The following is a 57,671-nucleotide window of genomic DNA, read 5'->3' on the forward strand; positions in this document are numbered from 1 at the left end:
GGCCCCCGCATGCGCACCGGCGACGGCCGGGCCGTCCCGACCTTCATCGCGCAGGCCCTGGACGGCATGCCGCTCACCGTCGCCGGCGACGGCGGCCAGACCCGCTCCCTGTGCTACGTCGACGACACCGTGGCGGGCGTCCTGGCCCTCGCCGCGTCCGGCGAGAGCGGGCCGATGAACATCGGCGGCACCGACGAGATCACCATGCTGGAACTGGCCCGCCGGGTCGTCGAACTCACCGGCTCCGGCTCCCGCATCCGCTTCGTCGAACGCCCCGTCGACGACCCCGGCCGGCGCAGGCCGGACACCACCCTGGCCCGGGAGCGGCTGGGCTGGCGGCCGGTCGTGAGCTGGAGCGAGGGGCTGGAGCGGACCATCGGCTGGTTCGCGCACGCCGTCGCCGCCTGACGCAGGTCCGAGGAAGTCACTTACGGTGATACATCCGCTTTTCTCCGGAAGTGACCTGTCTCCAAGCGTTTGACGCAACTGTCCCGCGGCACCCGCGACGCCGAGAGAGGAGCCCGCCCCATGCGCATCCTTGGTATCAACGCCCTGTTCCACGACCCGGCCGCCGCGCTCGTCGTCGACGGCCGGACCGTCGCGGCCGCGGAGGAGGAGCGGTTCAGCCGGCGCAAGCACGGCAAGCGCCCGGTGCCCTTCTCCGCCTGGGAGGTCCCGGAGCTGTCGGCGCGGTGGTGCCTGGAGCACGCCGGGGTGCGGCCGGGGGAGCTGGACGCCGTCGCCTACTCCTTCGACCCCAAGCTCGCCCGGCCCGCCCGCGACCTCGGCCTGGACGACCCCTGGGACCCGCTGCGGCTCGAGTACGCCCGCCGCGCCCCCGAGTTCCTCGCCGAGGCGCTGCCCGGGCTCGACCCCGACCAGGTCGTCTTCGTCCCGCACCACGTGGCGCACGCCGCCTCCGCCGGACCGGCCTCGCCGCACCCCGACAACGACGTCCTCGTCCTCGACGGCCGCGGCGAGTCCGCCTCCCACCTGGCGGGCCGCTACCGCGACGGCAAGCTGGACGTCCTCGCCACCCAGGCGCTGCCGCACTCGCTCGGCCTGGTCTACGAGGAACTCACCGAGCACCTCGGCTTCCTGCGCAGCAGCGACGAGTACAAGGTGATGGCCCTCGCCTCCTACGGCACCCCCCGCCACCTCGACCGGCTCCGTGAGCACATCCACGCCACCGGCGACGGCGGCTTCCGCGCCCACGGCGTCGACTGGGCGGTCCTCGCCCCGCCGCGAGCCAAGGGCGAGGACTGGACGCAGGACCACGCCGACCTCGCCGCGAGCACCCAGGCCGTCCTCGAGGAACTCCTCCTCGAACTCGTCCACTGGCTGCACGGCGAGGCCGGGGGCGAGGCCCTGACCATGGCGGGCGGCGTCGCGCTGAACTGCGTCGCCAACTCGAAGATCGCCGCGCGCGGCCCCTACCGGCACGTCTGGGTGCAGCCCGCCGCCGGAGACGCCGGCACCGCCCTCGGCGGCGCCCTGCACGTGGCCGCCGCCCAGGAGGGCGCCGCGCCCGAGCCGATGCCCGGCGCCGACCTCGGCCGCGGCTGGAGCGACGAGGAGATCCGCGCCTGGCTGGAGACGGCAGCGATCCCCTACGAGGAGCCGGACGACATCGCCGAGACCGTCGCCGAGGAACTGGCCCGGGACGGCGTCGTCGCCTGGTTCCAGGGCCGCAGCGAGTTCGGACCGCGCGCCCTCGGACACCGCTCACTGATGGCCCACCCCGGCTGCGCGGAGAACCTCGAACGCCTCAACCACGTCAAGGGCCGCGAGGAGTTCCGCCCCATCGCGCCGATGGTGCTCGCCGACCGCGCCGCCGACATCTTCACCGGGCCGGTCCCCAGCCCGTACATGCTCTTCGTGCACGACGTCGACCCCGCGTGGCGGGACCGCATCCCGGCCGTCGTCCACGTCGACGGCACCGCCCGCATCCAGACCGTCGAGGAACGCCGCGAGCCGCTCGTGGCGCGGATGCTCGCCGCCTTCGAACGGCGCACCGGGCTGCCCGTCGTCGTCAACACCAGCCTCAACACCGCCGGGCGGCCCATGGTCGACGACCCGCGCGACGCACTGGAGTGCTTCGGCTCGGCGCCCGTGGATCTGCTGGCCATCGGCCCCTTCGCGGTGCGCCGGGGACGGGCGTTCGCATGAGCGCCGCCCCCGGGACCGGCGGAACCAGGACGGGCTACGCCGTCGTCGTCCCCACCCTGGTACGCGACACGCTGGCCGACTGCCTGGCCGCGCTGGTCGCCGCGCACGGTCCCGACCCCGACGAGATCGTCCTGGTCGACGACCGGCCCGACCCCGACGCCGACCCCGGCGCGCTGGAACACGCCCTGACCGTCCTCGGCGACCTGCGCGAGCGCACGGTGGTGCTGCGCAGCGGGGGCCGCGGTCCGGCCGCCGCCCGCAACACCGGTGCCCGCGCGGTCACCTCCCCCTGGACCGCCTTCCTCGACGACGACGTCCAGGTCGGCCCGCACTGGTGCGACCAGCTGGTCCAGGACCTCGCCGAGGCGGCCCCCGACACCGGCGCCGTGCAGGGCGTGATCGCCGTGCCGCTGCCCGGCGAGCGCCGCCCCACCGACTGGGAGCGCGGCACCGCCGGTCTCGCGCAGGCTCGGTGGATCACCGCCGACATGGCCTACCGCACCGACGTGCTCAAACAGGTCGGCGGCTTCGACGAACGCTTCACCCGCGCCTTCCGCGAGGACGCCGACCTCGCCCTGCGCGTCCTCGACGCGGGCTGGCGCATCCGGCGCGGCCGCCGCACCACCCGGCACCCCGTGCGGCCCGCCGCACGCTGGGTGTCCCTGAAGCAGCAGCGCGGCAACGCCGACGACGCCCTGATGCGGCGGTTGCACGGCCCCGACTGGTGGGCCAAGGCGGTCGCGCCCCGGGGCCGCATCCGGCGCCACGCGGCCATCACCGCCGCCGGCACCGCCGCCCTCGTCCTCGCGGTGGCCGGACGCCCCCGGGCCGCCGCCGTCGCCGGGGCCGGCTGGGCCGCGGGCACCGCCGAGTTCGCCTGGGCCCGTATCGCGCCCGGACCGCGCACCCGGCACGAGGTCACCACCATGCTGGTCACCAGCGCGCTCATCCCGCCCGCCGCGACCTGGCACCGGCTCAGCGGACTGTGGCGCCACCGCGCCGCCCCCGCCTGGCGGGAGGTGGCCGCGTGAGCGCCGCGAGCACCCCCGTGAAGGCCGTCCTCTTCGACCGCGACGGCACCCTCGTCCACGACGTCCCCTACAACGGCGACCCGGACCGGGTCCGGCCCGTCGACGGCGCCCGCGAGGCGGTGGCGCTGCTGCGCGCGCACGGCGTCCGCGTCGGCGTCGTCACCAACCAGTCCGGCGTGGCCCGCGGCCTGATCAGCGACGCCGACGTCCGGCGCGTCAACCGCCGCGTCGACGACCTGATCGGCCCCTTCGACGTCTGGGCGGTCTGCCCGCACGGCCCCGACGACGGCTGCCACTGCCGCAAGCCGCAGCCCGGCATGGTCCTGTGGGCCGCCGGACGCCTGTGCGCCGGCCCCGCCGACTGCGTCGTCGTCGGCGACATCGGCGCGGACATGGAGGCCGCCGAACGCGCCGGCGCCCACGGCATCCTCGTCCCCAACGACCGCACCCGCCCCGAGGAGACGACCGCCGCACCCCACGTCGCCCCGGACCTGCTCACCGCCGTACGGGCGATCCTCGACGGCCCGCCCGAGGGCCGGGCCCTGGCCGACGAGCGGCCCGTCGGGGCGGCGTACGGACCGGGTCCGGAGAGCACCTCCCGGACCACCGCCTCCTCCTCGTCCCCCGCCGCCGACCGGCCCGGAGCCGACCCGACCTTGGCCCCCAGGCCCCCCGGGCGGGGCGTCTTCGCCCCCCGCGAGCGCGACGGCGACCGGGACCGCACGGCCGCCGGACCGGGTCCGGAGAGCACCTCCCGGACCACCGCCTCCTCCTCGTCCCCCGCCGCCGACCGGCCCGGAGCCGACCCGACCTTGGCCCCCACGCCCCCCGGGCGGGGCCTCTTCGCCCCCCGCGAGCACGACGGCGACCGGGACCGCACGGCCGCCGGACCGGGCGGGAGCCGGCCGGGTGCGGACGTGAGCGATGGCGGACCGGTCACCACGACCGGGGAGGACCGGACGGCGGCCCCGGGCACCGCCCGCGGCCCCGCCGCCGCACCCCGGCCGCGCACCACGCCCGGCGCCGGGGCGGCCCGCACGCGGGACGTCGGCGACAGTACCGGGAGGTCCGCATGAAGGCGCTCGTCACCCGGCTCGACAGTTTCGGCGACGTCCTGCTCGCCGGGCCCGCCGTTCGGGCCGTCGCCGCGCGGGCCGACCACGTCACCCTGCTGTGCGGGTCGCGCGGTGCACCCGCCGCCCGGCTGCTGCCCGGCGTCGACGAGGTGCTGGAGTGGGAGTCGCCCTGGGGCGGGTTCGCGCCCCCCGACGTCAACCGCGAGGACATCGACGCGCTGGCCGACCGGATCGATGCCGACACGGCCCTCGTCCTCACCTCCTTCCACCAGTCCCCGCTGCCCACCGCCCTGGTGCTGCGCCTGGCCGGCGTCCGGTACATCGCGGCGGACAGCGTGGACTACCCGGGATCGCTCCTCGACCTGCGTCACCAGCGCGCCCCGCACGCCCACGAGGCCGAGGCCGCGCTCGACCTCGCCGAGGCGGCCGGATTCCCCCGCCCCGACGACGGGCGGCTGCGCGTGCACACCCCGCCGCCCGCCGACGCCCTCACCGGCCCCGGCCCCTACGTCGTCCTGCACCCCGGCGCCAGTGTCCCCGCCCGCGCCTGGAGCCCCGAGCGCGCCGCCGAGGCCGTACGCGAACTCGCCGCCGCCGGGCACCGCGTCCTGGTCACCGGCGGCCCCGGCGAGCGGGACCTCACCGCACACGTCGCGGGCCGGCACGGCACCGACCTCGGCGGCCGCACCGACGCCTCCGAACTGGCCGGCGTCCTCGCGGGCGCCTGCGTCGTCGTCACCGGCAACACGGCGCCCGCCCACCTCGCCGCGGCCGTCGGCACCCCCGTCGTCTCCCTGTTCGCCCCCGTCGTACCCGCCGAACGCTGGCGGCCCTATGGCGTCCCCTACGTGCTGCTGGGCGACCAGGACGCGCCCTGCGCCGACAGCAGGGCCCGGGACTGCCCCGTGCCCGGACACCCCTGCCTGAACACCGTCACGGCCACCGACGTGGCCGCCGCCGTCGAAAAACTGATGGCCGCCGAGAAACCGATGGGGAAGACATGAGGATCCTGATCTGGCACGTGCACGGGTCGTGGACCACGGCCTTCGTGCAGGGCCCGCACACCTACCTCGTCCCCCTCACCCCCGACCGGGGACCCGACGGCCTCGGCCGCGCCCGCACCTGGGACTGGCCCGACTCCGTCGTCGAAGTCCCGCCGGAGCGGCTGCGGGACGAGCACATCGACCTCGTGATCCTCCAGCGCCCGCACGAACTCGACCTCGTCGACCGCTGGCTGGGCCACCGCCCGCCGCTGGTCTACCTGGAGCACAACGCCCCCGACGGCGACGTGCCCCACACCCGCCACCCGGCCGCCGACATCCCGGGCGTCACCCTCGTCCACGTCACCCACTTCAACCGGCTGATGTGGGACGCGGGCCGAACGGAGACCGCTGTCATCGAACACGGCATCGTCGACCCCGGCCACCGCTGGACCGGCGAACTGGAGCGCGCCGCCGTCGTCGTCAACGAGCCGATCCGGCGCGGCCGTACGACCGGCACCGACCTGCTCCCCGTCTTCTCCCGGGCCGCCCCGCTCGACGTGTTCGGCATGCGCACCGAAGGGCTCGCCGAGCACCTCGGCGTCGACCCCGGGCGCTGCCGCACCCGGGACGTCCCGCAGAGCGACCTGCACACCGAGCTGGCCCGCCGCCGCGTCTACGTCCACCCCGTCCGCTGGACCTCCCTCGGCCTGTCCCTGCTGGAGGCCATGCACCTGGGCATGCCCGTGGTCGCCCTGGCCACCACCGAGGTCGCCGAGGCCGTGCCCCCGGGCGCCGGAGTGGTCTCCAACCGCATCGACGTACTGACCGACGCCGTACGCGACTTCCTCGCCGACCCGCTGCACGCACGGACGGTCGGCGACGGGGCCCGTGCGGCGGCCCTCGCCCACTACGGGCTGTCCCGCTTCCTGGACGACTGGGAGCGGCTGCTCAAGGAGGTGACCCGATGAGGATCGCCATGGTGTCCGAGCACGCGAGCCCGCTCGCCGCGCTCGGCGGCGTCGACGCCGGTGGACAGAACGTCTACGTGGCCCGTCTCACCGAGGAGTTGGCCAAGCGCGGCCACGACGTCACGGTCTACACCCGCCGCGACGCCGTGGACCTGCCCGACCGGGTGCCCCTGCCCGGCGGCGCGGTCGTCGAACACGTACCGGCCGGGCCACCCGTGTCCGTCCCCAAGGACGAACTGTTCCCGCACATGCCCGCCTTCGGCGCCCACCTGGCCCGCGCCTGGGCCCGGGAGCGGCCCGACGTGGTGCACGCGCACTTCTGGATGTCCGGCACGGCCTCGCAGATCGGCGTGGCCCCGCACGGCATCCCCCTCGTCCAGACCTTCCACGCCCTCGGCACCGTCAAGCGCCGCCACCAGGGCATGCGGGACACCAGCCCCTACGAGCGCATCGGGATCGAACGGCAGCTCGGCCGCAACTGCGCACGGGTCCTGGCCACCTGCACCGACGAGGTCGTCGAACTCGGCGACATGGGCGTCCCGCCCCGCCAGGTCTCCGTCGTGCCCTGCGGTGTGGACGCCGAGCACTTCCACCCCGCCGCAGACACCGGCCGCACCCCCGAACGACGCCTGCCGCACCGCCTGCTCGCCTGCGGCCGGCTCGTCCCCCGCAAGGGCTACGACCAGGCCATCCGAGCCCTGGCCCACATCCCCGACACCGAACTCCTCATCGCCGGGGGCCCGCCCGCCGGCGCCGTGGAGGCCGAACCCGAGGCGCGGCGCCTGACCGGCATCGCCCGCCGCGCCGGCGTGGGCGACCGGGTCCGGCTGCTCGGCGCGGTCGACCCGGACGACATGCCCGCCCTGCTCCGCAGCTCCGACCTCGTGCTGTGCACCCCGGTGTACGAGCCGTTCGGCATCGTGCCGCTGGAGGCCATGGCGTGCGGCGTGCCCGTCCTCGCCACCGACGTCGGCGGCCACCGCGACTCCGTCGCCGACGGCGTCACCGGCCGTCTGGTCGCCCCGCAGGACCCTGAGGCCGTGGCCGAGGCCGCCCGCGAACTCCTCGCCGACGAACGGCTGCGCCGCCAGTACGGCAGGAACGGCCGCGAACGCGTCCTGCGGCACTACACCTGGGCGCGCGTCGCCGACGGCGCTGAACAGGTGTACCGCCTGACCCGCTCCGAACACGCCGTGTCCACGGAGGTGGCGTCATGACCCTGCACCCGCCCGTCGTCGGGCACTGCGACGAACTCCTGGAAGCACTGGGTGCGTTCCGTGCCTCCGCGCACGTCACCCAGCGCTGGGGCGACCGCCTCGCGGACGTGCTGGGCGGCGGCGGCCGGCTGCTCGCCGCGGGCAACGGCGGCAGCGCCGCCCAGGCCCAGCACCTGACCGCCGAACTCGTCGGCCGCTACCGCGACGACCGCCCCCCGTTCTCCGCGATCGCGCTGCACGCCGACACCTCCTCCACCACCGCCATCGCCAACGACTACGGCGTCGACGAGGTCTTCGCCCGTCAGGTCCGCGCCCACGGCCGCGAGGGCGACGTGCTGATGCTGCTGTCCACCAGCGGCGCCAGCGCCAACCTGCTCTCCGCGGCCGACGCGGCCCGGGCGGCCGGCGTACGGGTGTGGGCGCTCACCGGCTGCGCCCCCAACCCGCTCATGGCGGGCAGCGACGAGTCCCTGTGCGTCGAGGCACCGTCGACGGCCACCGTCCAGGAGATCCACCTGGTCGCCGTCCACATGATCTGCGCGGCCTTCGACGCCGCCCTGGAGCGCGGGCCACGCGGCGCACGGACCGCGCGCGGTGCCGGGCGCGCGGCCCAGCGGAAGCGGAGGTGACGCGAGACATGGCCGCCAAGGCTGACAGGAGGGCCCCGCTGGTCGTGGTCGGCGACGCGCTGCTCGACCGGGACCTGACCGGTTCCGCCGACCGGCTCGCCCCGGACGCGCCCGTCCCGGTCGTCTCCGAGTGCGCCGAGCGGATCCGCCCCGGCGGCGCCGCCCTCGCCGCATACCTCGCCGCCCGCGACGGACGCGAGGTCACGCTCATCACGGGCGTCGGCGACGACCCGGCCGGCCGGGCCCTGCGCGAACTGCTCGAACCGTGGCTGAACCTGATCCCGTTGCCGCTGACCGGCACGGTGCCGGAGAAGACCCGCGTCCTCGCCCAGGACCGTCCCGTCGTCCGCTTGGACCGGGGCGGCGGCCGGGTCCGCGAGGCCACGGACGAGGCCCGCGACGCGCTGCGCTCCGCCCGGGCCGTTCTGGTCTCCGACTACGGCCGGGGCGCGGCCTACGCCCTGCGCGACGTGCTCGCCGCGCGCCCGCCGCTGGTCTGGGACCCCCACCCCCGCGGAGGCCGGCCGGTCCCCGGCACCCGCCTCGTGACCCCGGCCGAGAAGGAGGCCCGCGGTTTCGCACCGGCCGAGGCCCACCCGGGCGGCGGTCTGCGCGCCGCCGCGCTCCATGCCGCCGCCCTCGTGCGGGACTGGCGGGTGGCCGCGGTGACGGTGACCCTCGGCTCGCGCGGCGCCCTCCTGTCGTACGGCGAACACCCCCTCCTCGTCCCCGCGCCCGCCGCCCACCACGGCGACTCCTGCGGTGCGGGGGACCGGTTCGCGGCCACCGCGGCCGGGCTGCTCGCCGACGGGGCGCTGGTGGGGGAGGCCGTCGAGGGCGCGGTGAGCGCCGCCACGGCCTTCGTCGCGGCGGGCGGCGCGGCCGCCGTCCCGCCGGCCGGCTCCGACCGGGCACTCGCCGCGCTCCCCGACACCGACGACCCCGGAGCCCTGGCCGCCCGGATCCGCGCCGAACACGGCACGGTCGTCGCGGCCGGCGGCTGCTTCGACCTCCTGCACGCCGGGCACGTCGGCCTCCTCCAGGCCGCCCGCCGGCTCGGCGACTGCCTGGTGGTCTGCGTCAACTCCGACGCCTCCGTCCAGCGCCGCAAGGGCGGCGGGCGCCCCGTCAACCCGCTCGCCGACCGCGTCCGCGTCCTGCGCGCCCTCGCCTGCGTCGACGCGGTCGCCGTCTTCGACGAGGACACCCCCGAACGCCTCCTGGGCGACCTGCGCCCCGACGTCTGGGTCAAGGGCGGCGACTACGCCGGCGCCGACCTCCCCGAAGCCACGCTCCTCCAGGAGTGGGGCGGCCAGGCGGTCCTCCTGCCCTACCTCGGCGGCCGCTCCTCCACGGCCCTGCTGGCCCGCGCGGCGCAGGGGGCGCCATGACCCCCGCCCACCGCGCGGTCGCCCCGCCGCCGAAGACGCCGGCACCCGGCCGCGTGCCCTGCTCACCGGGGGCGGTGTCGACCGGCCGTGGTGCCCGGTGCCGGGGCAGGCTGCGTGGCCTGTCGGTGTGTGGCCGGGCGGCTGTGGTGGGTCGGACGAGGCTCGTGCCCCGGGAGTGGTTCTGCATCTGCCGCCATCGCGTCGGTGCCGGGCTGGTGGTGACGTCGGTTGCGGTTCCACCGGTTTGGTCGCCGGGGGCGGTGTCGGCCGGTGGTGGTGCCGGGTGCGGGGGCAGGCTGCGTGGCCTGTCGGTGCTTGGCCCGGCGGTTTCCGTCGAGGGGGTGCGATGAGGCAGGGAAGCCGGAACGCCGGGGAACGCGGCCTCGCGTCTTCGGGGTCGGCCGGTGGGCCCGTCACCGGGGACCCGGTGCACCCGCCGCCCGCAGGGGTGGGCCGCCCCGGCCCGGAAGCGGTCCGGCGTGAGGACGGAGGCGCACCCCGCGTGCTCGTCCTGCGTGCCCTCGGGCTGGGAGATCTGCTGGCCGGGGTGCCCGCGCTGCGGGCGTTGCGGCGGGCGTACCCCCGGCACGAGCTGGTGCTGGCAGGCCCCGCCGAGCTGGCCCCCGTGGCCGCCGCGACCGGCGCCGTGGACCGGGTACTGCCCGCCGCCGAACCCGGGCGGGCCGTCCCGCGCACCCTCGACTGGACCGGGCCGCCCCCCGACGTCGCCGTCGACCTGCACGGCGACGGGCCGCCCAGCCACCGCCTCCTGGCCCGCCTGCGCCCGGGCAGGCTGCTGGCGTTCGCGCACCCCGAGACCCCCGAGGTGGACGGCCCGGTCTGGTACGCCGAGGAGCACGAGCGGGAGAGGTGGTGCCGCTTGCTGCGCGCGTACGGCATCGACGCCGACCCCGCCGACCTGCGGCTGCCGCGCCCGGACGCTCCCTCACCCGCCCCCGGAGCCGTCGTCCTGCACCCCGGCGCCGGCGCCCCGTCCCGCTGCTGGCCCGTGGAGCGGTACGCGGCCGTCGCCGAGGCGCTGCGCGCACGCGGGCGCCGGGTCGTGGTCACCGGAGGAGCGGACGAGGCGGACCTGGTGGCCCGGCTGGCCAAGCTCGCCGACCTGCCCGACACCGACGTGTTCGGCGGCGGCCTGCCCTACGACCGGCTCTCCGCCCTCGTCGCCGGCGCCCGCGCCGTCGTCAGCGGCGACACCGGCATCGCCCACCTCGCCGTCGCCCACGCCACGCCCTCCGTCACCCTCTTCGGACCGGTCCCGCCCAGCCGCTGGGGCCCGCCGCCCCACCCGCGGCACCGCGCCCTGTGGCACCCGGGCCCGGACGGCGACCCGCACGGCCGCGAGACCGACCCGGCGCTGCTGCGGATCACCCCCGGCGCCGTGCTCGAAGCCCTGGACGCGCTGGACACCCCCGACGCCCAGGACACCCCGCACCCCCCGGACGCCCCGGGCACTTCGGAAGAGGCACCATGAACCACGCCGCGCACCACGGCCCGACGGCCACCCGAGAACGGCCCCACCCCGACGGCCCCACACAGCCCGCCCCCGTCGGCATCGTCATCGCCACCCGCAACCGCCGGGCGAGCCTCGCCGTCACCGTGCGGAACCTGCTCGCCCTGCCCGAGCGGCCCGAGATCCTCGTCGTCGACAACGCCTCCACCGACGGCACCCGCGCCATGCTGGCCCGCGACCACCCCCAGGTCCGCGTCCTCACCATGCCGGTCAACCGCGGCGCCCTCGCCCGCACCCACGGGGTCCGTGCCCTGGACACCCCCTACGTCGCGTTCAGCGACGACGACTCCTGGTGGGCGCCCGGCTCCCTGAGCGCCGCCGCCCGGCACTTCGACGAGCACCCCCGGCTCGGCCTGCTCTCCGCCCGCACCCTGGTCGGTGCCGCCGACGCCGCCGACCCCCTCAACGACCTGCTCGCCGACTCCCCGCTCGGTACGGCCACCGACCTCCCCGGCACCCAGGTGCTCGGCTTCCTCGGCTGCGCCGCCGTCGCCCGCCGCACCGCCTACCTCGACGCGGGCGGCTACCACCCGCTGCTCTTCTTCGGCGCCGAGGAGACCCTCCTCGCCTACGACCTCGCGGCCCGCGGCTGGGGCGTCACGCACTGCCCCGACGTCGTCGCCCACCACCACCCGGACCCGCGCCCCCGCACCGGCCGCCCGGCCGTCGTACGGCGCAACGAACTCCTCACCACCTGGCTGCGCCGCCCCCTCCCGTACGCCCTGGCCCGCACCCGCGCGCTCGCCGCCGACGCCCGCCGCGACCCGGACGCCCGGCACGCCCTGCGCGAGACGCTCACCCGCCTGCCCGCCGCCCTGCGAGCCCGCAGGCCCCTGCCCCCGCACGTGGAACGGGCCGCCCGCCTCCTCGACGGAGCGGCCTCATGACGGACACCCGGACCACCGTCGTCGTCATCACCCACAACCGGTGCCCCGAACTCCTGCGCACCCTGGACCGGCTCGCCGAACTCCCCGAGCAGCCGGCGGTGATCGTCACCGACAACGGCTCCACCGACGGCACGGCCGCCGCCGTCGCCCGCCACCATCCCGGCGTACGGCTCCTCCAGCCCGGCCGCAACCTCGGCGCCGTCGGCCGCAACCTGGCGATCCGCCAGGTCGGCACCCCCTACGTCGCCTTCTGCGACGACGACTCCTGGTGGGCGCCCGGCTCCCTGTCCGCAGCCGCGGACCTGCTCGACCGGTACCCGGCTGTCGGCACGGTCACCGCCCGCATCCTTGTTGAACCGGACGGCACCGAGGACCCGATCGTCAAGGAGCTGCGCGACTCCCCCGTACCCCGCCCCGACTGGCTCCCCGGACCGGCGCTCGGCTCCTTCCTGGCCGCCGCGACCGTGCTGCGCACCGGCGCCTTCCGCGCCGCGGGCGGCTTCCACCCGCGGCTGTGGCTGGGCGGCGAGGAGGAACTGCTCGCCGCCGACCTGGCCGCCGACGGCTGGTGGCTGACCTACGCCGACCACCTGACGATCCACCACCATCCGTCCCGGGTGCGGGACTCGACGGTGCGCCGGGCGCAGGGCATCCGCAACACCCTGTGGTTCACCTGGCTGCGCCGCCCGGTCGGCCCCGCCCTGCGCCGTACCCTGCACCTGGCCCGCACCGTCCCCCGCGACACCGCGTCCCTGCGCGCCTTCGCGGAGGCGGCGGTCGCGCTGCCCTGGGTGCTGCGCGAACGCCGGGTGCTGCCGCCGCAGGTCGAGGCCCGGCTCCGTGCACTGGAACCCGCCCAACGCGACTCGACGGCCCGCAGCTACACCGGCTGAGCCACGGGGCGGGCGCGTCAACGGTGGACCGACCAGCCCTCCGTCCAGCGGCACAGCAGCCGGAACACCGCGAACAGGGCCACCGGCCACACACCGGCGAACGCCCGGATCACCCCGGGCGTGGACGTGACGATGCCGACGACCATCAGCGACACCGCCACGGCGAGCAGCACAAGCACGGTGAGGCCGCGCGGGCGGGAGGCCGCCAGACGGGTGAGGTCGGGGCAACGGCGGAACCGCAGCGTGCGCAGGCGCCGGTCGAGCCGGCGGTCGCGGCGCAGGGCCCGTTCGGCCTCGTCGAGTATGCGTTGCTCGTGATCGGGGAGCCGGCCGATGGACACGATGTTCCTCCTGGGGACGGACCGACCGTCGACGACTTCCCGCACAGCCTGTGACCAACCGTCCGCCCGGGCCCTCATCGCCCGTCCGCCCGGACGCTCATCGACCCGCCGCGGCCTGCGACGCCTCCCGCAACGACGCCACCAACCCGTCCGCGGCGTCCGGCACCCCGTCCGGCACCGACTCCGCCGCGCGGAACCCCGAGCCGATGCGTGCCGCTTCCGCCCGCCCGTCGGCCAGGCACCAGTCCCACCAGCGCTCCAGCGTCCGCTCCGCGGAGACTTCCGCCGAACCCTCCGCCGAACCCTCCGCCAACCCCCCCACCGACGCCTCCAGGAGCCGCTCGGCGGGCACCAGCGCCGGCCAGCCGCAGGCCCGGGCCTGCGCCGTCACCTTCGCACCGCCCTCCACCGGATCCACCGCCAGCGCCGGGACACCGGCCCGCAGTGCCAGGACCAGCCCGTGCAGCCGGTCGGTGACGACCAGATCGAGCCGGGACAGTACGGCCTCCAGCTGGGCCGGCGTGCCGCACAGCCGCCAGTCGTGCGCGTCGAGCCGCGTCTCCAGCTCGAGCCGGGCACAGTCCCGGCCGGCCAGCCAGCGCGTCAGCACGGCGGCGACCTCCTCGTGCCGGCGCCGTCCCCCGTACTCGTGCTGTCCCCGGGTGAGCACCACCCCGACGACGGGCACCGCCGGGAGCGCCGGAGCACGGGCCGCGAGATCCAGCCCCGGACCGTGTCCGGCGCCGTCCCGGGCCAGCACCCGGTGGAAGCCGGTGACGGCCGGGGAGTCCGCGTCGACCACGGAGACGCCGACGGCGACCCGCACACAGTGCGCGAACCGCCGGTGCAACTCCTCGACCTGCGATCCGTGCACCGGCCCGCACACGAACACCAGCCGCGAGTACGCCGCCGGGTCCACGTCCGCGAAGTGCGTGCCGTCGGCGCCGAATCCGGGGCTCCACACGACGTCGTAAGCCGCCCCCGCGTCCCGCAGCACCTGCTCCACCCGCGCCAGCGCCAGCACGTCCCCGGCCGTCGCCTCCCCGTGCAGGAAGCTGAACCAGCCGGTCACCAGGGTTCTGTCCCGTTCGTACACAGTGCCCCCGGGTGCCCCGCCGACGCCCCGACAATCCCGCCGACCACCGGGGCGAGGGGCAACCGGCGTCCGGTCAGCGCCCGACCACCGGTCCGAAGGCGTCGCGCACGTCCGCGTCCGAGGGCGTGACGGCCATCCGCGGCGAGGGCGGGCGGATGCTCGCGACGATGCACGCCGGCATCGCGTACGACATCCGCTTCGCGACCGTACGCGACTGAACCGCCACTCGGGCGCCACGGACGCGGCACGCGGCGCAGCGGGCGGAAAGGAGGGCGCCCGACATGGAGAGGGAGCGTTGCGGGCCGCTCGTGGAGGCCCGCAACGCCCCCTGGTCTGCACCCGAGGGTTGCTCAGGAGATCGGTGAACCTGCCAGGGCGCCCCCGACAAGCAGGGGTCCGCCGCTCTCGCCCTGGCAGGTGTTCATGGCGCCGGCGACGGCCGTGGCGGCGGTCGGTCTGGAGCGGGTGAGCCCGGACATGGGTCTCCTCGGGTGGTCGCCGGTGGAGGGTCGCCCGGGCGTGGGGGGTGGGACGGGGGTCTCGGGACAGACCCCCGTATGCCCGGGCGAGCGGCACGTGTTCACGCTAGAACCGGCGGTCCGGACCACCCAATGAGGGAACCCCCTAGGTGCGGCGGGCAGGGAAAACCCTCGGTTCACCCCCGGTAAACCCGACGGTCGCCGGGACGGTTCGGCTCAGTCGGGGCGCCGGCCCGCCGCCAGCCGGACGATGTCGACGCGGGAGCGGATCCCGAGTTTGCGGTAGACCCGGGTCAGCGTCGCCTCGACGGTCTTGACGCTGACGAACAGCCGCGCCGCGATCTCCCGGTTGGTCGCGCCCTCCATGACGAGCGCGGCCACCTGGCGTTCCATCGAGGCGAGCCCCTCCAGGCCGTCCGGCTCGGCGGCCGGCGCCGGTCCGGCCGCCCGCGCCGCGACGGCCGCCTCCACCCGCCGCAGCCAGGGCAGCGCCCGGCACCGCCGGAACAGTCGCGCCGCCTCGTCGTACGACGCCGACTCCGGGGCCCGCCCCGGCCGTTCGGCGTGCAGCTCGGCCAGCGCGAACACCGCCCGAGCCTCCTCCAGGCCGAACCCCAACCCGGCCAGCCGCTCCCGCGTCGACGTCAACCGTGCCTCGGCCGCCCGGCGTTCGCCCCGCGCCGCCCGCACCAGCGCCTCGGAGCGGTCGAGGACGGCGAGCACGCTCCCGCGCCCGAGCCGCAGGGCGTGCACCCGGGTGACCTCGATGACGTCCATCGCCTCGGCCGGCTGCCCGGTGCGCACCAACGCCTCCGCGAGGTCGCCCTGCCAGCGGCCGCGCGCCGGGTCGGTGATGCCCGCCCCGGCCTCCAGCTCCCGCACCCGGCGCAGCGCCCGTACGGCCGCCGCCGCGTCGCCCGCCACCAGGTGCGCGTGCCCGAGCGCGGCCAGCGCCCGCGACAGGTACACGGCGTCGCCGTCCTCCTCCGTCCGCCGCACCGCCTCCCGCGCCAGCTCCAGCGCCCGGTCCGGGTCGCCGCCCGCGGCCTCGGCCAGCGCGGCCTGCATCACGCCCGCGCCCTCCCCGATGCCCGCGTCGCGCGCCAGGGTCAGGCTCTCCCGGGACAGTTCGAGGGCGCGGCCGCAGTGGCCCGCATGCAGTTCGGTCTCCGCGAGGAAACGCAGGTAGTGCACCTCGCTCTCGGCCATGCCGCGCCGGCGCACCTCGCGCAGCAGCGCGGTGACGGCGGTCCGCGCCTCGGCCAGCCGGTCGTTGATCACCAGCCACCGGAACCGGGAGGAGCCGGCCCCGTTGTGATGGCACGCCACCCGCGGGTCCTGCGGCTCCTCCAGCGCCCGCCGGATGGTCGCCGCGGCGTCCGGGTGGCCCATCAGCGTCTCCGACTGCGCCTGGAACGCGAGTGCCAGCAGCTCGGTGCGCCGGTCCCCGCCCCGCGCCGCCAGCCGGGCCGCGTGCGCGGCGTCCTCCCGGCCCTGGGCGAAGTCGCCCTGCACCACCAGGGAGCGCCAGGCCAGCTGGTAGTGGACCAGGGCGAGCAGCCTCGGGTCGTCGCCCGCGTCGGCCAGCGCCTGCGGGAAGACGGCGTCGACCTCGCCGATGGCCTGCCCGGCCGCCTCGATCACCACCATCCACGCCCGCACCCGCTCGCCGGGCGCGGTGGCCCGGGTCAGCACCTCGCGGGCGATGTCCCGGGCGAGGTCCGGCTCACCGGCGGTGATGGCGTCCTCGGCCGCCGTGAGCCGGCGCTCGTCTGGGCCCGGGGCGCCGTCCGCCGGGGTGTGGCGGGCGGCGAGCAGCCCCAGCGAGGCGGCCACCGACGGCGCCCCGCGGTCCCGGGCCAGCGCGGCCGCCTCCGCCAGCCGGGCCGCCACCCGCGGGTCGGTGCCGGTGGTGGCCAGCGCCAGGTGCCGGGCACGCTCGATCGGGTCGGAGGCCGCCGTGGACAGCGCCGCGTGCGCGGCCCGCCGTTCCGGCGCCGGGGCCTCGGCGTACAGCGCGGCCGAGATCAGCGGATGCGCGAACCGGACGGTCGGGCCCTCGGGGTCGGGCGCCAGCAGCCCCAGCGCCGCCGCCTGCGCGGTCTCCGCCTCGGCGTTCTCCCGGCCGGCCGCGCGCAGCAGGGCCGGGGTGGGGCGGGCGCCGGCGCTGGCCACCAGGAGGGTGCGGCGGGCCTCGTCCGAGAGCATCTCCAGGCGGGACAGGACCAGGGCGCGCAGCGAGGTCGGCACCGGCAGCGGCTCGCCCGGGCGCGGTGCGGCGGGGCTCTCGGCCAGGGCCCGGCCCAGTTCCAGGGCGAACAGCGGATTGCCGCCGCTGGTGCGGTGGATGTCCCGGACGGTGGACCGGTGCAGACCCGCGTAGCCGCGTTCGTCGAGCAGCGCCGCCACCTGGGTGCGGGTCAGCGGCCCCAGGCGCACCGCCCGGGTGTCCGGCGGGGAGGCGCGCAGGTGGCGGTCGTACTCCGCGTCCCCGGTCTCCGGTCCCTCGGTGCGCACCGCGCACAGCAGCCGTACCGGCGTGTCGCCCAGCCGGCGCGCCGCGAAGCCGAGGAGTTCGGCGCTGGCCGGATCCAGCCACTGGAGGTCGTCGGCGACGACGAGAACCGGCCCCGCGGCGGCGAGGGCGCGCAGCGCGGACAGGACGGCCAGGCGCAGCGCGAGGCCGTCGCGCTGGAGGGTGGACTCGCCGCGGCCGGTGAGCGCCGACTCCAGTGCGGTGCGCTGCGCGGCGGGCAGGGCGGGGGAGATCTCGTCGAGGACCGTCCCGAGCAGGTCGGCGAGGGCGAGGAAGGGGAGGTGGGATTCGGACTCGGTGGCCGAGCAGCGCAACACGGTGTGCGCCGTGCGGGCATATCCCGCGGCCAGGGTGCGCAGGACCGTCGACTTTCCAATTCCGGCGGGACCGTGCAGCAACACACTGCCGCCCCGGGTGAGTTGCTCACGCGCCGCGGCGAACGAGTCCTCCCGCCCGATGACCAGGTCGGAGCGGCGACCGGCAGCCTCCGCGAAGTCCCGTGGCACGGTGACCGCTCCCCTCCGTGTGTCGTGTCCGGGCCAATATTAGGCACCGGGGCATTGCCCTACGGAGGGACGACCAGGTGAGCCGAATAACAAAATCCCAAAGCGTCGAAAGCAATCACCGCGGGAAATGCCCGGCCGACCCGGACGCACAGGGCTCCCGCCCCGGCCCGCGCCCCAGGCCGGACCCCTCGTCCTACGGCAGCCACCCCGTCCGGCGGGCCGCCGCGACGGCCTCCGTGCGGGTGCGGGCGCCCAGCTTGCGCATCGCCGAGCGCAGATAGCTCTTGACGGTCTCCGGACCCACCCCGAGCCGCTCGGCCACCGCCCCGTTGGTCGCGCCCGCGGCCACGCAGGCCAGTACGTCCACCTCGCGCGGCGCCAGCCGGGGCCCCGGGGCGGGCCCGTCGTCCCCGGCCGCCAGCAGGCCGCACGCGCGCAGCAGCTCGTCCCGCAGCGCCGCGTCCGCGATCCTCGGCGCCAGCGCCCGCAGCGCCGCGTGCGCCTCCCGCACCTGCTCCCAGGCCGCACGGCCCGCCGGACCGGGTGCGGCGGGAGTGTGTGCCGACGGGTGCGAGGCGGCCGCCAGCAGCTCGTCCGCCTCGTCCCGCAGCACCAGCGCCTGCTCCGCGTCCCGCGCCGCCGCCACGGCCGCGCCCAGCGTGCGGTCGCCCAGCGGCTCGGCCGAGCGCAGCGCGCCGTACAGCACGCCGCGCACCCGGCGCCGTACGACCACCGGCACCGCGAGCACCGAGCGCAGGCCCTCGGCGGCGACGGGCAGGTCGTACTCGTGGCTGATCTGCCGGGAGACGGAGTAGTCCGTCACGGCGCACGGCCGCGACAGCGCCACCGCCCGGCCGCCGAGCCCGTTGCCGGCCGTCACCGCCAGCGCGCTGAGCGCGGTGGTGGCCGTGCCGCTCAGCTCGCTGATGCGCACCTGGCGCCGCCCGGCCTCCACCAGACCGCCGAAGGCGACGGGCAGCCCGGTCGTGCGCCGCAGCCGCACCAGCGCGCTGCGGATCTGAGCCGCCCCAGCCGCGTCCACCGCCACTCGTTCCGTCCTCCCTAGCGACCGCAGTCCTGGTCCCGGGACGCACACCCCCGTTCGGGGGTAGTGAGACCCACCTCACGGATTAGACGATGGCACGGAGCCGCCCGGCAAGGTCCGGCACCGAGGAGGACAGATGACGACGGCCACGGAGCAGTTCCGCAGCGCACGGGACTTCCTGCTGGAACACCGCGAGGACTACACCGCCGCCTACGAGGGGTTCCGGTGGCCCCGGCCCGAGCACTTCAACTGGGCGCTGGACTGGTTCGACGTCATCGCCGAGGGCAACGACCGCCCCGCGCTGCACATCGTCGAGGAGGACGGCCGCGAGGTCCGGGTCTCCTTCGCCGAGATGGCGGCCCGCTCCAACCGGGTGGCGAACCGCCTGCGCGAGTGGGGCGTCGGCCCTCAGGACCGCATCCTCGTGATGCTCGGCAACCAGGTGGAGCTGTGGGAGACCGCGCTCGCCGCGATGAAACTGCGCGCGGTCGTCATCCCGGCCACGACCCTGCTCGGCCCCGCCGACCTGCGCGACCGCGTCGACCGCGGCCGGGTCCGGCACGTCATCGCGCGCGCCGAGGACACGGGCAAGTTCGACGACGTGCCCGGCGACTACACGCGCGTCGCGGTCGGCGACGGCACGACGGGACCCGGCTGGCGGTCCTACCAGGAGGTGTACGGGGCGCCGGACGCCTTCACCCCGGACGGTCCCACCGCCGCCGACGACCCGATCATGCTGTACTTCACCTCGGGCACCACCGCCCGCCCCAAGCTGGTCGAGCACACCCACGTGTCGTACCCCGTCGGCCACCTGGCGACCATGTACTGGATCGGGCTGACCCCCGGCGACGTGCACCTGAACATCTCCTCGCCCGGCTGGGCCAAGCACGCCTGGTCCAACCTGTTCGCGCCGTGGAACGCCGAGGCGACCGTCTTCCTGTACAACTACACGCGGTTCGACGCGACCCGGCTGATGTCCGAGATGGACCGGGCCGGGGTCACCACCTTCTGCGCCCCGCCGACCGTGTGGCGCATGCTCATCCAGGCCGACCTCTCCCGGCTCGCCACCCCGCCGCGCGAGGTCGTCGCCGCCGGTGAGCCGCTCAACCCCGAGGTGATCGAACAGGTCCGCCGCCTGTGGGGGCGGACCATCCGCGACGGTTTCGGGCAGACCGAGACCGCCGTCCAGGTCTCCAACAGCCCCGGCCAGGTCCTCAAGACCGGCTCGATGGGCCGCCCCAGCCCCGGCTACCGCGTCGAGCTGATCGACCCGGTGACCGGCGCGCCCGGCGCCGACGAGGGCGAGATCGCCCTGGACCTGTCCGACCGCCCCGTCGGCCTGATGACCGGCTACCACGGCGACCCCGACCGCACGGCCGAGGCGATGGCCGGCGGCTACTACCGCACCGGTGACATCGGCGCCCGGGACGAGGACGGCTACCTCACCTACGTGGGACGGGCCGACGACGTGTTCAAGGCCTCCGACTACAAGATCAGCCCCTTCGAGCTGGAGAGCGCGCTGCTGGAGCACGAGGCGGTCGCCGAGGCCGCCGTCGTGCCCGCCCCGGACGAGCTGCGTCTCGCCGTGCCGAAGGCGTACATCGTGCTGGCGGCCGGGTGGGAGCCCGGCCCGGACACCGCGAAGGTGCTCTTCGAGCACTCCCGCCAGACCCTCGCCCCCTACAAGCGGCTGCGCCGCCTGGAGTTCGGCGACCTGCCCAAGACCGTCTCCGGCAAGATCCGCCGCATCGAACTGCGCGAGGCCACCGCGGCCGGCTCCGCCGACGAGTACCGCGAGGAGGACTTCCGGTGACCACCACCCTCTCCTACGCCCACGGCACCAGCACCACCCCGCTCCTCGGCGACACCATCGGCGCCAACCTCCACCGCGCGATCGCCGCCCACCCGGACCGCGAGGCCCTCGTCGACGTCCCCTCCGGACGGCGCTGGACCTACGCCGAGTTCGGCGCCGCCGTCGACGAGGTGGCCCGGGGCCTGCTCGCCAAGGGCGTCACCAGGGGCGACCGGGTCGGCATCTGGGCGGTCAACTGCCCCGAGTGGGTCCTCGTCCAGTACGCCACCGCCCGCATCGGCGTCATCATGGTGAACGTCAACCCGGCCTACCGGGCGCACGAGCTGGAGTACGTCCTCCAGCAGTCCGGCATCACCGTGCTGGTCGCCTCGCTCGCCCACAAGAGCAGCGACTACCGGGCGATCGTGGAGCAGGTCCGCGGCCGGTGCCCCGCGCTGCGCGAGACCGTCTACATCGGCGACCCGTCCTGGGACGCGCTCACCGCGGGCGCCGCGTCCGTGCCGCAGGAGCGGGTCGACGCCCTCGCCGCCGAGCTGAGCTGCGACGACCCGGTCAACATCCAGTACACCTCCGGCACCACCGGCTTCCCCAAGGGCGCCACCCTCTCCCACCACAACATCCTCAACAACGGCTACTGGGTGGGCCGCACGGTCGGCTACACGGAGCAGGACCGGGTCTGTCTACCGGTGCCCTTCTATCACTGCTTCGGCATGGTGATGGGAAATCTCGGCGCCACCTCCCACGGCGCCTGCATCGTCATCCCCGCCCCGTCCTTCGAGCCGGCGGCCACGCTGGAGGCGGTGCGGCGGGAGCGGTGCACGTCCCTGTACGGCGTCCCGACCATGTTCATCGCCGAGCTGAACCTGCCGGACTTCGCCTCCTACGACCTCACCTCCCTGCGCACCGGCATCATGGCGGGCTCCCCCTGCCCGGTGGAGGTGATGAAGCGGGTGGTCGCCGAGATGCACATGGAGCAGGTCTCCATCTGCTACGGCATGACCGAGACCTCCCCGGTCTCCCTGCAGACCCGTATGGACGACGACCTCGAACACCGCACCGGAACCGTCGGCCGCGTCCTGCCGCACATCGAGGTCAAGGTCGTCGACCCGGTCACCGGAGTGACCCTGCCGCGCGGCGACGCGGGCGAACTGCGCACCCGCGGCTACAGCGTGATGCTCGGCTACTGGGAGGAGCCCGGGAAGACCGCCGAGGCCGTCGACCCGGGCCGCTGGATGCACACCGGGGACCTCGCGGTGATGCGCGAGGACGGGTACGTGGAGATCGTCGGCCGCATCAAGGACATGATCATCCGGGGCGGCGAGAACATCTACCCGCGCGAGGTGGAGGAGTTCCTGTACGCCCACCCGAAGATCGCGGACGTCCAGGTCGTCGGCGTACCCCACGAGCGCTACGGCGAGGAGGTGCTGGCCTGCGTCGTCCCGCGCGACGCCGCCGACCCGCTCACCCTGGAGGAACTGCGGGCGTACTGCGACGGGCAGCTCGCCCACTACAAGGTGCCCAGCCGCCTCCAGCTCCTCGACTCCTTCCCGATGACCGTCTCGGGGAAGGTGCGCAAGGTGGAGCTGCGGGAGCGGTACGCTGCCCCGCAGCCGCCCCCGGAACTCTGACCGCCCCGCCCGCCCTCCGGGAGGCCGGCCGGGCGCGGCACGCAGTCCTCCGGCGGCGCCCGGCCACCGGCGTCAGCCTGCCGCCCACCCGGCGCTCACCGCGCAGAGCACCGGCAGGACGAGGAGGGCGGCACCCATCGGAGCCGGGAACGGGCCGCGCTCCCGCACCACTTCGCGGACCGCGAACGCCTTGCGCTGGGCCGCGTCCGTCCGCTTCGTCGACAGCGGGGTCAGCGAACCGAGCAGCACCAGCAGCACTTCGGACCAGCGCAGCCGTTCCGCCCCCGCCACGGGCAGCGTCCACGACGACACCCAGCCCCGGAACGGCAGCAGTGCCAGCACCGTCCCGCACAGGAACCCGGCGCACGCCGCGAACGCCGCCTGCCAGGGCACCCGCGCACCCGCTCCGAGGACGAGCGTGAGCGCGGCTGCCGAGGGGAACGTCACGAGGGCGATCCACCGCTCCCTGCGCAGGGGCAGCCACCGCAGGAGTACGCAGGTGAGGACCAGGTCGCAGAGCAGAAGCGCGAACACGGTGAGCGGAAGGAGCACGGACGGTCCTCAGTTGCCGGAAAGGCTGCGCAGGCCGTCGCACGACCGGGGAGGGCGACGACTCATCCGATGAGAAAGGCCACGAGCACCGTCGTCGCCACGAAGGTGAGGAGGAAGACGGCCAGTTGGCCCTTGGTCACCTCGTCCGCCGGCCGGCCCGCGCGGTGCAGGGCGAGCTGGCGGGCGAAGTACTTGGCGTAGACCAGCCGCAGGATCACCAGGACGAGGGCGACGACGGTGAACAGGAAGAGCGCCTGCTTCCCGTCGCTGCCCCGGGCCAGGGTCTGCCCGCCGATGACCGCCGCGCCCGCCAGGGGCGGCAGTACCGCGGCGAAGCGCTGCCACCTCTTCGTGGCCAGCGACTGCGCGGCCAGGGCGAGGGCGATGCCGGACGCGACGGCCATGACCCACCACTGGGCGACGGACATGTCGGGCGTCAGCATGGGCACTTCCCTCTTCCGGGTCGCCGCGGACCGCCGTGACGGCGGCATTCGGGTGGGACGGCGATCATATCCCGTCCCACCCCTGCCGGTTGCGTGCTTTCGTTACCAGGTCAGCCAGCCGACGACCGTGGTCGTGGCGTCACTGACCGCACCGGAGATCTTCGCCCCGACATTCTCCGCGACGTCGTCCAGACCGCCGAACTTGCTGAGCAGCTTGCCCTTGCCGAGGAAGATGCCGCCCACCGCGAACATGCCGAGCGCACTGTGGAAGTCGCTGCCCTGCCAGTTGTCCGCGATGCCGTGGAGCAGAGCACTCGCTCCCTGCAGGCCCCAGGACACGAGACCGACAGCGCCGGCCGCCGCCAGCAGGGCCGGTGCGGCGGGCGGGAAGAGCAGGGCGCCCACACCGAGGACGACGCCGGCGCCGCCCGCGATCGTGCTCCAGTGTCCGGTGACCGTCGCCCACTGCTTGGCCGAACCGATGTCCTCCGGCCACAGCTCCCAGTCGTAGTACCAGGGCTTGTCCTGGTCGGAGGTCTGGGAGGGGTTGGACCCGTTCTCCTGGTCCTGCGCGGCCTTCTCGGCGGCCTGGCGCGCCTTCTCGGCGGCCTCCGCCTTCCGCTTCGCCGCCACGACCGCCTTCGCCTCGCTTGCGGCGTCCGCGGCTGCCGCCGCGTCGGCACCGGCCTGCAGCTTCGCCGCCCGGGCGCTGGCGGCGGAGGCCTGTGCCTCGGCGGCGGACGCGACGGCCGCCCGGGCGGACGCCGACGCCTGTCGCATGGAGTAGTTCGCGGTCCGGGCCGCACCGCGGGCCACGGTCGCCGCCTGCGAGGCGCTGGCGGCGGACTTGGCCGCGTCGGCCGCGGACTGGTCGGCGGCGTCCGCGTTGGCCTTCGCCTCGTCGGCGGCGTCGGCGGCGTCGGCGGCGTGGTCCTTCGCCTTCGCCGCCCAGTCGGAGGCCTCTTCGGCGGCCTGCCGGGCCTCGGCCGCCGCCTTCGAGGCCAGCGCCGCGTCCTCCAGCGCCTTCGCCGCGACCTTCGCGGCGTGGGCGATGGACGCGCGGACGGCGGCCACGTGGGTGGCGTGGTCCTCGTCGAGCCGGGCGATGTAGAACTTGTCACGGGCGACGAAGTACCGCCGCATGCGGGCGGAGCCCTCCAGCACGATCTCCGCGGCCGACTTCATGTAAGGGCCGCCGGAGTCGAGGAGGCCGAAGATCTCGACCTGATCGTCCTGTTTGACGGCCTCCGCCAGCTCCTCGTTGAGGAAGCGGTGGAGCGCCGGGGCGCCGCCGTCCGCGAGTGCCGCCTCGGCCTTGGCCTTGACCGCCTTGCCCGGGTCCTCGTTCAGGATGGAGAACACGGTGACCCGGTTGTCCGTGGCCGCGGCCTCGATGACGCCGGTCGCGAGGAACTCGGTGGGGGCGTCCTCGTTCTCGTCGACCAGTGCCCGGTGGGCCGCTTCGGCGACGGCGGGTTTGGCCGATTCGGCCACGGTCAGCACGGTCTCGCGGTCGTCCTGGCGCTGGGCGAGGAGGCGGTCGGCGCCGACCCAGTTGAGAACGTCCTGGTCCGCGCCCGCGAGGGCGAACTCGGCCGCGGCACGGGTCCAGCTGCCGGTGGAGTCCAGGAGCCGTACGGCGGCCTTGCGGCCCTCGGTGACGGCCAGGGCGGTGTCGCCGGCCTGCAGGGCGGTCTCCGCCGCCGCGATCGCGTCCTTCGTCTCCGTGGCGATCCGGTCGGCCAGGGTGCGCCGGTTGTCGGCCTGCTTGGCGTCGTCGATCTCGGCCTCGGCCCTCAGCCTGGCCTCCAGGACGCCGAGTTCGGTGTCCTGGGCGATGCGGGCGGTCTCCGCCTCACGCGCGGCGGCCTCCACGTCCCGCGCCTCCTCGACCGCGTTCGCGGCGGTGGTCGCGGCCTCGACCGCGGCCTCGGCGTAGGCGGTGGAACGCTTGGCGTACTCAACGGCCTCACCGGCGTGCTCGGCCGCCTCGTCGGCTGCGTCGGCGGCCGCGTCGGCATGGTCGGCCGCGCTGTTGGCGGCGTCCCGTGCGACCGCCGCCGCGGCTGCGGCCCGGTCGGAGAGGGTTCGGGCGGTGCCGGCGGCCCGGGTGGCGCGCGCGGCGGCGGCGTTGGCCTCCGCGGCGGCCTGCCGGGCGGCGGCGGCCTGGGACTTGGCCACACCCGCCGAAGCGGCGGCGTTCGCGGCCTCGTTCGCGGCGACGGCGGCGTTCTGTGCGGCGCCCGCGGCGGCGGCACCGGCCGCGTAGGACTGACGCGAAGCAACGGCGGCGTGGTCGGCGGCCGCCGCGGCGGTACGCGCACGGCGCGCGGCGTTGCGGGCGCCCTCGGCCGCATCGCGCGCGGCGGAAGCCTTGGACGCGTCCTTGGACGCGGCGATGGCCGCACCGTAGGCACGGGAGGCCGCACTGCCCGCTGCGGCGGCGGCAGCGGCGGCGGCCTGGGCGGCCCGCGCGGCCCGGCCCGAAGCCGCTTGGGCCGTGCGGGAGGCGGCGATCGCGGTGTTGGCGGCGTTGGCCGCGCCCCGTGCGGCATTGGCGGCGTTGTTGGCCGCGCGCGCCGACTTGCGGACGTCCTCCTTGGCGGCCAGGGCTTCCTGGGCAGCCTTCTGAGCGGCGGCCTTCGCCTCCTCCGCAGCCTTCTTGGCGCGGTCCGAAGCGGCCACGGCCTGCTCCGACTTGAGGCTCGCCCGCTTGCCCTCGCGCTCGACCACGGCGACCAGCTGCTCGATCGTCGCGCTCTCCTCGTCGCGGGCCCGCGCGATGAACTGACCGGAGACCAGGAAGCGGTGGATGGCCTCGGGTGTCCCGTCGGCCAGGGCCTGCTCGGCGTACTTCTTCACCTCGGGGGAGGCGGTGTTGAGGATCGTGAAGACCTCGACCCGTTCGTCCTCGGCCCGCGCCGTGTACTGGGTCTCGTCGAGGAAGGTGCGCAGGGCCTGGGCGGTGCCCGCGTCCAGGGCCTCGGTGGCCTCGCGGGCCACTCCGGGGCCGCTGTTGTCCAGGATGGTGAGCACCGCGACACGCAGGTCGGTGGTGACCGGCTCGACGTATCCGTCGGTCAGGTAGGCGGTGACGGCGGCGTCGCCCGCGGTCAGCGCGGCTTCGGCGGACTGCTGGGCGGACTTGCCCGCGTGCGGCAGACCCGTGAGCACGGCGAAGCGGTTGTCCTCCGCCTGGGCGACGGGGAGTTCACTGGTGAGAAAGGTGGAGACGGCGGCCTGGGGCCCGGTCAGGGCGGCCGCTGCCGCCTCGCGGACGGCGACGCCACCGATCTTGTACTGCCACACCGCCCTGCCCCGGTCGGTGTCGGGGAGGTCGGTGTCGGGGTCGCCGGAGTCGCCCTCGGCGGCCCGGGCGGGCCCGGCGGCGAACAGGGTCATGCCGGGCAGGGCCGGCACGGCGGCCGTCCCGGCGACGGTGGTGAGTATGCGGCGTCTGCTCCACAGTGACGCTGACAAAGTGAGCATCCTTCCCGTACGGGATACGCGGGTGTGATGCGGGACGACATGTCCCAATCCTGGTGCTGAGCAGCAGTACTGACCTGCCGTCAGCTTCACTTCTTGCGCGGCGAAACACTACCTGTCCGTCACCGAATCACCACCCTTATTTCGACCCGAAAAAATTGGCCGATAGTAATTAGGGGAAATTGATACGGCGCGGAAATCGAAAATAGGTCACCCAAGCTCTACGGGAAGGTTGCAAGATCTCCATAATTGAGAAGGCAACCTCTTTTCGAGTGACGCAGGTCACGTTGAGGTTGTGTGGGCTGACCTTTTTGCGGCGATTAATGCGTTGGACAAAATGATTCGCGGCGACTTGCATCGGTGAGCCGCGGGGTGCGGGGTGCGTTCCGGACCCCTCGAGCGGCCTGGTCGCGGATTCATTCGGGGGGTTCTGAGGGCGAGTTGCGGCCGTCCTGTGCCGCCCGTTCGAAACGCGTATCGGACATTCAGTTCGCATCTACCCGTAGGACGGTAATGAAGAGCAGAGCACGCATCGGGGCCGCTTGGCTCACAGGGCGTTTCCTGGCACGAACGGCGGCTGCCGCGGCTGTCGCCGGGGCGCTGGCGGCTGCCGTGGTGGCGGCCGGCGCGGGCGGCCAGGCAGAGGGGGTCGACACCTCCGTACGCGCGGTCGCCGACGAGGCCCCCGGCTACGCGGTCGAGGACTTCGCCTACCCGCAGGCGGACAAGGTCCTGGAGGAGCAGGGCATCGTCCTCAAGCGGGGCGACGGACACATCGTCCTGGCCGCCTGCGAGCCGGGCACCGGTCAGCTGGAGGTCTACTCGCGCGAGGCGCTGAGCGTCTGCTTCGAGGTCACCGGGGACAGCGGCTGGCTGACGATGGAGATCCCGTCCGTCTACGGCGTGAAGACGAACGAGTACGCGACCGAGGTCGACCTGACCGTCGGCGAGGAGGAGACGTCCGTCGACGTCCCCGCCAACTCGTGGAAGGCGGTGGGCGAGAGCGCCGACGAGCAGGGACGCCCCCACATGCTGGTGGAGATCAGGACGTCCAAGTAGTGACCGACGCATCCACGGCAGCGGAGGGCGATCGGCCCACCCGTCCCGCAGCAACCGCACCAACTCCGGCAAGGAGCAGACACATGCCGCGTCCCAGACCCCTGCGTCTCACCGCACTCGCCACCGTCCTGGCCGCCGGACCGATCGCGCTGACCGCCGTACCCTCGGTGGCCGTGACCGGGCCGGCCGCCGCCGACTCCGACACGACCCACGCCTACGCCGCCCAGATCATCGTCGGCGACCACGACCGCGGCTGCTCCGGTGTCCTGGTCGACACCGACTGGCTGCTCACCGCTGCGAGTTGCTTCGCCGAGAACCCTGCCGAGAGCCTCGCCGTGCCGACGGGCAAGCCCGCCCTGACCACCACGGCGACCATCGGCCGCGCCAACCTCACGGGCACCGGCGGCGCCGTGCGCACGGTCGTCGAGCTCGTGCCCCGCACCGACCGCGACGTGGTCCTGGCCCGGCTGAACCGCCCGGTCACGAACGTCACGCCCGTCGCCCTGGCCGCCGCCGCACCCACCACGGGTGAGCAGCTGACGCTGGCCGGCTACGGCCGCAGCAAGACCGAGTGGGCGCCGCTGAACCTGCACACCGGGGTCTTCTCGGTGGACGCCACCGACGCCACCACCGCCACGGTGACGGGCCAGGACGGCGCGGCGGCCTGCATGGGCGACACCGGCGGCCCGCTGGTGCGCACCGTGAACGGCACCAAGCAGCTGGCCGCCCTGAGCAGCCGCTCGTACCAGGGTGGTTGCTTCGGCATCGACGCCGCCGAGACACGCACCGGCGGCGTGGTCACCCGCGTCGACGACCTGGGCTCCTGGGTGGCGTCCAAGGTCGGGGCCAACCGCATCACCGACTTCAACTGCGACGGCGTCGAGGACATAGCCGTGGCCGACCCGGAGGCCACCGTCGGCGGCGACGCCAAGGCGGGCCTGGTCCGCGTCGTCTACGGCGGCGGCAAGGGCACGGCGCAGATCGACCAGGACCTCGACTGGGTCCCGGGCGGCGCCGAGGCCAACGACCTCTTCGGCCAGGCCATCGACACCGTCGACTACGACGAGGACGGCTGTACGGACCTGGCGGTCGGCACCCCGGGCGAGAACCTGGGCGACGCCGTGGACGCGGGCATGGCCGACGTCCTGTACGGCGCACCCGGCGGGATCGGCACCGGCGCCGTCAAGGACACCCACTTCCAGCAGGCCACGGGCAACGGCTCCATCAACGCTTCCACGCCGGAGGACGGCGACCTGATGGGGCAGGCGATGGTCGCGGGCACCACCGCCGCCGGCGAGCCCTTCGTCGTCATCGGCGTGCCCGGCGAGGGACTGGGCAGTGCCGCCGGAGCCGGCGAGGCCTTCTACGTGCGCGGCGGCACCAACGTCTCCGTCCACCAGGACCGGGCGGGCGTACCCGGGGCGGTGGAGGCGGGTGACGGCTTCGGCGCGGTACTCGCCGCCGACGCCAACCACCTCGCCATCGGTGCGCCCGACGAGAACATCAACGGCGACGACGCGGCCGGCAACCTCGCGGTCTTCTCGCACGAGCTGAACAGCGAGAAGAGGCCCACCCCGCTGTTCGGCCTCGACCAGGACCTGGACACCGTCTCCGGCGGCGCCGAGAAGGGGGACCGCTTCGGCGCGGCCCTGGCGCTGGCCCCGTACCGTCCGGCGGGCGCGGCGCGCGCCGACGAGTCCCTTCTGGCGGTCGGCTCCCCCGGCGAGGCACTGAACGTGAACGGCGTCAGCAAGGCGGAGACGGGCGGCGTCATCACCTTCCGGGTCACCGCGGCCGGCACCTACACCCAGCTCGACGGGTACTCCTCCGGCACCAGTGACGACGACGTCTCCGGCACCTCCGAGGCCGGCGACCACTTCGGGTCCACGCTGACCGCCGTCAACACGGCGCCGCGTGCGGTGAGCACCGAGGCGACCATGAAGATGGCCGTCGGCATCCCGGACGAGGCCCTTGGTTCCGTGGCCGGGGCGGGCGCGGTGCACGTCTTCTCGATGCTGGGCTCGCCCGGCGCCAACGACAAGTGGATCGAGTCCGGCGACGGAGACGGTGTTCCCGGCGCACCGGGCGCCGACCAGCGCCTCGGCTCCAGCATCCACTTCACCGGCACCCACCTGTACGTGGGCATGCCCTACGGTCCGACCGCCACGGGCGCGCTGTACGCCCTGCCGATGTCCAATGTGACCCTCGGTGAGCCCAACGCCGCGCCCACCGTGTACCAGCCGGGCCAGGGAGGCCTCCCGGCCGGCGGTACGGCCTTCGGGCACGCGGCGAGGTAGCCGCTCAGCCAGATCCCTCCCAGCCGGCCGTGGCGTCCAGCGCCACGGCCGGCGCGTTGACCGGACGCGGCACGCCCGACGGGTCCAGCACGAAGAGCGGGACGTCCAGCAGATCGGCGCGGGCGCGGGCGTCCTCGGCGTATCCGGCGAGCGAGAAGTAGACGCCCCGCGCGGACTCCGCCATGGCCGTCAGCCACAGGCACTCCACGTCCCGCACCGAGGCCGGGCCCACCGTCGGATCCACCTGGACGACGATGCCGGGCGCCGCCAGCCCGATGCCGGACAGCGGCCGCTGGTCGGCGCGGCGCACGTCCCGGTGGCCCAGACCGCGCAGGTAGAGCACGGCGGCGGTGACCGCGTCGCGCGCGGTGCGGATCGGGACCGCCCGGTGCGCCGGGACCCGTGAACCGGGGGTGCGACCGGCCCGGCCGGTCGCCGCCCGGTCCACCGGCACGCACAGCACCGTCCCGCACGGACAGCCCAGCTCCGGCCGCGGCCACCGGCTCTGTGCCCCGCAGGCCGCGCAGCGCACCCCCACCCACTCCTCGTCCCAGGTCCGGTGAGTGACCGCGGTCGCGGTCCCACGCGGGTCCAGCTCCGGGGCGACGGGCTCCCCGCAGGCACAGGGGTACGACGGTGCCGTGTAGCGGTGCCGACGCCCGCAGGCGGTGCAGCACACCGAGATGGTCTCGGACATGCCCCCCATCGTCCTCTCTTGACGGCCTCCGGCTGCCCACTTACATTACTTCCAGATCGTAGAAAACAAATTTCGCTATACGGAAGTTGCTACGGAAGAAGCTCACCGCGGGGCGCGACGGGAGTGTGAATCCGACAGCCGGAGCAGGAGTACTCGATGGCTCGTATGACCGCTGCCCGAGCGGCAGTTGAGATTCTGAAGCGCGAGGGCGTCACCGACGCGTTCGGTGTGCCGGGCGCGGCGATCAACCCCTTCTACGCGGCGCTCAAGGCGTCCGGCGGCGTCCAGCACACCCTCGCCCGGCACGTCGAGGGTGCCTCGCACATGGCCGAGGGCTACACCCGCACCCACCCCGGCAACATCGGCGTCTGCATCGGCACCTCGGGCCCGGCCGGCACCGACATGATCACCGGTCTCTACTCGGCGATCGGCGACTCGATCCCGATCCTGTGCATCACCGGCCAGGCGCCGACCGCGGTGATCCACAAGGAGGACTTCCAGGCCGTCGACATCGCCTCCATCGCCAAGCCGGTGACCAAGATGGCCGTCACCGTCCTGGAGGCCGCGCAGGTCCCCGGCGTCTTCCAGCAGGCGTTCCACCTGATGCGCTCCGGCCGCCCCGGCCCGGTCCTCATCGACCTGCCGATCGACGTCCAGACCACCGAGATCGAGTTCGACCCCGATACCTACGAGCCGCTCCCGGTCTACCGGCCCACCGCCACCCGCGCCCAGATCGAGAAGGCGATCGGCCTGCTCAACGCGTCCGAGCGCCCGCTGATCGTGGCCGGCGGCGGTGTCATCAACGCCGACGCGGCCGACCTGCTGGTGGAGTTCGCCGAGCTGACCGGCACCCCCGTCGTGCCGACCCTGATGGGCTGGGGCATCGTCCCCGACGACCACGAGCTGAACGCCGGCATGGTCGGCCTGCAGACCTCGCACCGCTACGGCAACGCGACCTTCCTCGAGTCGGACTTCGTCCTCGGCATCGGCAACCGCTGGGCCAACCGTCACACCGGAAAGCTGGACGTCTACACGGCCGGCCGCAAGTTCGTCCACGTCGACGTCGAGCCGACCCAGATCGGCAAGATCTTCGCCCCGGACTACGGCATCGCCTCCGACGCGAAGGCCGCCCTGGAGCTGTTCGTCGAGGTCGCGCGCGAGCTGAAGGCGGCCGGCAAGCTGCCCGACCGCTCCGCGTGGGCCGCCTCCGCGCAGGAGCGCAAGGCCACCCTCCAGCGCCGTACGCACTTCGACGACATCCCGATCAAGCCGCAGCGCGTCTACGAGGAGATGAACAAGGCCTTCGGCCCTCAGACCCGGTACGTCTCCACCATCGGCCTCTCCCAGATCGCCGGCGCCCAGATGCTGCACGTCTACCGCCCGCGGCACTGGATCAACTGCGGCCAGGCCGGCCCGCTCGGCTGGACCGTCCCGGCCGCCCTCGGCGTCGCCAAGGCGGACCCGGACGCCCAGGTCGTGGCGCTCTCCGGCGACTACGACTTCCAGTTCATGCTGGAGGAGCTGGCCGTCGGCGCGCAGCACAAGATCCCCTACGTCCACGTCCTGGTGAACAACTCGTACCTGGGCCTGATCCGCCAGGCGCAGCGGGCGTTCGAGATCGACTTCCAGGTCAACCTGGAGTTCGAGAACATCAACTCGCCCGAGCTGGGCGTCTACGGCGTCGACCACGTCAAGGTCGCCGAGGGCCTGGGCTGCAAGGCGATCCGGGTGACCGACCCGAACGAGCTGGGCACGGCCCTGGAGCAGGCCAAGAAGCTGGCCGCCGAGCACCGGGTGCCGGTCGTCGTCGAGGCCATCCTGGAGCGCGTCACCAACATCTCCATGTCGGGCACGAACGACATCTCCAACGTGGTGGAGTTCGAAGAGGTGGCCACGGAGCCGGGGCACGCCCCGACCGCGATCAGGACGCTGAAGGTCTGACGGACCCGGCGCCGAGAGCCGAGAACGGCCCGTCCCTCTCCTCGGGGGGACGGGTCGTTCTCACGTGTGTGCGGTCCCGATGTACGTGGCTCCTGTGTACGCGGATCCCATGTGCGCCGCCCCCATGTGCGCCGCCCCCCATGTGTCCACGCTCAGTCCGAGCCGCCACCGCCCCCGGAGCGGCAGCCGCCCGCATGGTCCCCGTGGTGGCCCGTGCCGCCCCAGTCGCCCGAGACCGAGTCCTCGTACGCGTCGCGCCACCTCAGGAACCCGCCGCGGCCCAGGGAGAGGCGGACACCGTCGGCCGGTGCGCCCGGGGCCGTCAGTCCGGCCCGCAGGGCGAAGCGCGGCAGGAGCAGACGCAGGGCGGCATCACCGTGCAGGGCGACCGCGAGCAGCGTGTCGTCGTCCGTCAGTCCGTGTCCGACCGCGGGCAGCGGGTGCCGCTCCCGCCAGAACTCCACGCGCCGGCGCGCGCTGCGGATCGGCCCCAGCCACGGGTGGCCCAGCAGCCCTTCCTCCGCGAGCGGGATGCGCGTCAGGGCCGGCCCAGGCGCACGTCCGGGTGCCGGACCAGTTCGCGGGCGGTGAGCGGCTCGTGCAGGCAGTCGAGCACGGTCCCTTCGAGCGGCCCCAGGCCCTCCGGCTCGGGTCCCGCCGCGCACGGCGTCCTGCGCGGTCCGTTCTCGACGGCGCCCAGCAGGTGCAGGGCGACCGGCGCCACCGTGACCGCGGCCGGCGGCCCGCCGCCCGGCAGCGCGACCTGGTGCGGCTCCCACCCGATCTCCGTGCCACCGGCCACGACACGCACCTCCCCCGTGCACCCCCGCGTTGCCGGGGTTGTGCCCGCTGCGGCGGCTCCTACGCCCGCTCAGCCACCGGGGTGCTCGTGGTGCTCGTGCAGCCCCGGCCAGTCCTCCGGGCCGCCGCCCTGCCACTCGACCAGGTCGGTGTCCTCGACGTCGGTGACGTAGAGGTCGGCGAGGCGCAGCAGTTCGGCGACGTCGTCGAGGTGCGAGGCGACGCCCAGGGTCTCGTCGCCGGAGGTGACCCGGCGGGAGCCGTCCAGGGCGGGGGAGTGGACGACGATGTGCGGATGCTCGGGTGGGTGTGCCGTAGCCATGTCTCCAGGCTGCTGCGCGGGCGGTGAATCCGCACCCGGTGGACGCGAACGCCGAAAAGCGCCGGATGCGGGACCGTCCGCATCCGGCGCTTCCCGGCCGGTGAAGGTTCTTGGTGAGGGGATCCGGTGAGGGATTCCCCCGCTGAGGGTGACCTCACGTGGAACCCGTCCGGCGGCGCGAGGCTGGGCGCGACAGGTCGTTCGCGCCGCCGGACGGAGTATGGGCCTCTCGGTCCCGAGAGGCGGGGTTGGCCGGGACCGCGGCGGTGCGACGGGCCGGAACGGCTCCTCCCCTCAGGTCGTAGGAGAAACGTCCCGCCCTTCACCACCGCACTGGCTCGCTGGCCGCCGCGGTCCTCGCCCTGCCCGCGCCGGCACCTGGCGCTCACCCCTCATCCGGGCCGCTTCGGTGCCTGCGCGGGCCGCGCACACGGCCCCGGCCTCCCCGCCGGGTTCCGTGCACGAGCCGGTGGATCAGTCCTCGCGCAGGGCGCGGACCGCCTCCTCCACGCGCTTGCCGTAGTCGGGGTCGGCCGCGTGGAAGTGCGCGAGGTTCTTCTCTACGACGTCGTTGCGGGAGACCTGGGAGAGGCCGCCGGCGATGTTCGCCACCAGGCGCTGCTTCTCGTCCTCGCTCATCAGCCGGTACAGCGCGCCGGCCTGCACGAAGTGGTCGTCCTTGGTGTGCAGCGGCGCCTCGTGGGTGCCGGTGTGGCCGGACACGGGAAGCGGGGCGGCCAGCGGGGTGCCGGTCTCGGCCGGGCCGTCGTAGGAGTTCGGCTCGTAGTTCTTGGCGTACCGGCCCTGCGGGTTGGACGCCATCAGGCCGTCGCGGCCGTAGTTGGCGGCGCCGCCGGGCACGGCCCTCGGGGCGTTCACCGCGAGCTGGGTGTGGTTGACGCCCAGGCGGTAGCGGTGCGCGTCCGCGTACGCGAACAGGCGGCCCTGGAGCATCTTGTCGGGGGAGGGACCGATGCCGGGGACGAAGTTGTTCGGGGAGAACGCGGCCTGCTCGACCTCCGCGAAGACGTTGTCCGGGTTGCGGTCCAGCACCAGTCGGCCCACCCGCTTGAGCGGGTAGTCGGCGTGCGGCCACACCTTGGTCACGTCGAACGGGTTGAAGCGGTAGTTCGCCGCCTCGGCCACCGGCATCAGCTGCACGTGCAGCGTCCAGGACGGGTACACGCCCCGCTCGATCGCCTGGACCAGGTCCGTCTGGTGCGAGGTCGGGTCCTCGCCCGCGAGCTTCGCGGCCTCGTCGGCCGTCAGGCAGCGGATGCCCTGGTCGGTCTTGAAGTGGTACTTGACGAAGAAGGACTCGCCCTTGGCGTTCGTCCACTGGTAGGTGTGCGAACCGAAGCCGTCCATGTGGCGGTACGAGGCCGGGATGCCGCGGTCGCCCATCAGCCAGGTGATCTGGTGCGTCGCCTCGGGGGAGTGCGCCCAGAAGTCGAAGACGTTGTCCGGCTCCTGACGGCCCGTGAACGGGTCGCGCTTTTGCGAGTGGATGAAGTCCGGGAACTTGATCGGGTCCTTGATGAAGAACACCGGGGTGTTGTTGCCGACGAGGTCGTAGTTGCCCTCCTCGGTGTAGAACTTCAGCGCGAAGCCGCGCGGGTCGCGGACCGCGTCCGCGCCGCCGAGGGAGTCGGCCACGGTGGAGAAGCGCAGGAAGACCTCGGTGCGCTTGCCGACCGTGTTCAGGAAGTCGGCGTGCGTGAAGCCGGTGACGTCGTCGGTCACCTCGAAGTGGCCGTACGCGCCGGAGCCGCGGGCGTGCACCACGCGCTCCGGGATGCGCTCGCGGTTGAAGCGCGCGAGCTTCTCGATGAGGTGCTGGTCCTGGATCAGGAGGGGGCCGCCGATGCCGGCGGAGGCGGAGTTCTGGTTGTCGGCGACCGGGGCGCCGGACTCGGTGGTGAGCACGCGCTGCGACATCGTGGACCTTCCGTGGCCTTGCAGACGAGGGTTCAGCGGAACCGTTCAGTGGAAACAGGTTTCCGCTTCGTGGAGCCTAGATTTGCGACAGTGGCACGTCAACAGTTTGTTGAAGTGGGTTCCGGGCGACGCCGCCGCTCGGGCGCGACAGGACAGGTGTCAGCGGCGGCGCCACCCGGAGGTCATGAGTGCTGCGAGGGTCAGACCTGGGCGCCGGAGAGGCGTTCCACGGCCCGCAGCAGGGCCGAGTGGTCCAGGCCGCCGTCGCCCTGGGCGCGCAGCGACGCGACCAGCTGGGCCACCACGGCGCCCACCGGCAGCGCGGCGCCCACGTTGCGGGCGGCGTCGGTGACGATGCCCATGTCCTTGTGGTGCAGGTCGATGCGGAAGCCCGGCTTGAAGTCGCGGCCCAGGAAGTTGTCCTTCTTCCGCGTCAGCACCGTCGAGCCGGCCAGACCGCCGTTGAGGACGTCCAGGGCGGCCTTCAGGTCCACGCCGGACTTCTCCAGGAAGACCACGGCCTCGGCGCACGCCTGGATGTTCACGGCGACGATCAGCTGGTTGGCGGCCTTCACGGTCTGACCCGAGCCGTGCGGACCGCACAGCACGATGGTCCTGCCGAGCGCCTCCAGGAGCGGCTTGGCCTCGTCGAAGTCGGCCTGCTCACCGCCGACCATGATGGACAGCACGGCCTCGATCGCGCCGGCCTCGCCGCCGGAGACGGGGGCGTCCAGGACGCGGATGCCCTTGTCCTTGGCGGCCTTCGCGAGGTCGACGGAGGTCTGCGGGGTGATCGAGGACATGTCGACCAGCAGCGCGCCGGACTTCGCGTTCTCCAGGATGCCGTCGGGACCGTAGGCGATGGCCTCGACCTGCGGGGACGCGGGCACCATGGTGACGATCACGTCGGCGTCGCGCACGGCGTCGGCGATCGAGCCGGCCGCGGTGCCGCCGGCGGCGGACAGCCGGTCCAGCTTCTCCTGCTCCAGCGTGAAGCCGGTGACCTGGTAACCCGCCTTGATCAGGTTCTCGGACATGGGGGAGCCCATGATGCCGAGACCGACCCAGGCGACCTTGGGGAGCGTGCTCATGATGGGTGCCTCTCTGAAAATCTGTGAGGAATTGCTGCGGGGCGGCGCTCAGCGGGCCGCGCGGGCCCCGGCCGGCAGCCAGGAGAAGGACTGGACGCTGGGGGCGTCGCCGGGCTTGTACTCCAGGCCGACCCAGCCGTCGTATCCGGCCTTCGCGAGGCGGTCGAGCAGGTCCTCCAGCGGGAGGGAGCCCGTGCCGGGGGCGCCGCGGCCCGGGTTGTCGGCGATCTGGACGTGGCCGGTCTTCGCGGCGTACGCGTCGATCACCTGCGGCAGGTCCTCGCCGTTCATGGACAGGTGGTAGAGGTCCATGAGGAACTTCGCGTTGCCCAGTCCGGTGGCCTCGTTGACCTTGTCCACGACCTCGATCGCGGCCGGCGCCGACACCAGCGGGTACAGCGGCGACTCGGGCTTGTTGAGCGCCTCGACGAGCAGGATCGCGCCGATCCGGTCGGCCGCGCGGGCGGCGAGGACCAGGTTCTCCAGCGCGAGCCGGTCCTGCTCGGCCGGGTCCACGCCCTCGACGCGGTTGCCGTACAGCGCGTTGAGCGCCGTGCAGCCCAGCGACTGGGCGAAGTCGGCGGCCACGTCGATGTTGGCGCGGAAGCGGTCCGACTCCTCGCCGGGGATCGACAGCGCGCCCCGGTCGGGCCCGGGCAGCTGCCCCGCGTAGAAGTTCAGGCCGGTGAGCCGGACGCCGGCGTCCTCGATGGCCGCCTTGAGGGCGTCGAGCTCGGACTGCTCGGGGGTGGGCGAGTCGATCCAGGGCCACCACAGCTCGACCGCGGTGAAGCCGGCCGCGGCGGCGGCCGCGGGGCGCTCCAGGAGCGGGAGTTCCGTGAAGAGGATCGACAGGTTGACGTTGAAGCGCTGATCTGCGAAGCCCATCGGGTGCCGCGCTCCCTTCCGTTTCGATCTATTTTCCGCATTACGGAAGTTCGTTTCTGCTTGATGGAAGGTTGCCCGGCGGATGTCGCACTTGTCAAGAGGGGGCGGCGCAAAGCGGTCACCCCGCGTTAGGTTGACCGGGTGCGATTGAGAGTGGAGTTCACGACCGAACCCTTCGACCTGGACGAGGCGCCCGCCCACGCGGTGGTCGCCCGCGAGGTCGTCGAGGCCGCCGAGCTGGACGCGGTCGACGTCGGCCCGTTCGGCAACACCGCCGAGGGCGGTGCCGACCGGGTGCTGACCGCCGTGGACGCGCTGCTGCGCCGCTCCCTGGCGGCCGGCGCCACCCGGATCTCGCTCCAGGTCAACGTGGTCGACGAGCCCGGCGCCGGGGAGGGTGAGCGGTGACCGGCCCGGCCGAGGAGCCGTTCATCGCGGCCGTCAAGCCCCTGGTCGACGCCATCGGCGGCGAGATGCTGCCGCCGGACGAAGCCGGCCGGGAGGACGTGGTGCTCTCCTGGGGGGGTGCCGACGTCGTCGCCGTGCGCCTGCCCCAGCTCGCCGACTCCCTGGACCACATCCTGGCCGCCATGGAGCGCCGGCAGGGCCGGCCCCTGGCCGACCTCGACCGCCGGGCCAAACAGGAGGTCGTACGGGCCCTGGAGGCGCGCGGCGCCTTCGCCGTACGGCACGGCGTGGAGACCGTCGCGGGCGCCCTCGGCGTCAGCCGCTTCACCGTGTACAACTACCTCAACCGTGAGAAGGGCGCCTGACCTGCACGGTTCCTCCGCACCCCCTGTCGCCGCCCGGTCACCGGGCGGCGGCTTTTTTGACCCCGAATTTTCAACAAAGTGTTGACGGCTTGTTTCCGAGGGCGTTAGCTATCGGCACGCCCGCTCAGCACAAGGCCACGGAGGCTCCCGTGACGTCCACTTCCGCGTCGGGCCTGGCCCGTTTCAACGCTCTCGAGGAGTCCTCGGCACGCGCCGAACTCCACGAGGCGTGCGCCTCCACGGCGTGGGCCCGGCACCTGCTCGCCGCCCGCCCCTTCGCCACCCCCGAGGACCTGTACGCCGCCAGCGACGCCGCCATGGCCCGGCTGAGCGCCGAGGACCTCGCCGAGGCGATGACCGGGCATCCGCCGATCGGCCGCCCCGAGCCGGGTGATCCGACCTCGTCCCGCGAACAGGCGGGCATGGCCGGTGCCGGCGAGGACCTCAAGGCGGAGATGCTCGAACTGAACCTGGCCTACCAGGAGAAGTTCGGCCACGTCTTCCTCATCTGCGCCACCGGCCGGACCGGCGAGCAGATGCGGGACGCGGCCAAGGAGCGGATCGGCAACTCCTCCGAGCAGGAGCGGGAGATCGTCCGCACCGAACTGGGGAAGATCAACCGCATCCGCCTGAACCGACTCGTCGAACAGGACGCCTGACCATGAGCACCAGCACCACCGCCTCCGTGTCCACGCACATCCTGGACACCAGCGTCGGCCGCCCCGCCGGGGACGTCGCCGTCCACCTCGCCGCCCGCATGGGCCGCGATGGGGACTGGCAGGCGCTCGGCGGCTCCGCGACCGACGCCGACGGCCGGTGCAAGGACCTCCCGGCCCTGCCGGAGGGCACCACCCACGTACGGCTCGACTTCGACACCGAGACGTACTTCGCCAAGAAACAAGCCGCGGCCCAGCAGGACGCCCCCGCGCTCCGGGACAGCGAGAACGGCCGGCCCGTGTTCTTCCCCGAGGTCACCATCACCTTCGCGGTGGTACCCGGCGAGCACTACCACGTTCCGCTGCTGCTCAACCCGTTCGGCTACTCCGTTTACCGAGGGAGCTGACCGAATCATGACCCGTTTCGTCCTGGGACAGAACCAGTACGGCAAGGCAGAGAACCGCGTCGTCAAGATCACGCGTGACGGCGACACGCACCACATCAAGGACCTGAACGTCTCCGTCGCCCTGTCCGGCGACATGGAGGAGGTCCACCGCAGCGGTTCCAACGCCAACGTCCTGCCGACCGACACCACCAAGAACACGGTGTTCGCCTTCGCCAAGGAGCACGGCATCGAGAGCGCCGAGGACCTCGGCGTCGCCCTCGCCCGCCACTTCGTGGACAACAACGAGCCGATCCACCGGGCCCGCATCCGCGTCGAGGAGTACGGCTGGGAGCGGATCGAGACCTCCAAGGGCGGCGCCCGCTTCGTCGGCTCGGAGGAGATCGCGCACTCCTTCGTCCGCACCGGCCAGGAGACCCGCGTCGCGCAGATCACCTACGACGGCCACGGCATCCAGGTGCTCTCCGGGTTCAAGGACCTGACCGTCCTGAACTCGACCAACTCGGAGTTCTTCGGCTTCCTCAAGGACAAGTACACGACCCTCCAGGAGGACCACGACCGCATCCTCGCCACCACCGTCTCCACCTGGTGGCGGCACAACTGGGACGGCATCGACTCGCACGCCCCCGACTGGGACCGTTCCTACAACGGGGTGCGCAAGCACGCGCTCCAGGCGTTCGCCGAGACCTACTCGTACTCGCTCCAGCAGACCCTGTTCGAGATGGGTGTGCGGGTGCTCAACTCGCGCGACGAGGTCGACGAGATCCGCTTCTCGATGCCCAACAAGCACCACTTCCGCTCGGACCTGTCGCCCTTCGGGATCGACAACGAGGCCAAGGACGGCGCCGTGTACTACGCCGCCGACCGCCCCTACGGCCTGATCGAGGCCACCATCCTGCGCGACGGCGCCGAGCAACTCATCCCGGTCGACATGACCAACCTCTGACGCGGGACGCGCGCCGCCGGCCCGGCCGCCCGGCCCGGCGGCGCGTCACACCGGAGGGAACACCATGGCACAGCCTGCAACGGAGCCGGCGAAAGGCTCAAGTTCCACCCCGTCACCGGAGCACACCGAGGACGCCGTCACGTCCGTGCACCCGGTCGACGAGAAGCTCCACCCCTCGCGGCTCGTCCCCGCCGCACTCCAGCACATCGCCGCCATGTACGCGGGCGTCGTCACTCCTCCGCTCATCATCGGCCAGGCCTGCGGACTCGACATCGAGGGCCGCACCCGGCTGATCGCCGCCTCGCTGCTCATCGCGGGCGTCGCCACCCTGCTCCAGACCCTCGGCGTCAAGGGCTTCGTCGGCAACCGCCTGCCGTTCGTCAACGCCGCCTCCTCGGCCGGCATCGCGCCCATCCTCGCCATCGTCGAGACCAACGCGAAGGGCAGCCAACTCCCCGCCGTCTACGGTGCGGTGATGGTCGCCGGTGTCTTCTGCCTCGCCGTCGGCCCGTTCTTCGGCCGACTGCTGCGCTTCTTCCCGCCGTTGGTCACGGGCGTCGTCATCACCCTCATCGGCGTCACGCTGATGCCGGTCCCGGTCGGCTGGGCCCAGGGCGGCGACGAGGCCGCCGCCGACTTCGGCTCGATGCGCAACCTCGCGCTCGCCGCCTTCACCCTCGCGGTCATCCTCGTCATCCAGCGCTTCGGCAAGGGCTTCGTCAAGCAAGTGGCGCTGCTCTTCGGGCTGTTGATCGGCACCCTGGTCGCCATCCCCTTCGGCATGGCCGACTTCGGCGCCCTCGACTCCGCGCCCGTCGCCGCCCTGCCCACCCCCTTCGCCTTCGGCGCCCCAGAGTTCCAGCCCGCCGCCATCCTCTCGCTGTGCATCGTGATGCTGGTCCTGATGACGGAGTCGTCCGCCGGCATGCTCGCCCTCGGCGAGATCTGCGACCGCCGCGCCGACGCCGAGGTCATCACCCGCGGCCTGCGCACCGACGGCCTGGCCACCCTGATCGGCCCCGTCTTCGGCGGCTTCCCCACCTCCGCCTTCGCGCAGAACGTCGGTGTCGTCTCCCTCACCCGGGTGCGCAGCCGCTACGTCGTCGCCGTCGCCGGCGCCACCCTGCTGCTCCTCGGCGCCTTCCCGGTCCTCGGCGCGGTCGTCTCGCTGGTCCCGATGCCGGTCCTCGGCGGCGCGGGCATCGTGCTCTTCGGCTCGATCGCGGTCAGCGGCATCCGTACGCTCTCCGAGGCCGGCCTCGACGACAGCTCCAACATCATCCTGGTCGCCGTGGCGCTCGGCGCGGGCATCATCCCGCTGGCCGCGCCGACCTTCTACGCCGAGTTCCCCGCCTGGGCCCAGACCGTACTGGGCTCCGGCATCAGCGCCGGGGCGATCGTCGCCGTCGCCCTCAACCTGTTCTTCCACCACCTCGGCACCCGGAGCCGCACCGCGGCCCCGGCACTCAAATCCTCCTAGGGTCCTGCCGTGCCCTTCCCGTGGGTACTCGACTCCCCGCCCACGGGCCGCACCGAAAGAGAAGGAAGCAGCATGGCAGCATCAGCGGCAGCCGATCGCGTCGCCGTCCCCCCGGCAGCCGAGCGCATCGTCATCGAGAACTGCGCCATCGCGACCGTCGACGCGGACGGCACCGAGTACGCCTCGGGCCACGTCGTTCTCGCCGGCAACCGGATCGAGGCGGTCGGCGCGGGGCGGGCACCCGAGGACCTGGAAAACGTCGTACGCCGGATCGACGCGACCGGACACCTGGTCACGCCCGGCCTGGTCAACACCCACCACCACTTCTACCAGTGGCTCACCCGGGGCCTGGCCACCGACCACAACCTCTTCGACTGGCTGGTCGCCCTCTACCCGACCTGGGCGCGCCTCGACGAGCCGATGGCCCACGCCGCCGCCCAGGGCTCGCTCGCGATGATGGCCCGCGGCGGCGTCACCACCGCCGCGGACCACCACTACATCCACCCGCGCGGCGCCGGCGACCTGTCCGGCGCGATCGTCCGCGCAGCCCGCGACATGGGCGTCCGCCTCACCCTCGCCCGCGGCTCCATGGACCGCGGCGAGTCCGACGGCGGGCTGCCGCCGGACTTCGCGGTGGAGAGCCTGGACGACGCGCTCACCGCCACCGAGGCCACCGTCCGGGAGCACCACGACGCCTCCTTCGACGCGATGACCCAGGTGGCCGTCGCCCCCTGCTCGCCCTTCTCCGTCTCCACCGAACTGATGCGCCGGGGCGCCGAGCTGGCCCGCCGGCTCGGCGTGCGGCTGCACACCCACGGCTCGGAGACCGTCGAGGAGGAGAAGTTCTGCCACGAGCTGTTCGGCATGGGCCCCACCGACTACTTCGAGTCCACCGGCTGGCTCGGCGACGACGTGTGGATGGCGCACTGCGTCCACATGAACGACAACGACATCGCCGCCTTCGCCCGCACCGGCACCGGCGTCGCCCACTGCCCCTCCTCCAACGCCCGCCTGGCCGCGGGCATCGCCCGGGTCCCCGACCTGCTCGCCGCCGGGGTCCCGGTCGGCCTCGGCGTCGACGGCACCGCCTCCAACGAGTCCGGCGAACTCCACACCGAACTGCGGAACGCCCTGCTGATCAACCGCCTCGGCGCCCACCGCGAGGCCGCGCTGAACGCCCGCACGGCGCTGCGCCTGGGCACCCACGGCGGCGCCCGGGTCCTCGGCCGGGCCGCCGAGACCGGCTCCCTGGAGCCGGGCAAGCTCGCCGACCTGGTGCTGTGGCGGATGGACACCCTCGCCCACTCCTCGATCGCCGACCCGGTGGCCGCCCTGGTCTTCGGCGCCCCCGCGCCGGTCACGGCGTCGTTCGTGAACGGCCGGCAGATCGTCGAGGACGGCAGGCTGCTCACGGTCGACGAGGACGCCGTCGCCCGCTCCACCCGCGACGAGGCGCGACGCCTGGCGCGGATCGCCGCCGAGCGGCGCTGAAACCCGCACAACAGAACACCATTTGATCTCCGGCCGGGAGGGACGGCTCCCGGCCGGTGACCGCGGACCCGAGCGGGGTCCGCGGTGACCGACTCCGGGGCGTGCGCCCCTGCGCGCACGCCCCGGATAGGTCTCCCGTTTCCCCGAACGGCCCGTCCGGGTCCCGCACGACCACCACCCGCACCACCTCCCTGACACCCACGTCAGAGCCGACGTGCAACCGACCGGAGGAACGCCGCCGTGGCCGACCACCCTGTTGACGAGAAACTCCCGCCACTGAAAATGGCGACGACCGGCCTGCAACACGTGGCCGCCATGTACGCCGGGGTCGTCGCCCCGCCCCTGATCGTCGGCGCGGCCATCGGCCTGAGCGCCACCGAGCTGACCTTCCTCACCGGCGCCTGCCTGTTCACCGCGGGCCTGGCGACCTTCCTCCAAACCCTGGGCATCTGGAAGATCGGCGCCCGGCTGCCCTTCGTCAACGGCGTCACCTTCGCCGGCGTCGCCCCCATGACCGCCGTCGTCGCCTCCACCGACGACAAGTCCGACGCGCTGCCGATCATCTTCGGCGCGGTCATCGTCGCCGGACTCCTCGGCTTCATCGCCGCCCCCGTCTTCTGCAAGGCGATCCGCTTCTTCCCGCCGGTCGTCACCGGCACCGTGATCACGCTGATCGGCATATCCCTGCTGCCGGTCGCCTTCGGCTGGGCGCAGGGTCCGAGTCCCACGGCCGACGACTTCGGCTCGGCGACCAACCTCGGCCTGGCCGCGATCACCCTCGTCGTCGTGCTGCTGCTGCGCCGCTTCACCCGAGGCTTCGTCAAGCAGATCGCCGTACTGCTCGGCCTGATCGTCGGCACGATCATCGCGATCCCGTTCGGCGTCACGGACTTCGGCCCGGTCGCGGACGCGGACGTGGTCGGCTTCCCCACTCCCTTCCACTTCGGCGCCCCGCAGTTCCAGATCGCCGCGATCCTGTCCATGTGCGTGGTGATGGTGGTCTCGATGACCGAGTCCACCGCCGACATGCTCGCCCTCGGCGAGATCGTGGAGCGCCCGGCGGACGAGAAGACCATCGCGGCCGGCCTGCGCGCCGACACCCTGGGCTCCGCCCTCAGCCCGGTCTTCAACGGTTTCATGTGCAGCGCCTTCGCCCAGAACATCGGCCTGGTCGCGATGACGAGGATCCGCAGCCGCTACGTCGTCGCGGTCGGCGGCGGCTTCCTGGTCCTGATGGGCCTGTGCCCGATGGCCGCCTCGCTCATCGCCGTCGTGCCGCGTCCGGTCCTGGGCGGCGCCGGCGTGGTCCTCTTCGGCTCGGTCGCGGCCAGCGGCATCCAGACCCTGGTCCGGGCGAGCCTGGACAAGGACAACAACGTCCTGATCGTCGCGGTCTCCCTGGCCGTCGGCATCATCCCGATCGCGGCGCCGGAGTTCTACCACTCCTTCCCGGAGAACGCGCGGATCATCCTCGACTCCGGCATCTCGACCGGCTGTGTGGCCGCCGTCCTGCTCAACCTGGTCTTCAACCACATCGGCGGCCGGGAACGCGAGGCGGAGGACGTCACCCACCCGATGGAGGCGGGCGACGAGATCACCGAGTCCTCCAGGGCGGCGGCTATGCCGTAACGCCGGCGTCCGGTGCGGTTGGATCGTCGGACACGTCCCGGGCGGCACGCCAGACACGGCGTGCGGCCCGGGACGAAGCATGTGGCGCACGGGATGGAGTGCGGGGGCGTGCCGCCCGGCAACGAGCTGCCGCGTCCCGGTCAACCGCGCGTCCCCGCGCCACGCCGCAGCACGACCGCCGTCAGGACCAGGGCGGCCGTCGCGACCACGGCCGCCACCCGGAACGCGAGCCGATAGCCGCCGACCGTGGCCGCCACGGACTCCGCGCCCCCGTCGAGCAGTCCCTCGGCGCGGGCCGCCGCCAGCGCCGACAGAGCCGCCGGCCCCAGCGAACCGCCCACCACCTGCGTGGTGTTGAACAGACCGGACGCGAGCCCCGCGTCCTCCTCGCGCGCCCCCGACATCGACAGGCCGGTCGGCGCGGGTATCGCGGCGGCGACCCCCACGGCCAGCAGCACCATCGGCGGCAGTACGTCCGTGAGGTACCCGCCGTTCACCGGCGCGCGACTCCGGGCCGAGCGCAACCGGCTGTACATCGCCGAGGCCCGCGCGGCCTACGACACCGAGCACTGTCCGGAGCCGGTGGACGCCAGACGCTCCGCCCGCCCGTCTACAGGCCGAACAGCTCCGGCCGGGCCGCCAGTTCCTTGAAGCGCTGCCGCGGGTCCGCCACCAGCCTGCGCTGGCGCAGGTCCATCAGCCCGCCCACGGCGTCGATCTCGGCGGCGACGGTGCCGTCGGCCTTGGTGACGAGCTGCCGGATCCGGAACGTCTTGCCCTCGCCCCACTCGAACACACAGCTCACCGTCACCTCGTCACCGGCGAGCAGCTCACGCCGGAACCGGATCGTCGTCTCCAGGGCCACCGGGCCGACCCCGCCGGCAACGAGCTCGGCCTGCCTGATCCCGGCCGCCTGGAGCAGCGACCAGCGGGCGTGCTCCGCGTAGTTCAGATACACGGACTGGTTCAGATGGCCCTGGGTGTCGGTCTCGTACCCGCGGACGGTCACCGGCACGGAAAACGGCTCGCTCACCGCTGCTGCCTCTCTTCGCACTGTACGGACGGACCGATCCTGACATGCGGGCGTCACACCTTCCGCGGGGAGGCCAGCAGATAACGGGCCCGCGTGCGCGGCTCGGTGTGCTCCCCGACCTGCCAGCCGGCCCGCTCCAGCGTCGCCGCGCAGGCCCGCAGCGCGGCGCCGTCCGGCTCGTAGACGGCGACGGCCTCCGGCTGGGGCGTCGCCCGCACCCGGTACCCGTCCCCGCCGTCCGGGCCCGCCGGGCGATGTCCCGCCGCCTCCAGGGCGAGCGCGGCGGCCCGCACCAGGTGCGAGCGCTCCCACCCGCACGGCCGGTCGGTGCTCCCGTCGGGGTGTGTCATCCGGCGCAGCTCCAGCAGTCCCTGCCAGGCACCGCGCACCTCCCGCAGCCGCGCGGGCCCCGAGTCGCCGGGCGCGGGGTCCTCCCCGCCGACCCGCGCGGCGAACACACCCCCGGTGTCCGGTGCGGCGGTCGTCCCGGTCGCCCCGGAGCCTTCGGACTCGTCGGCCGCCCCCCGTATCCGGTGCCCGGCCGGTGTCAGGAAGTGGTCGTGCGGCGGCCGCGGGTGCCGGAAGGCGAGCCCCCGCTTCACCAGCGCGGCGAGCTGGGCCGGAGCCCCCTTCAGACGCCCGGTGACGGGATCGGCGGCGGCGATGACACGCCGCTGCGCGGCGGTGGGCGACAGCGCCACGGCGTCCCTCCTTCCGACCCGTCGGCCGAGCCTTCGCGGACTTCGAAGACTACGACGGAGGTCTGACATTCCAGGCGGCGATCACCGGCCGCCCGTGCTCGGTACCCAGTCGGCACAGGGTGCCCGTGCCCAGCTGGAACAGGGCGCCGTGCGATGCGGGAAGGCCCAGGTGCCGGGCGGTGAGCACGCGCAGGAAGTGCCCGTGCGCCACCAGCACCACGCACCCTTCGGTGTTGGCGAAGGCGGCCTCCACCCGGGCCAGCATCCGGTCGGCCCGCTCGCCCACCTGCTCGGGCGTCTCCCCGGGGTGGTCCGGCGGCCCGGACGCGACCCCGTCGGTGAACAGGAACCAGTCCGGCCGGCTCCGGTGGATCTCGACGGTCGTGATCCCCTCGTAGCCGCCGTAGTCCCACTCGTGCAGGTCCGGGTCGACGCGCACCTCGTGCAGCCCGATCAGCTCGGCCGTCTCCCGGGCCCGCTGGAAGGGGCTGACGAAGGACGCCCCGATCCGGTGCGACCGGATCAACGGCACCAGGCTCCGCGCCTGCTCCCGCCCCTTCTCCGTCAGCGGGACGTCCGTCAGCCCGGTGTGCCGCCCGGACCGCGACCACTCGGTCTCACCGTGCCGGACCAGAAAAAGATCACCCATGGACCTCCACCTTTCCGCCGTGCTCGTCAGCACGGTGCCACATGCGCAGGGGGCCACACGGAACCGACTCGGCCACCCCCGCACGCTCCGGGGCAGGTTACCGGGCGTTCTCGTGCGTCATGGGACGTCAATTTGTCCATATGACATATGAGTTGATCATTTGTGATCATGAACACGCTTGCTGTGGGCGGGGGAACGCTATTAACTGACGCAGGCATTGTGAAGATTGCATGAGAATTTATGGGGGAGGGCGCACGCGTGCGCTGGTACAACCCGGCCGGGGGCAAACGGCACAGACGAATCACCGGTCCGGCAGGACTGACAGCCGCAGTCACCTCGGTGGCCCTGATGGCCTCGATGTCGGCGCTCGCCGTGCCGGCCGTCGCGGCTCCCGCGGTCCCCGCGGCCCCGGCGGCGGCGACCTCGGCCTCCTCGGACGCGGTGATCGACCATGCCACTGCCGCCCGGCGTGCCGCGGCCGCCGGCGAGCAGGTGGAGGTCACCGGTGAGCGCACCGAGTACACCACCACCACGGCCAACCCGGACGGCACCTTCACCCTCGTGCAGTCCGCGGTCCCGCAGCGGGCCAAGGGCGACGACGGCACCTGGCGTGCCGTGGACGCCACGCTGGAGCGCAGGCCGGACGGCAGCGTCGGCCCCCGGGCCGCCGTCGTCGACCTGTCCTTCTCCGGCGGCGGCGACGGATCGGGCCTGATCCGCCTGGCCAACGACGAGGGCAGCCTGCACCTCGACTGGCCCGGCCGGCTGCCCGAGCCCCGGTTGGAGGGCGCCAAGGCCGTCTACCCCGAGGTGCTCGACGGCGTCGACCTGGAGCTGACCGCCAGTGCCGAGGGATACCGCGAGGTCCTGGTCGTCAAGACCCCCCGGGCCGCGGCCGATCCGGCCCTGGAGCGGATCGAGCTGACCGCCTCCACCACCGACCTGCGGCTGATGCCGGGAGCCGGGGGCGGGGTGCGCGCCGTCGACACCGACGGCAACACCGTCTTCAAGGGCCCGGCCGGCCAGATGTGGGACTCCGCCGGCCAGGACGAACGTCCGGGCACCGACGGCGTGCGAACCCAGTTCGCCACCGCCGCCGACACCGGCGGCGAGGTCCCCGACCCGGTCGAGGAGGGCACCCAGCCCGGCTCCGGCGACACCAGTGCCGTCATGCCCGTACAGGTCGACGACGACAGCGTCACCGTCGAGCCGGACCTCGGCCTGCTGCGCGGCACGGACACCGTCTACCCCGTCTACATCGACCCCTCGGTCGGCCTCGGCGTGTCCGAACGCACCGTGCTGTCGTCCGACGGCGACAAGTTCTGGCAGTTCAACGGTGACTACGGCGTCGGCCGGTGCAGCGTGTCGGGCCCGTACTACTGCGGCAGCAACTACACGAACCGCATGTACTTCGAGTTCTCGCCGTCCAAGCTCGCCGGCAAGTACGTCCTCGACGCCACCTTCCGCGCCTACGAGACGTGGTCGTTCAGCTGCTCGGCCAAGTGGGTGGACCTGGAACGCACCAACAACATCTCGGAGGGCACCCGGTGGCCCGGCCCGACCCAGCTGGACCAGATGGGCGACCGGTACGTCTCGGCCGGACGCGGCAGCCAGTGCAGCCCGGACCAGCCGGACCGGTGGATCGAGTTCAACGACAACCCGGACGAGACCGATGAGAACCTCACCTCCACGGTGCGCAAGTTCGCCGACGGCAAGATCAGCCGGCTCACTCTGATGCTGCGGGCCAAGGACGAGTCCGACCCCCAGGCGTGGAAGCGGTTCGACGACAACGCCGAACTCAAGGTGACCTACGCCTTCAAGCCCGGCGTGCCCACCAGCGTCGGCGTCATCCCCGGCGACGGCACCACCGCCTACTGCCGGACCTCCTCCTCCGACCCGCTGATCGTCACCCGTGTCGACCCCATGGTGCAGTCCCGTGTGCAGACCCAGGTCGAGCACCACCTGGGCGACGAGGAGGGCTCGCTCCAGTCCGAGTTCGTCGTCGAGCGCGGTGACGACGCGGCCTGGCACCAGGTGTGGTCCGGCTACCGGCCCTCCTCCGGCTGGGACCCCGACGGGACACTGGAGAAGATGCGCACCTCCAACCGGGCGGACGGCGGTCTGTACCGGATGCGCTCGCGCACCCAGTCCCACTGGTCGTACAGCGGCAAGTCCGGCGACCTGTTCTCCTCCTACTCCTCATGGTGCTACTTCAAGATCGACTCGACGGCGCCCAAGGCCCCGGTGGTCACCGCGGTCTCGCCGTACACCCAGTGCACCGCCGATCTGTGCGAGGGCAAGGGCGGACCCGGGGTGGCCGGTTCCTTCACCTTCAAGCCCAACGCCGCCGACTCCGACATCACCGGCTACCGCTGGCGGCTGCTGACCACCTCGGCCAAGGAGGCCAAGGCGGTCACCGGCAAGTCCGTCACGGTCTCCGACGTGACACCGTCGCTCTCGGGCACACAGGTGCTCTCCGTGGAGGCCAAGGACGTCCGCAGCCGCTGGGGCGCACCGGCGGAGTTCAGCTTCAAGGTCGCCCCCGCGGCCGGTGCCACGGGCACCTGGCACTTCGACGACGCCCTGCCCGGGTCGGGCGTGACGACCGCCAAGGACACCGCCGCCGAGGGCACCCGGCACGATGCCACCCTCTACACCGCGGGCGCCGGCTGGTCCACGCTGGCCCGCCGCGGCGACGCCGACAACTCGCTGTGGCTCAACGACGGTTCGGACACGACGCAGCGGGCGGGCTACGCCGCGACCGCGGCCCCGGCCGTGAACACGAGGGACTCCTTCACCGTCTCGGCGTGGGCCTATCTGACCGACACCTCCCAGACCCGGGTGGTGATGGCGGCTCCCGGCACCTACGGTTCGGCGTTCACGCTGTACTACTCGGCCTCGTACAAGAAGTGGGTCTTCAACCGGACCGCCGGCGACGTCAAGGACAAGCCGGTATACCTCCGGTCGCTCGGTGACGCCACCAACCCGCCGCTGAAGGTGTGGACGCACCTGGCCGCAGTGTTCGACACGAAGAACGACACCGACAAGGCGAACGACACCGTCCAGCTGTTCGTCAACGGACGCCCGCAGGGCAAGCCCGTGGTACTCGGCACCCTGTCGACCGCCTACCAGCCGTGGGTCTCCTCCGGGGGCCTGCAGATCGGCCGCTCCCTGGTCGGCGGCGTCTGGGGCGAGCACTTCCGCGGCCGCCTGGACGAGGTGAACGCCTGGCAGCGCGTGCTGACCCCGGACGAGATCACCCAGCAGGCGCAGCTCCTCGAGGAGGGCGTGCCGGCCAACGAACTCGTCGCGCAGTGGGACGCCGCGTCGTCCACCGGCACCACGGTCAAGGAGCTCTCCGCCTACCCCGCGCCGAGCCTGACTCTGTCGGCCACCGGGGCGGTGCTGGACGAGGAGAACAACGCCCTCGTCCTGGACGGCACCGCGGGCTACGCCTCCGCGACCGGCCCGGTCGTCGACGAGACCGGTTCCTTCACGGTCTCCGCCCGTGTCCAGCTGAACTCCGCCGAGCTCGCCTCGAAGCCGGTCGGTTACCGGGCCCTGGTCGCCGGGCAGCAGGCGAGTGCCGGTGAGTCCTCCTGGGCACTGTGGGCGGTGAAGCCCGCCGACGGCGTCTACCAGTGGAAGTTCACCCGCACCGCCGTAGGCGCCGACGGCAAGGCGACCACGTCCGCCGAGGCGCCGGGCGGAGACATCGCCGAGACCGACACCTGGGTGCAGGTCACCGGCGTCTTCGACGCCCAGGAATCCTGGGAGTGGACGGACCCGGCCGACCCGGCCAAGACGGAGACCCGCTACGGCAGACTCCACCTCTACGTCGGCGAGTTCGACCAGCCGTCGGAGACCGAGTCCGGCTTCACCACCCCCCAGTACGGCACCGGGGCCCTTACCGTGGGCCGCGGCAGCCAGGGCGGCACCACCGGGCACCACCTGCCCGGCGCCCTGGAGGAACTGCGCGTGTGGACCGGCGCGATGAGCGCCGACCAGGTCCGATCGCAGGTCCTCGACGGCGTCTGAACGGCGCCCTTCCCTTCCTGAGCCGGTCCGGGGGCGCGGTCACCCGCGCCCCCGGACCGGCTCGCTCCGTCCGTCGCGAACCGGCGCCCGCCTTCGGCGCCGGGCCCCTTCGACGTTTCCTTCTCGGACAAGGAATCCCATGAGACACCAACCCCTGGGGGTCCCCCGCGCGGGGACCGGACCCGGCCTCCACCGGCGCCGGGCGGCACGTCCCTGGCTGCGCCGCGTCAGCTCGCTCGTCGGCATCACCCTGCTGTCCGGCCTGCTCGCCCCCGCCGCCACCGCCGACGACGTGGACCCGCTCGGCAGGCCCGAGCTGTCCGCGCCGAGCGCCCAGCAGGTGGCGCCGTTCGAGGCGAAGCAGAACGCCCGGACCGCGGCCGTCGTCCGCGACGCCGCACGCGCCGACCAGAGAGCCGCCGGCCGTGCCGTCAAGGACCAGTCCCGCGACACCAGTTGGCCCACCCACGGCTCGGCCCGCCTGACCGCGTCCGGGGCCGCGACCGCCGAGGCCGCCCCCGGTCGGCTGCCCGTCACCCTCGCCCCGCCGGCGGCGAAGAAGACCAAGCGCGCCCACAGCGTCAAGGTCGACGTGCTGGACCAGGGCGCCGCCCGCGGCCTCGGCGTCAAGGGCGTCGTCCTGAAGGTCACCGGCCCCACCGACGGCGGCGCGGCCCGCCTCGGCATCGACTACTCGGGGTTCGCCTCCGCCTACGGCGGAGACTGGGCCGGCCGCCTCCAGGTGCTGCGCCTGCCCGACTGCACCGCCGGTGCCGCCTGCCCGCCCGCGACGCCGGTGAGGTTCACCAACGCGCGCGGCGACGAACGGCTCACCGCCGACCTCGCCTTCGCCCCGAAGGCGACCTCCGGGCAGACCATGACCCTCGCTCTGGCGGCCGGCACCGCCTCCGCCGACGGCGACTACAAGGCGACGCCGCTGTCGCCGTCGTCGACCTGGGAGGCCGGCGGCAGCTCCGGCTCGTTCACCTGGTCCTACCCGCTGAAGGCGCCCGAGCCGGCCGCCGGCGAGGCCCCGAAGCTGGAGATCTCCTACGACTCCGGCAGTGTCGACGGCCGCACCTCCACCAGCAACAACCAGGGCACCGAGGTCGGCGAGGGCTTCGACATCACCTCGTCCTTCATCGAGCGCAAGTACGGCTCGTGCACCGACGACGGGCACAAGGACCGGCACGACCTGTGCTGGAAGTACGACAACGCCTCCCTCGTCCTCAACGGCAAGGCCACCGAGCTGGTCAAGGACGACACCACCGGCCAGTGGCGGCTGAAGAACGACGACGCCTCCAAGGTCACCCACTCCACCGGCGCGGACAACGGCGACGACAACGGGGAGTACTGGACCGTCACCACGGGCGACGGCACCCGTTTCGTGTTCGGCCTGAACAAGCTGGACGGCGCCGCCGCCGACGTCCGCACCAAGTCGGTGTGGACCGTCCCGGTCTTCGGGGACGACGAGGGTGAGCCCGGCTACGCCGACGGAACCGGCTTCACCTCGCGCGACAAGAAGCAGGCATGGCGGTGGAACCTCGACTATGCCGAGGACAGCCACGGCAACGCCACGACCTACTGGTACGAGGACGACACCAACAACTACGACAAACTCGGCGACGACGACACCGGCACGTCGTACATCCGCGGCGGCTACCTGAAGGAGATCCGCTACGGACAGCGAGCCGGTTCCCTCTTCTCCGGCACCCCGGAAGCCTCGCACAAGATCGTGTTCGGTCACGCCGAGCGCTGCCTGGCCTCCGGCACCGGCTGCGACGCGCTCACCGAGGACACCCGGGACAACTGGCCCGACGTGCCGTTCGACCGGATCTGCAAGGACGGCGACAAGTGCCCGTACCTGGACAGCCCGTCGTTCTTCACCCGCAAGCTGCTGACCTCGGTCACCACCTACGCCTGGGACGCCGCGGCGGCCACCCCCGCCTTCTCGCCGGTCGACACCTGGGCCCTCAAGCACCTCTACCTCGACCCGGGCGACACCGGTGACTCCACCGACCAGTCGCTGTGGCTGGACGAGATCAAGCACACCGGCAAGCACGGCAGCGACCTCTCCCTGGACGCGGTGAAGTTCTCCCACGTCTTCCTCCCGAACCGGGTGGACGGACCCAGCGATGACATCCTGTCCTTCGAGCGGCCCCGGCTGAAGACCGTCGTCTCCGAGACCGGCGCGCAGACCGTCGTCGACTACCTGCCCGCGGACTGCGTGGCCGGGCAGACCATGCCCGAGGTGGACGAGAACACCGGTCGCTGCTTCCCGGTGTACTGGTCGCCCTACGGCCAGCAGGAGCCGATCCTCGACTGGTTCCAGAAGTACCCCGTCAGCTCCGTGCGCACCACCGACCCGCTGGGCGGCTCCGAGGCCGTGCAGCACACCTACGAGTACTCCGGCGGCGGTGCCTGGCACTACAACGACGACCCGCTGACCCCCGCCAAGGAACGCACCTGGTCCCAGTGGCGCGGCTACGGCAAGGTCACCCATTACACCGGGCCGTCCGACGGCACCCGGGCCAAGACCGTCACCGTGTACCTGCGCGGCATGGACGGGGACCGCGTCCTCGGCAGCGACGGCAAGACCCCCGACCCGGACCGGCGCAGGAAGGTGGAGGTCTCCGGCGTCACCGCCGCCGCCGTCACCGACTCCGACCGACTGGCCGGCTTCCAGCGCGAGAGCGTCGCCTACGACGGCGACAAGGAGATCTCCGGCACCGTCAACGACCCCTGGTCCAAGCGGACGGCGACCCAGCACAAGTCGTACGCCGACACCGAGGCGTACTACGTGCGCGTGGGCGCCTCGCACGCCCGCACCCGCATCACCAGCCGGCTCAACCCCTACGACCGGGTGCGCACCACGAGGACGAGCTACGACGCCTACGGCATGCCCGTGTCGGTCGAGGACCTCGGTGACGACTCCGTCACGGGGGACGAGAAGTGCACCCGCACCTGGTACGCCCGCAACGACGCCGCGGGACTGACCGCACTGGTCTCCCGGACCCGGATCGTGGGCCGGGCCTGCTCGGTCACCGACTCCGCCCTGGACCTGCCGGCGGACGCCACGCGCCCCGGCGACGTCGTCTCCGACAAGGCCACCGCCTACGACACGACCACCTGGTCCGCCACGCAGAAGCCCACCAGGGGCGACGCGCGCTGGTCCGGACGCGCCAAGGGCTACGGCGGTGACGACCAGCCGCTGTGGCAGATGACGGCCGTCACCGACTTCGACACGCTGGGCCGCCCGGTCCAGGTGAAGAACACGAACAACGTCATCACCTCCAAGACCGAGTACCAGCCGCCCGCGGCCGGTCCGCTGACCTCCACCGCGGTCGTCAACGCCAAGGGACACCGGACCACCACGGTCAAGGACTTCGCGCTGGGCGCGGACCTGAAGGTCACCGACGCCAACGGGAAGGTGACCGAGAGCAGCTACGACAGTCTGGGCCGCGTCACCGCCGTGTGGCTGCCGAACCGCTCCCGCGCGCTCGGCAAGACCGCCAACTACGTCTACGGCTACAGCGTGAAGTCCACGTCGCTGCCGTGGGTCTCCAGCGCCACCCTGAACGGCGACGGCTCCGGCTACCACACCACCTACGAGATCTACGACTCGCTGCTGCGCACCCGGCAGGTGCAGGCGCCCTCGGCCCGGGGCGGCCGGATCATCGCGCAGACCCTCTACGACGGCCGTGGCCTGCCGGTGACCGCGCAGTCGGACATCTGGGACGACTCCGCGGCCCCGTCCGGCAAGATCGTGCAGATCGACGGCGGCCAGGCACCCCGGCAGACCGACAGCGTGTACGACGGCATGGGCCGCGTCACCAGGGCGGTCACCAAGAGCTACGGCGTCACCGAATGGACCGTCGACACCGCCTACCGGGGCGACCTGGTCCTCACCGGTGCCCCGGAGGGCGGCTCGGCCAACGCGGTGGTCACCGACGCGTTCGGACGGACCGTGGAGCGCCGTGACTACGCGGGCCCGCGCCCGGCCGGCACGGACTACCTGACCACCCGGTACACCTTCGACGCCGCCGACCGGCAGGAGTCGATCACCGCGCACGACCGGTCCGCGTGGACGTACGCCTACGACCTCTTCGGCCGCCAGGTGTCCGTCACCGACCCCGACAAGGGCACGACGCTCACCCAGCACAACGAGCTCGACCAGGCGGTGAAGTCCACCGACGGCCGCGGCAAGGCGCTGCTGTTCGAGTACGACGTGCTGGGCCGCAAGACGGGCATGTGGCAGTCGGCGAAGACCGACGCCGGCAAGCTGGCGGCCTGGACCTTCGACACCCTCGCCAAGGGCCAGCAGGACACGGCCGTGCGCTACGAGGGCGGCGCGACCGGCAGGGCCTACGTCCAGAAGGTCACCCGCTACGACCCCCTGTACAAGGTCACCAACAACGAACTGACCCTCCCGGGGAACGACCCGCTGGTCGCGGCCGGCGTGCCCGCCAAGCTGGCCTTCTCCACGGGCTACAACCTCGACGGCACCGTCAAGCAGGCGGCCGCGCCCGCGGTGGCCGGCCTGTCCGCCGAGACCGTGTCCTACACCTACGACGAGCTCGGCCAGGTGCTGACCGCCAAGGGCACCACCGGCTACCTCCAGCAGACGGCGTACTCGCCCCTCGGGGATCTGCGCCAGATGACGCTGGCCACCGACCCGACCGGAGCGAAGAAGGTCTATCTCAACAACGACTACGAGGCCGGCACCCGCCGCCTCACCCGGTCGTACGTCACCGACGACGTCCACGGTTTCATGCTCCAGGAGCTGAAGTACCAGCAGGACGACGCCGGCAACGTCACCGCCGTCTCCGACGCCACCACCCTGGGCGGCACCGGCAAGGCGGACCACCAGTGCTTCACGTACGACGGCCACCGCCGGCTGAGCGAGGCATGGACGCCCAAGTCCGCCGACTGCTCCGCGGCCGGCCGCACCGTCGCCAACCTCGGCGGGGCGGCGCCGTACTGGACCAGCTACCAGTACAACGAGTCCGGGCTGCGCTCACGGCAGACCGAGCACGGCGCGTCGGGCGACGTCACGACGGAGTACGAGTACGGCACGGCCGAGGGTGGGCCGCACGTCCTGTCCTCCACGGTGACCGGCGACAAGACGGCGTCGTACACCTACGACGCCACCGGCAACACCGAGACCCGGCCCGGCGTCCAGGCCACCCAGACCCTGGACTGGAACTCCGAGGGCAGGCTCGCCACCGCGAGCGAGCCCGCCGAGGGCGGCAAGGCGGCCACCGGCACGGCCTACGTGTACGACGCCGGCGGCGACCTGCTCATCCGCCGCCCCACCACCACGGACGGCGAGACCGTCCTGTACCTGGGCACCACCGAGGTCCACCTCAAGGTGAGCGGCAACGGCGCGGCCAAGGCGCTCTCCGGGGCCCGCACCTACAAGGCCGGCTCGTCCGTCATCGCCGTCCGCACCTCCACCGCGGGCGTCAGCGGCACGAAGCTCACCTTCGTCGCCGGTGACCACCACGGCACCTCGGGGCTGGCGATCAACGCCGACACGCTGGCCTTCGCCAAGCGGTGGTCCACGCCGTTCGGCGCCCCGCGCGGCACGGCCTCCGGGGCCTGGCCCGACGACAAGGGCTTCCTGGGCAAGCCGGCCGACGCCACGACCGGACTCACCCAGCTCGGCGCCCGTCAGTACGACCCGGGCACGGGACGGTTCCTCAGCGTCGACCCGCTGCTCGAGCCGGACAAGCCCAACACCCTCAACGGCTACGCCTACGCCAGCAACAGCCCGGTCACCAACTCCGACCCGAGCGGTACCAGCGACGGTCTCGGCGGCCTCCTCGGCGCCATCGGGGCGATCATCGGGGGTGTCGTGGGCGCGGTGATCGGCGCGGTCGGCGCAGCGATCACGGCCGTCGGCTCGCTCGGTGGCTCGGGCGGCGGGGGTGGCTGGGGCGGCACGGCGCCCACCTCGTCCGGTGGCTGGACCCAGCCGCTGACCAAGCAGTGGACGCCGGGGGCGACCTACAACTACATCACCAAGTCGTGGGACCTGCCCTTCAACCCGCCCTCCCAGAGCCTGGAGGAGATGCTCGCATCGATGCCCGACTGGGGCATCGTCAGCGATCCCAAGGCCGCCAACCGCTGGGAGA

45 protein-coding genes and 2 pseudogenes (2 of these 47 only partly in view) are annotated in these 57,671 nt (G+C 73.4%); 28 read left to right on the forward strand and 19 right to left on the reverse strand.

Features of this window, described 5'->3' with window-relative positions:
- The 12 genes and pseudogenes from AB0P07_RS18300 to AB0P07_RS18355 form a co-directional block, all read left to right on the forward strand.
- Nucleotides 1-408, forward strand: the final stretch of a protein-coding gene (locus AB0P07_RS18300) for an NAD-dependent epimerase/dehydratase family protein (RefSeq protein WP_365551766.1). Its footprint begins 585 nt before the window's first position; only the last 408 of its 993 coding nucleotides appear in the window; its start codon lies beyond the left edge, outside the window; its stop codon occupies nucleotides 406-408.
- Nucleotides 409-528: 120 nt separating this feature from the next.
- Nucleotides 529-2,169, forward strand: coding sequence for a carbamoyltransferase C-terminal domain-containing protein (locus AB0P07_RS18305; RefSeq protein WP_365551768.1), 1,641 nt, complete (start codon nucleotides 529-531; stop codon nucleotides 2,167-2,169).
- Entirely contained in the window at nucleotides 2,166-3,200 is a 1,035-nt protein-coding gene (locus AB0P07_RS18310; protein ID WP_365551770.1) for a glycosyltransferase, read from the forward strand. Before AB0P07_RS18305 ends, AB0P07_RS18310 begins: the two co-directional genes overlap by 4 nt.
- Nucleotides 3,197-3,730 (forward strand): annotated as a pseudogene (locus tag AB0P07_RS18315) (HAD family hydrolase); the annotation flags it as partial. The gene AB0P07_RS18310 and the pseudogene AB0P07_RS18315, both read left to right, overlap by 4 nt.
- 542 nt (nucleotides 3,731-4,272) lie before the next feature.
- The gene (locus AB0P07_RS18320; RefSeq protein ID WP_365551772.1) at nucleotides 4,273-5,280 is read left to right on the forward strand and encodes a glycosyltransferase family 9 protein; all 1,008 of its coding nucleotides are present in this window, start codon (nucleotides 4,273-4,275) and stop codon (nucleotides 5,278-5,280) included.
- Nucleotides 5,277-6,227 carry a glycosyltransferase gene (locus AB0P07_RS18325; RefSeq protein ID WP_365551773.1) on the forward strand — a complete coding sequence of 317 codons (951 nt, stop codon included), beginning with the start codon at nucleotides 5,277-5,279 and terminating at the stop codon, nucleotides 6,225-6,227. The genes AB0P07_RS18320 and AB0P07_RS18325 overlap by 4 nt, the downstream gene beginning before the upstream one ends.
- Nucleotides 6,224-7,444, forward strand: coding sequence for a glycosyltransferase family 1 protein (locus tag AB0P07_RS18330; protein ID WP_365551775.1), 1,221 nt, complete (start codon nucleotides 6,224-6,226; stop codon nucleotides 7,442-7,444). The genes AB0P07_RS18325 and AB0P07_RS18330 overlap by 4 nt, the downstream gene beginning before the upstream one ends.
- Nucleotides 7,441-8,073, forward strand: coding sequence for an SIS domain-containing protein (locus AB0P07_RS18335; protein ID WP_365551777.1), 633 nt, complete (start codon nucleotides 7,441-7,443; stop codon nucleotides 8,071-8,073). Before AB0P07_RS18330 ends, AB0P07_RS18335 begins: the two co-directional genes overlap by 4 nt.
- An 8-nt stretch (nucleotides 8,074-8,081) precedes the next feature.
- Nucleotides 8,082-9,464 carry a D-glycero-beta-D-manno-heptose 1-phosphate adenylyltransferase gene (rfaE2, locus tag AB0P07_RS18340; RefSeq protein WP_365551779.1) on the forward strand — a complete coding sequence of 461 codons (1,383 nt, stop codon included), beginning with the start codon at nucleotides 8,082-8,084 and terminating at the stop codon, nucleotides 9,462-9,464.
- Between the two features lie 346 nt (nucleotides 9,465-9,810).
- Entirely contained in the window at nucleotides 9,811-10,956 is a 1,146-nt protein-coding gene (locus tag AB0P07_RS18345) for a glycosyltransferase family 9 protein (protein ID WP_365551780.1), read from the forward strand.
- Nucleotides 10,953-11,882 (forward strand): glycosyltransferase, encoded by a 930-nt coding sequence (locus tag AB0P07_RS18350; protein WP_365551782.1) that lies wholly within the window; start codon nucleotides 10,953-10,955, stop codon nucleotides 11,880-11,882. The genes AB0P07_RS18345 and AB0P07_RS18350 overlap by 4 nt, the downstream gene beginning before the upstream one ends.
- Complete coding sequence (locus AB0P07_RS18355) at nucleotides 11,879-12,775, forward strand: glycosyltransferase (protein WP_365551783.1); 897 nt, start codon at nucleotides 11,879-11,881, stop codon at nucleotides 12,773-12,775. Before AB0P07_RS18350 ends, AB0P07_RS18355 begins: the two co-directional genes overlap by 4 nt.
- Nucleotides 12,776-12,792: 17 nt before the next feature.
- Here the strand turns inward: AB0P07_RS18355 and AB0P07_RS18360 are convergent, their stop codons facing one another.
- Entirely contained in the window at nucleotides 12,793-13,116 is a 324-nt protein-coding gene (locus AB0P07_RS18360; protein WP_365551785.1) for a DUF3040 domain-containing protein, read from the reverse strand.
- Nucleotides 13,117-13,213: 97 nt separating this feature from the next.
- On the reverse strand, nucleotides 13,214-14,188 hold the full coding sequence (locus AB0P07_RS18365) for a polysaccharide pyruvyl transferase family protein (protein WP_365551787.1): 975 nt from the start codon (nucleotides 14,186-14,188) through the stop codon (nucleotides 13,214-13,216).
- Between the two features lie 35 nt (nucleotides 14,189-14,223).
- Between AB0P07_RS18365 and AB0P07_RS18370 the strand changes: the two genes are divergently transcribed.
- A complete protein-coding gene (locus AB0P07_RS18370; protein ID WP_365551789.1) occupies nucleotides 14,224-14,430 on the forward strand; it encodes a hypothetical protein in 207 nt (68 codons plus the stop codon).
- 132 nt (nucleotides 14,431-14,562) lie between these two features.
- Here AB0P07_RS18370 and AB0P07_RS18375 read toward each other — a convergent pair whose 3' ends face one another.
- The 3 genes from AB0P07_RS18375 to AB0P07_RS18385 all read right to left on the reverse strand — a co-directional run bounded on the left by AB0P07_RS18375 (nucleotide 14,563) and on the right by AB0P07_RS18385 (nucleotide 18,781).
- A complete protein-coding gene (locus AB0P07_RS18375; protein ID WP_277426013.1) occupies nucleotides 14,563-14,691 on the reverse strand; it encodes a hypothetical protein in 129 nt (42 codons plus the stop codon).
- Between the two features lie 216 nt (nucleotides 14,692-14,907).
- Entirely contained in the window at nucleotides 14,908-17,733 is a 2,826-nt protein-coding gene (locus tag AB0P07_RS18380; protein WP_365551791.1) for a LuxR family transcriptional regulator, read from the reverse strand.
- 193 nt (nucleotides 17,734-17,926) lie between these two features.
- A complete protein-coding gene (locus AB0P07_RS18385) occupies nucleotides 17,927-18,781 on the reverse strand; it encodes a LuxR C-terminal-related transcriptional regulator (RefSeq protein ID WP_365551793.1) in 855 nt (284 codons plus the stop codon).
- A gap of 133 nt (nucleotides 18,782-18,914) precedes the next feature.
- On the opposite strand from AB0P07_RS18385, the gene AB0P07_RS18390 reads away from it, so the two are divergent.
- Complete coding sequence (locus AB0P07_RS18390; RefSeq protein WP_365551795.1) at nucleotides 18,915-20,591, forward strand: AMP-binding protein; 1,677 nt, start codon at nucleotides 18,915-18,917, stop codon at nucleotides 20,589-20,591.
- Nucleotides 20,588-22,219 carry a linear/branched/unsaturated fatty acid:CoA ligase LbuL gene (gene lbuL, locus AB0P07_RS18395; RefSeq protein ID WP_365551797.1) on the forward strand — a complete coding sequence of 544 codons (1,632 nt, stop codon included), beginning with the start codon at nucleotides 20,588-20,590 and terminating at the stop codon, nucleotides 22,217-22,219. The genes AB0P07_RS18390 and lbuL overlap by 4 nt, the downstream gene beginning before the upstream one ends.
- Nucleotides 22,220-22,291: 72 nt before the next feature.
- Here lbuL and AB0P07_RS18400 read toward each other — a convergent pair whose 3' ends face one another.
- The 3 genes from AB0P07_RS18400 to AB0P07_RS18410 form a co-directional block, all read right to left on the reverse strand.
- Nucleotides 22,292-22,771 (reverse strand): hypothetical protein, encoded by a 480-nt coding sequence (locus AB0P07_RS18400; protein ID WP_365551799.1) that lies wholly within the window; start codon nucleotides 22,769-22,771, stop codon nucleotides 22,292-22,294.
- A gap of 62 nt (nucleotides 22,772-22,833) precedes the next feature.
- On the reverse strand, nucleotides 22,834-23,214 hold the full coding sequence (locus tag AB0P07_RS18405; RefSeq protein ID WP_365551801.1) for a hypothetical protein: 381 nt from the start codon (nucleotides 23,212-23,214) through the stop codon (nucleotides 22,834-22,836).
- A 102-nt stretch (nucleotides 23,215-23,316) separates the two neighbouring features.
- The gene (locus AB0P07_RS18410; RefSeq protein ID WP_365551803.1) at nucleotides 23,317-26,703 is read right to left on the reverse strand and encodes an ALF repeat-containing protein; all 3,387 of its coding nucleotides are present in this window, start codon (nucleotides 26,701-26,703) and stop codon (nucleotides 23,317-23,319) included.
- Between the two features lie 510 nt (nucleotides 26,704-27,213).
- Between AB0P07_RS18410 and AB0P07_RS18415 the strand changes: the two genes are divergently transcribed.
- The gene (locus AB0P07_RS18415) at nucleotides 27,214-27,759 is read left to right on the forward strand and encodes a hypothetical protein (protein ID WP_365551805.1); all 546 of its coding nucleotides are present in this window, start codon (nucleotides 27,214-27,216) and stop codon (nucleotides 27,757-27,759) included.
- An 83-nt stretch (nucleotides 27,760-27,842) separates the two neighbouring features.
- On the forward strand, nucleotides 27,843-30,056 hold the full coding sequence (locus AB0P07_RS18420; protein WP_365551807.1) for a S1 family peptidase: 2,214 nt from the start codon (nucleotides 27,843-27,845) through the stop codon (nucleotides 30,054-30,056).
- A 4-nt stretch (nucleotides 30,057-30,060) separates the two neighbouring features.
- Here the strand turns inward: AB0P07_RS18420 and AB0P07_RS18425 are convergent, their stop codons facing one another.
- Nucleotides 30,061-30,762 (reverse strand): hypothetical protein, encoded by a 702-nt coding sequence (locus AB0P07_RS18425; RefSeq protein ID WP_365551809.1) that lies wholly within the window; start codon nucleotides 30,760-30,762, stop codon nucleotides 30,061-30,063.
- A 147-nt stretch (nucleotides 30,763-30,909) separates the two neighbouring features.
- Here AB0P07_RS18425 and gcl point away from each other — a divergent pair, with 147 nt between their 5' ends.
- A complete protein-coding gene (gene gcl / locus AB0P07_RS18430) occupies nucleotides 30,910-32,694 on the forward strand; it encodes a glyoxylate carboligase (protein WP_365551811.1) in 1,785 nt (594 codons plus the stop codon).
- A gap of 152 nt (nucleotides 32,695-32,846) precedes the next feature.
- Here the strand turns inward: gcl and AB0P07_RS18435 are convergent, their stop codons facing one another.
- The 6 genes from AB0P07_RS18435 to AB0P07_RS18460 form a co-directional block, all read right to left on the reverse strand.
- The gene (locus AB0P07_RS18435) at nucleotides 32,847-33,158 is read right to left on the reverse strand and encodes a hypothetical protein (protein WP_365551813.1); all 312 of its coding nucleotides are present in this window, start codon (nucleotides 33,156-33,158) and stop codon (nucleotides 32,847-32,849) included.
- A 74-nt stretch (nucleotides 33,159-33,232) separates the two neighbouring features.
- The gene (locus tag AB0P07_RS18440) at nucleotides 33,233-33,496 is read right to left on the reverse strand and encodes a hypothetical protein (RefSeq protein WP_365551815.1); all 264 of its coding nucleotides are present in this window, start codon (nucleotides 33,494-33,496) and stop codon (nucleotides 33,233-33,235) included.
- A gap of 69 nt (nucleotides 33,497-33,565) precedes the next feature.
- Nucleotides 33,566-33,817, reverse strand: a complete 252-nt coding sequence (locus AB0P07_RS18445) for a hypothetical protein (protein ID WP_365551816.1) — start codon at nucleotides 33,815-33,817, stop codon at nucleotides 33,566-33,568.
- A 474-nt stretch (nucleotides 33,818-34,291) separates the two neighbouring features.
- Nucleotides 34,292-35,755: a catalase gene (locus AB0P07_RS18450; RefSeq protein ID WP_365551818.1), complete on the reverse strand. Its 1,464-nt coding sequence runs from the start codon at nucleotides 35,753-35,755 to the stop codon at nucleotides 34,292-34,294.
- A gap of 200 nt (nucleotides 35,756-35,955) precedes the next feature.
- Nucleotides 35,956-36,846 (reverse strand): 2-hydroxy-3-oxopropionate reductase, encoded by an 891-nt coding sequence (locus AB0P07_RS18455; RefSeq protein WP_365551820.1) that lies wholly within the window; start codon nucleotides 36,844-36,846, stop codon nucleotides 35,956-35,958.
- 48 nt (nucleotides 36,847-36,894) lie between these two features.
- Complete coding sequence (locus AB0P07_RS18460; RefSeq protein WP_365551822.1) at nucleotides 36,895-37,734, reverse strand: TIM barrel protein; 840 nt, start codon at nucleotides 37,732-37,734, stop codon at nucleotides 36,895-36,897.
- 141 nt (nucleotides 37,735-37,875) lie between these two features.
- Between AB0P07_RS18460 and AB0P07_RS18465 the strand changes: the two genes are divergently transcribed.
- The 8 genes from AB0P07_RS18465 (at nucleotide 37,876) to AB0P07_RS18500 (ending at nucleotide 45,113) form a co-directional block, all read left to right on the forward strand.
- Nucleotides 37,876-38,142, forward strand: a complete 267-nt coding sequence (locus tag AB0P07_RS18465) for a hypothetical protein (protein ID WP_365551824.1) — start codon at nucleotides 37,876-37,878, stop codon at nucleotides 38,140-38,142.
- Nucleotides 38,139-38,507, forward strand: coding sequence for a helix-turn-helix domain-containing protein (locus AB0P07_RS18470; protein WP_365551825.1), 369 nt, complete (start codon nucleotides 38,139-38,141; stop codon nucleotides 38,505-38,507). Before AB0P07_RS18465 ends, AB0P07_RS18470 begins: the two co-directional genes overlap by 4 nt.
- A 149-nt stretch (nucleotides 38,508-38,656) precedes the next feature.
- Nucleotides 38,657-39,166 (forward strand): 2-oxo-4-hydroxy-4-carboxy-5-ureidoimidazoline decarboxylase, encoded by a 510-nt coding sequence (gene uraD / locus AB0P07_RS18475; RefSeq protein WP_365551827.1) that lies wholly within the window; start codon nucleotides 38,657-38,659, stop codon nucleotides 39,164-39,166.
- Between the two features lie 2 nt (nucleotides 39,167-39,168).
- Nucleotides 39,169-39,570 (forward strand): hydroxyisourate hydrolase, encoded by a 402-nt coding sequence (uraH, locus tag AB0P07_RS18480; RefSeq protein WP_365551829.1) that lies wholly within the window; start codon nucleotides 39,169-39,171, stop codon nucleotides 39,568-39,570.
- Between the two features lie 7 nt (nucleotides 39,571-39,577).
- Nucleotides 39,578-40,513 carry a factor-independent urate hydroxylase gene (pucL, locus tag AB0P07_RS18485; protein WP_365551831.1) on the forward strand — a complete coding sequence of 312 codons (936 nt, stop codon included), beginning with the start codon at nucleotides 39,578-39,580 and terminating at the stop codon, nucleotides 40,511-40,513.
- Between the two features lie 64 nt (nucleotides 40,514-40,577).
- Nucleotides 40,578-41,993, forward strand: coding sequence for a nucleobase:cation symporter-2 family protein (locus AB0P07_RS18490; RefSeq protein WP_365551833.1), 1,416 nt, complete (start codon nucleotides 40,578-40,580; stop codon nucleotides 41,991-41,993).
- 72 nt (nucleotides 41,994-42,065) lie between these two features.
- On the forward strand, nucleotides 42,066-43,484 hold the full coding sequence (locus AB0P07_RS18495; RefSeq protein WP_365551835.1) for an 8-oxoguanine deaminase: 1,419 nt from the start codon (nucleotides 42,066-42,068) through the stop codon (nucleotides 43,482-43,484).
- Nucleotides 43,485-43,724: 240 nt separating this feature from the next.
- Nucleotides 43,725-45,113 carry a nucleobase:cation symporter-2 family protein gene (locus AB0P07_RS18500; protein ID WP_365551837.1) on the forward strand — a complete coding sequence of 463 codons (1,389 nt, stop codon included), beginning with the start codon at nucleotides 43,725-43,727 and terminating at the stop codon, nucleotides 45,111-45,113.
- Between the two features lie 140 nt (nucleotides 45,114-45,253).
- Here AB0P07_RS18500 and AB0P07_RS18505 read toward each other — a convergent pair.
- From AB0P07_RS18505 to AB0P07_RS18520, 4 genes and pseudogenes are all read right to left on the reverse strand, one after another.
- Nucleotides 45,254-45,622 (reverse strand): annotated as a pseudogene (locus AB0P07_RS18505) (MFS transporter); the annotation flags it as partial.
- Between the two features lie 101 nt (nucleotides 45,623-45,723).
- On the reverse strand, nucleotides 45,724-46,146 hold the full coding sequence (locus AB0P07_RS18510; RefSeq protein WP_365551839.1) for an acyl-CoA thioesterase: 423 nt from the start codon (nucleotides 46,144-46,146) through the stop codon (nucleotides 45,724-45,726).
- A 53-nt stretch (nucleotides 46,147-46,199) separates the two neighbouring features.
- On the reverse strand, nucleotides 46,200-46,847 hold the full coding sequence (locus AB0P07_RS18515; protein WP_365551841.1) for a hypothetical protein: 648 nt from the start codon (nucleotides 46,845-46,847) through the stop codon (nucleotides 46,200-46,202).
- A 49-nt stretch (nucleotides 46,848-46,896) separates the two neighbouring features.
- Nucleotides 46,897-47,496 carry a histidine phosphatase family protein gene (locus AB0P07_RS18520; RefSeq protein WP_365551843.1) on the reverse strand — a complete coding sequence of 200 codons (600 nt, stop codon included), beginning with the start codon at nucleotides 47,494-47,496 and terminating at the stop codon, nucleotides 46,897-46,899.
- A 348-nt stretch (nucleotides 47,497-47,844) separates the two neighbouring features.
- Between AB0P07_RS18520 and AB0P07_RS18525 the strand changes: the two genes are divergently transcribed.
- Both AB0P07_RS18525 and AB0P07_RS18530 read left to right on the forward strand, forming a co-directional pair.
- The gene (locus tag AB0P07_RS18525) at nucleotides 47,845-51,534 is read left to right on the forward strand and encodes a LamG domain-containing protein (RefSeq protein WP_365551845.1); all 3,690 of its coding nucleotides are present in this window, start codon (nucleotides 47,845-47,847) and stop codon (nucleotides 51,532-51,534) included.
- Between the two features lie 139 nt (nucleotides 51,535-51,673).
- Nucleotides 51,674-57,671, forward strand: partial view of an RHS repeat-associated core domain-containing protein gene (locus tag AB0P07_RS18530; protein ID WP_365551847.1) — the 5' portion only. 560 nt of this gene lie beyond the right edge of the window; 5,998 of the gene's 6,558 nt are visible here — the first part of the coding sequence; it begins with the start codon at nucleotides 51,674-51,676; the stop codon falls past the right edge of the window.

Source organism: Streptomyces sp. NPDC085944 (genome assembly GCF_040686295.1).
GTDB classification, from domain to species: domain Bacteria; phylum Actinomycetota; class Actinomycetes; order Streptomycetales; family Streptomycetaceae; genus Streptomyces; species Streptomyces salinarius.

Bases quoted from the DNA above. Each gene is read 5' to 3' on its own strand.
- AB0P07_RS18305 (WP_365551768.1), top strand. From the start codon at position 529: ATGCGCATCCTTGGTATCAACGCCCTGTTCCACGACCCGGCCGCCGCG.
- AB0P07_RS18310 (WP_365551770.1), top strand. From the start codon at position 2,166: ATGAGCGCCGCCCCCGGGACCGGCGGAACCAGGACGGGCTACGCCGTC.
- AB0P07_RS18320 (WP_365551772.1), top strand. From the start codon at position 4,273: ATGAAGGCGCTCGTCACCCGGCTCGACAGTTTCGGCGACGTCCTGCTC.
- AB0P07_RS18325 (WP_365551773.1), top strand. From the start codon at position 5,277: ATGAGGATCCTGATCTGGCACGTGCACGGGTCGTGGACCACGGCCTTC.
- AB0P07_RS18330 (WP_365551775.1), top strand. From the start codon at position 6,224: ATGAGGATCGCCATGGTGTCCGAGCACGCGAGCCCGCTCGCCGCGCTC.
- AB0P07_RS18335 (WP_365551777.1), top strand. From the start codon at position 7,441: ATGACCCTGCACCCGCCCGTCGTCGGGCACTGCGACGAACTCCTGGAA.
- rfaE2 (WP_365551779.1), top strand. From the start codon at position 8,082: ATGGCCGCCAAGGCTGACAGGAGGGCCCCGCTGGTCGTGGTCGGCGAC.
- AB0P07_RS18345 (WP_365551780.1), top strand. From the start codon at position 9,811: ATGAGGCAGGGAAGCCGGAACGCCGGGGAACGCGGCCTCGCGTCTTCG.
- AB0P07_RS18350 (WP_365551782.1), top strand. From the start codon at position 10,953: ATGAACCACGCCGCGCACCACGGCCCGACGGCCACCCGAGAACGGCCC.
- AB0P07_RS18355 (WP_365551783.1), top strand. From the start codon at position 11,879: ATGACGGACACCCGGACCACCGTCGTCGTCATCACCCACAACCGGTGC.
- AB0P07_RS18375 (WP_277426013.1), bottom strand. From the start codon at position 14,691: ATGTCCGGGCTCACCCGCTCCAGACCGACCGCCGCCACGGCCGTCGCC.
- AB0P07_RS18390 (WP_365551795.1), top strand. From the start codon at position 18,915: ATGACGACGGCCACGGAGCAGTTCCGCAGCGCACGGGACTTCCTGCTG.
- AB0P07_RS18405 (WP_365551801.1), bottom strand. From the start codon at position 23,214: ATGCTGACGCCCGACATGTCCGTCGCCCAGTGGTGGGTCATGGCCGTC.
- AB0P07_RS18410 (WP_365551803.1), bottom strand. From the start codon at position 26,703: ATGCTCACTTTGTCAGCGTCACTGTGGAGCAGACGCCGCATACTCACC.
- AB0P07_RS18415 (WP_365551805.1), top strand. From the start codon at position 27,214: ATGAAGAGCAGAGCACGCATCGGGGCCGCTTGGCTCACAGGGCGTTTC.
- AB0P07_RS18420 (WP_365551807.1), top strand. From the start codon at position 27,843: ATGCCGCGTCCCAGACCCCTGCGTCTCACCGCACTCGCCACCGTCCTG.
- AB0P07_RS18425 (WP_365551809.1), bottom strand. From the start codon at position 30,762: ATGGGGGGCATGTCCGAGACCATCTCGGTGTGCTGCACCGCCTGCGGG.
- gcl (WP_365551811.1), top strand. From the start codon at position 30,910: ATGGCTCGTATGACCGCTGCCCGAGCGGCAGTTGAGATTCTGAAGCGC.
- AB0P07_RS18445 (WP_365551816.1), bottom strand. From the start codon at position 33,817: ATGGCTACGGCACACCCACCCGAGCATCCGCACATCGTCGTCCACTCC.
- AB0P07_RS18450 (WP_365551818.1), bottom strand. From the start codon at position 35,755: ATGTCGCAGCGCGTGCTCACCACCGAGTCCGGCGCCCCGGTCGCCGAC.
- AB0P07_RS18455 (WP_365551820.1), bottom strand. From the start codon at position 36,846: ATGAGCACGCTCCCCAAGGTCGCCTGGGTCGGTCTCGGCATCATGGGC.
- AB0P07_RS18460 (WP_365551822.1), bottom strand. From the start codon at position 37,734: ATGGGCTTCGCAGATCAGCGCTTCAACGTCAACCTGTCGATCCTCTTC.
- uraH (WP_365551829.1), top strand. From the start codon at position 39,169: ATGAGCACCAGCACCACCGCCTCCGTGTCCACGCACATCCTGGACACC.
- pucL (WP_365551831.1), top strand. From the start codon at position 39,578: ATGACCCGTTTCGTCCTGGGACAGAACCAGTACGGCAAGGCAGAGAAC.
- AB0P07_RS18490 (WP_365551833.1), top strand. From the start codon at position 40,578: ATGGCACAGCCTGCAACGGAGCCGGCGAAAGGCTCAAGTTCCACCCCG.
- AB0P07_RS18495 (WP_365551835.1), top strand. From the start codon at position 42,066: ATGGCAGCATCAGCGGCAGCCGATCGCGTCGCCGTCCCCCCGGCAGCC.
- AB0P07_RS18520 (WP_365551843.1), bottom strand. From the start codon at position 47,496: ATGGGTGATCTTTTTCTGGTCCGGCACGGTGAGACCGAGTGGTCGCGG.
- AB0P07_RS18525 (WP_365551845.1), top strand. From the start codon at position 47,845: ATGGCCTCGATGTCGGCGCTCGCCGTGCCGGCCGTCGCGGCTCCCGCG.